The 56,869-nt window shown below is 35.6% G+C and carries 66 protein-coding genes, 1 pseudogene, 1 riboswitch and 1 other annotated feature (2 of these 69 only partly in view); of the genes and pseudogenes, 27 read left to right on the top strand and 40 right to left on the bottom strand.

Going from position 1 to position 56,869, the window contains the following annotated elements:
- The 11 genes from leuS to ACUN26_RS20335 form a co-directional block, all read right to left on the bottom strand.
- Positions 1-1,787, bottom strand: partial view of a leucine--tRNA ligase gene (gene leuS / locus ACUN26_RS20285; RefSeq protein WP_000009469.1) — the 5' portion only. The gene continues 622 nt to the left of window position 1, outside the view; only the first 1,787 of its 2,409 coding nucleotides appear in the window; the start codon lies at positions 1,785-1,787; its stop codon lies beyond the left edge, outside the window.
- A 65-nt stretch (positions 1,788-1,852) separates the two neighbouring features.
- Positions 1,853-2,071 (bottom strand) — a binding site (T-box leader).
- A 51-nt stretch (positions 2,072-2,122) separates the two neighbouring features.
- Positions 2,123-3,316, bottom strand: a complete 1,194-nt coding sequence (locus tag ACUN26_RS20290) for an MDR family MFS transporter (protein ID WP_001137542.1) — start codon at positions 3,314-3,316, stop codon at positions 2,123-2,125.
- Positions 3,317-3,574: 258 nt separating this feature from the next.
- Complete coding sequence (locus ACUN26_RS20295; protein ID WP_000380438.1) at positions 3,575-4,798, bottom strand: cation:proton antiporter; 1,224 nt, start codon at positions 4,796-4,798, stop codon at positions 3,575-3,577.
- A gap of 3 nt (positions 4,799-4,801) precedes the next feature.
- Positions 4,802-5,299 carry a cation:proton antiporter regulatory subunit gene (locus ACUN26_RS20300; RefSeq protein WP_001026058.1) on the bottom strand — a complete coding sequence of 166 codons (498 nt, stop codon included), beginning with the start codon at positions 5,297-5,299 and terminating at the stop codon, positions 4,802-4,804.
- Between the two features lie 34 nt (positions 5,300-5,333).
- Positions 5,334-5,900: a tyrosine-type recombinase/integrase gene (locus ACUN26_RS20305; RefSeq protein WP_000454203.1), complete on the bottom strand. Its 567-nt coding sequence runs from the start codon at positions 5,898-5,900 to the stop codon at positions 5,334-5,336.
- A gap of 112 nt (positions 5,901-6,012) precedes the next feature.
- The gene (locus ACUN26_RS20310) at positions 6,013-6,201 is read right to left on the bottom strand and encodes a hypothetical protein (protein WP_001168330.1); all 189 of its coding nucleotides are present in this window, start codon (positions 6,199-6,201) and stop codon (positions 6,013-6,015) included.
- 156 nt (positions 6,202-6,357) lie between these two features.
- Positions 6,358-8,217 carry an FtsX-like permease family protein gene (locus ACUN26_RS20315; RefSeq protein ID WP_000897747.1) on the bottom strand — a complete coding sequence of 620 codons (1,860 nt, stop codon included), beginning with the start codon at positions 8,215-8,217 and terminating at the stop codon, positions 6,358-6,360.
- A 16-nt stretch (positions 8,218-8,233) separates the two neighbouring features.
- Positions 8,234-8,995 (bottom strand): ABC transporter ATP-binding protein, encoded by a 762-nt coding sequence (locus tag ACUN26_RS20320; protein WP_000165849.1) that lies wholly within the window; start codon positions 8,993-8,995, stop codon positions 8,234-8,236.
- 257 nt (positions 8,996-9,252) lie between these two features.
- A complete protein-coding gene (locus ACUN26_RS20325; protein ID WP_000527728.1) occupies positions 9,253-10,275 on the bottom strand; it encodes a DUF418 domain-containing protein in 1,023 nt (340 codons plus the stop codon).
- 136 nt (positions 10,276-10,411) lie between these two features.
- Entirely contained in the window at positions 10,412-10,561 is a 150-nt protein-coding gene (locus ACUN26_RS20330) for a hypothetical protein (RefSeq protein WP_001129345.1), read from the bottom strand.
- A gap of 15 nt (positions 10,562-10,576) precedes the next feature.
- Positions 10,577-10,840: a YtzC family protein gene (locus ACUN26_RS20335; protein WP_000840865.1), complete on the bottom strand. Its 264-nt coding sequence runs from the start codon at positions 10,838-10,840 to the stop codon at positions 10,577-10,579.
- A gap of 115 nt (positions 10,841-10,955) precedes the next feature.
- On the opposite strand from ACUN26_RS20335, the gene ACUN26_RS20340 reads away from it, so the two are divergent.
- From ACUN26_RS20340 to ACUN26_RS20355, 4 genes are all read left to right on the top strand, one after another.
- Complete coding sequence (locus ACUN26_RS20340; protein WP_000868011.1) at positions 10,956-11,915, top strand: TIGR01212 family radical SAM protein; 960 nt, start codon at positions 10,956-10,958, stop codon at positions 11,913-11,915.
- The gene (locus ACUN26_RS20345) at positions 11,912-12,484 is read left to right on the top strand and encodes a class I SAM-dependent methyltransferase (protein WP_000764465.1); all 573 of its coding nucleotides are present in this window, start codon (positions 11,912-11,914) and stop codon (positions 12,482-12,484) included. The genes ACUN26_RS20340 and ACUN26_RS20345 overlap by 4 nt, the downstream gene beginning before the upstream one ends.
- Before the next feature lie 249 nt (positions 12,485-12,733).
- The gene (locus ACUN26_RS20350; RefSeq protein ID WP_000579297.1) at positions 12,734-13,408 is read left to right on the top strand and encodes an aspartate/glutamate racemase family protein; all 675 of its coding nucleotides are present in this window, start codon (positions 12,734-12,736) and stop codon (positions 13,406-13,408) included.
- 155 nt (positions 13,409-13,563) lie between these two features.
- Positions 13,564-14,865: a PepSY-associated TM helix domain-containing protein gene (locus ACUN26_RS20355; protein ID WP_000867837.1), complete on the top strand. Its 1,302-nt coding sequence runs from the start codon at positions 13,564-13,566 to the stop codon at positions 14,863-14,865.
- 37 nt (positions 14,866-14,902) lie between these two features.
- Here ACUN26_RS20355 and ACUN26_RS20360 read toward each other — a convergent pair whose 3' ends face one another.
- Both ACUN26_RS20360 and ACUN26_RS20365 read right to left on the bottom strand, forming a co-directional pair.
- Positions 14,903-15,967, bottom strand: a complete 1,065-nt coding sequence (locus ACUN26_RS20360) for a tetraprenyl-beta-curcumene synthase family protein (RefSeq protein ID WP_001102465.1) — start codon at positions 15,965-15,967, stop codon at positions 14,903-14,905.
- A 37-nt stretch (positions 15,968-16,004) separates the two neighbouring features.
- A complete protein-coding gene (locus ACUN26_RS20365) occupies positions 16,005-16,808 on the bottom strand; it encodes an alpha/beta hydrolase (protein WP_000267438.1) in 804 nt (267 codons plus the stop codon).
- Positions 16,809-16,882: 74 nt separating this feature from the next.
- On the opposite strand from ACUN26_RS20365, the gene ACUN26_RS20370 reads away from it, so the two are divergent.
- The 3 genes from ACUN26_RS20370 (at position 16,883) to ACUN26_RS20380 (ending at position 19,295) form a co-directional block, all read left to right on the top strand.
- Entirely contained in the window at positions 16,883-17,395 is a 513-nt protein-coding gene (locus ACUN26_RS20370) for a gamma carbonic anhydrase (RefSeq protein WP_000640217.1), read from the top strand.
- Positions 17,396-17,606: 211 nt separating this feature from the next.
- The gene (locus ACUN26_RS20375) at positions 17,607-18,140 is read left to right on the top strand and encodes a phosphatase PAP2 family protein (protein WP_000868586.1); all 534 of its coding nucleotides are present in this window, start codon (positions 17,607-17,609) and stop codon (positions 18,138-18,140) included.
- 12 nt (positions 18,141-18,152) lie between these two features.
- Complete coding sequence (locus tag ACUN26_RS20380) at positions 18,153-19,295, top strand: glycosyltransferase family 4 protein (protein ID WP_001261593.1); 1,143 nt, start codon at positions 18,153-18,155, stop codon at positions 19,293-19,295.
- A gap of 280 nt (positions 19,296-19,575) precedes the next feature.
- Here ACUN26_RS20380 and ACUN26_RS20385 read toward each other — a convergent pair whose 3' ends face one another.
- Entirely contained in the window at positions 19,576-20,178 is a 603-nt protein-coding gene (locus ACUN26_RS20385) for a molybdenum cofactor guanylyltransferase (protein ID WP_000049466.1), read from the bottom strand.
- Positions 20,175-20,684 (bottom strand): MogA/MoaB family molybdenum cofactor biosynthesis protein, encoded by a 510-nt coding sequence (locus ACUN26_RS20390; protein ID WP_000115581.1) that lies wholly within the window; start codon positions 20,682-20,684, stop codon positions 20,175-20,177. Before ACUN26_RS20390 ends, ACUN26_RS20385 begins: the two co-directional genes overlap by 4 nt.
- Before the next feature lie 252 nt (positions 20,685-20,936).
- Here ACUN26_RS20390 and ACUN26_RS20395 point away from each other — a divergent pair, with 252 nt between their 5' ends.
- Positions 20,937-21,116, top strand: coding sequence for a hypothetical protein (locus ACUN26_RS20395; protein WP_000424805.1), 180 nt, complete (start codon positions 20,937-20,939; stop codon positions 21,114-21,116).
- 6 nt (positions 21,117-21,122) lie between these two features.
- A complete protein-coding gene (locus ACUN26_RS20400; protein WP_000902511.1) occupies positions 21,123-21,302 on the top strand; it encodes a hypothetical protein in 180 nt (59 codons plus the stop codon).
- 41 nt (positions 21,303-21,343) lie between these two features.
- Here the strand turns inward: ACUN26_RS20400 and metK are convergent, their stop codons facing one another.
- Positions 21,344-22,543 carry a methionine adenosyltransferase gene (metK, locus tag ACUN26_RS20405; protein WP_000163114.1) on the bottom strand — a complete coding sequence of 400 codons (1,200 nt, stop codon included), beginning with the start codon at positions 22,541-22,543 and terminating at the stop codon, positions 21,344-21,346.
- Positions 22,544-22,712: 169 nt separating this feature from the next.
- A riboswitch (SAM riboswitch) is annotated at positions 22,713-22,834 on the bottom strand.
- A 228-nt stretch (positions 22,835-23,062) separates the two neighbouring features.
- Between metK and pckA the strand changes: the two genes are divergently transcribed.
- Positions 23,063-24,649, top strand: a complete 1,587-nt coding sequence (pckA, locus tag ACUN26_RS20410) for a phosphoenolpyruvate carboxykinase (ATP) (protein ID WP_000108810.1) — start codon at positions 23,063-23,065, stop codon at positions 24,647-24,649.
- Between the two features lie 427 nt (positions 24,650-25,076).
- Here pckA and ACUN26_RS20415 read toward each other — a convergent pair whose 3' ends face one another.
- Positions 25,077-25,460 (bottom strand): ATP synthase subunit I, encoded by a 384-nt coding sequence (locus ACUN26_RS20415; RefSeq protein ID WP_000624935.1) that lies wholly within the window; start codon positions 25,458-25,460, stop codon positions 25,077-25,079.
- Positions 25,461-25,751: 291 nt separating this feature from the next.
- On the opposite strand from ACUN26_RS20415, the gene ACUN26_RS20420 reads away from it, so the two are divergent.
- Positions 25,752-25,973, top strand: a complete 222-nt coding sequence (locus ACUN26_RS20420) for a hypothetical protein (protein ID WP_000639048.1) — start codon at positions 25,752-25,754, stop codon at positions 25,971-25,973.
- 28 nt (positions 25,974-26,001) lie between these two features.
- Here ACUN26_RS20420 and ACUN26_RS20425 read toward each other — a convergent pair whose 3' ends face one another.
- A complete protein-coding gene (locus ACUN26_RS20425; RefSeq protein ID WP_001255426.1) occupies positions 26,002-26,907 on the bottom strand; it encodes a DMT family transporter in 906 nt (301 codons plus the stop codon).
- A gap of 221 nt (positions 26,908-27,128) precedes the next feature.
- Positions 27,129-27,452, bottom strand: coding sequence for an iron-sulfur cluster biosynthesis family protein (locus tag ACUN26_RS20430; RefSeq protein WP_000289568.1), 324 nt, complete (start codon positions 27,450-27,452; stop codon positions 27,129-27,131).
- Between the two features lie 332 nt (positions 27,453-27,784).
- Between ACUN26_RS20430 and ACUN26_RS20435 the strand changes: the two genes are divergently transcribed.
- Positions 27,785-28,705 (top strand): Nif3-like dinuclear metal center hexameric protein, encoded by a 921-nt coding sequence (locus tag ACUN26_RS20435; RefSeq protein WP_001111099.1) that lies wholly within the window; start codon positions 27,785-27,787, stop codon positions 28,703-28,705.
- A 110-nt stretch (positions 28,706-28,815) separates the two neighbouring features.
- Here ACUN26_RS20435 and ACUN26_RS20440 read toward each other — a convergent pair whose 3' ends face one another.
- Together ACUN26_RS20440 and ACUN26_RS20445 are read right to left on the bottom strand one after the other, a co-directional pair.
- A complete protein-coding gene (locus ACUN26_RS20440) occupies positions 28,816-30,033 on the bottom strand; it encodes an ATP-binding protein (protein WP_001032640.1) in 1,218 nt (405 codons plus the stop codon).
- Positions 30,030-31,283, bottom strand: a complete 1,254-nt coding sequence (locus tag ACUN26_RS20445; RefSeq protein WP_000664869.1) for an ATP-binding protein — start codon at positions 31,281-31,283, stop codon at positions 30,030-30,032. Before ACUN26_RS20445 ends, ACUN26_RS20440 begins: the two co-directional genes overlap by 4 nt.
- 182 nt (positions 31,284-31,465) lie before the next feature.
- Here ACUN26_RS20445 and ACUN26_RS20450 point away from each other — a divergent pair.
- Both ACUN26_RS20450 and ACUN26_RS20455 read left to right on the top strand, forming a co-directional pair.
- A pseudogene (locus ACUN26_RS20450) lies at positions 31,466-32,218 on the top strand (catalase); the annotation flags it as partial.
- 27 nt (positions 32,219-32,245) lie between these two features.
- Positions 32,246-33,055, top strand: a complete 810-nt coding sequence (locus ACUN26_RS20455) for an alpha/beta fold hydrolase (RefSeq protein ID WP_000498284.1) — start codon at positions 32,246-32,248, stop codon at positions 33,053-33,055.
- Positions 33,056-33,461: 406 nt separating this feature from the next.
- On the opposite strand, the gene ACUN26_RS20460 is transcribed toward ACUN26_RS20455, so the two are convergent.
- The 3 genes from ACUN26_RS20460 to ACUN26_RS20470 all read right to left on the bottom strand — a co-directional run bounded on the left by ACUN26_RS20460 (position 33,462) and on the right by ACUN26_RS20470 (position 36,512).
- Positions 33,462-35,570 (bottom strand): LTA synthase family protein, encoded by a 2,109-nt coding sequence (locus ACUN26_RS20460; RefSeq protein WP_000006684.1) that lies wholly within the window; start codon positions 35,568-35,570, stop codon positions 33,462-33,464.
- 403 nt (positions 35,571-35,973) lie between these two features.
- Positions 35,974-36,204 carry a hypothetical protein gene (locus ACUN26_RS20465; protein WP_000227437.1) on the bottom strand — a complete coding sequence of 77 codons (231 nt, stop codon included), beginning with the start codon at positions 36,202-36,204 and terminating at the stop codon, positions 35,974-35,976.
- Positions 36,205-36,215: 11 nt separating this feature from the next.
- Positions 36,216-36,512 (bottom strand): DUF3986 family protein, encoded by a 297-nt coding sequence (locus ACUN26_RS20470; RefSeq protein WP_000873109.1) that lies wholly within the window; start codon positions 36,510-36,512, stop codon positions 36,216-36,218.
- 120 nt (positions 36,513-36,632) lie between these two features.
- Between ACUN26_RS20470 and ACUN26_RS20475 the strand changes: the two genes are divergently transcribed.
- From ACUN26_RS20475 to ACUN26_RS20485, 3 genes are read left to right on the top strand one after another with little or no spacing between them, the layout of a single operon-like run.
- On the top strand, positions 36,633-37,640 hold the full coding sequence (locus tag ACUN26_RS20475) for an ABC transporter substrate-binding protein (RefSeq protein ID WP_000733219.1): 1,008 nt from the start codon (positions 36,633-36,635) through the stop codon (positions 37,638-37,640).
- An 11-nt stretch (positions 37,641-37,651) separates the two neighbouring features.
- Positions 37,652-38,416 (top strand): ABC transporter ATP-binding protein, encoded by a 765-nt coding sequence (locus ACUN26_RS20480; protein WP_000009038.1) that lies wholly within the window; start codon positions 37,652-37,654, stop codon positions 38,414-38,416.
- Complete coding sequence (locus ACUN26_RS20485; protein WP_000368773.1) at positions 38,409-39,215, top strand: ABC transporter permease; 807 nt, start codon at positions 38,409-38,411, stop codon at positions 39,213-39,215. Before ACUN26_RS20480 ends, ACUN26_RS20485 begins: the two co-directional genes overlap by 8 nt.
- Positions 39,216-39,249: 34 nt before the next feature.
- Here the strand turns inward: ACUN26_RS20485 and ACUN26_RS20490 are convergent, their stop codons facing one another.
- Both ACUN26_RS20490 and ACUN26_RS20495 read right to left on the bottom strand, forming a co-directional pair.
- On the bottom strand, positions 39,250-39,477 hold the full coding sequence (locus ACUN26_RS20490) for a hypothetical protein (protein ID WP_000849116.1): 228 nt from the start codon (positions 39,475-39,477) through the stop codon (positions 39,250-39,252).
- 239 nt (positions 39,478-39,716) lie between these two features.
- Positions 39,717-40,820, bottom strand: coding sequence for a hypothetical protein (locus tag ACUN26_RS20495; RefSeq protein WP_000737838.1), 1,104 nt, complete (start codon positions 40,818-40,820; stop codon positions 39,717-39,719).
- 93 nt (positions 40,821-40,913) lie between these two features.
- Between ACUN26_RS20495 and ACUN26_RS20500 the strand changes: the two genes are divergently transcribed.
- Positions 40,914-41,585, top strand: coding sequence for an HAD family hydrolase (locus ACUN26_RS20500; protein WP_000617320.1), 672 nt, complete (start codon positions 40,914-40,916; stop codon positions 41,583-41,585).
- A 72-nt stretch (positions 41,586-41,657) separates the two neighbouring features.
- Here ACUN26_RS20500 and ACUN26_RS20505 read toward each other — a convergent pair whose 3' ends face one another.
- The 3 genes from ACUN26_RS20505 to ACUN26_RS20515 all read right to left on the bottom strand — a co-directional run bounded on the left by ACUN26_RS20505 (position 41,658) and on the right by ACUN26_RS20515 (position 43,183).
- Positions 41,658-42,197: a DUF3267 domain-containing protein gene (locus tag ACUN26_RS20505; RefSeq protein ID WP_000361300.1), complete on the bottom strand. Its 540-nt coding sequence runs from the start codon at positions 42,195-42,197 to the stop codon at positions 41,658-41,660.
- A 104-nt stretch (positions 42,198-42,301) separates the two neighbouring features.
- Positions 42,302-42,781 carry an antimutator 8-oxo-(dGTP/GTP)ase gene (gene mutTA, locus ACUN26_RS20510; protein WP_000276384.1) on the bottom strand — a complete coding sequence of 160 codons (480 nt, stop codon included), beginning with the start codon at positions 42,779-42,781 and terminating at the stop codon, positions 42,302-42,304.
- Positions 42,782-42,865: 84 nt separating this feature from the next.
- Positions 42,866-43,183 (bottom strand): hypothetical protein, encoded by a 318-nt coding sequence (locus ACUN26_RS20515; RefSeq protein WP_000412304.1) that lies wholly within the window; start codon positions 43,181-43,183, stop codon positions 42,866-42,868.
- Between the two features lie 83 nt (positions 43,184-43,266).
- On the opposite strand from ACUN26_RS20515, the gene ytzI reads away from it, so the two are divergent.
- The 4 genes from ytzI (at position 43,267) to ACUN26_RS20535 (ending at position 44,465) form a co-directional block, all read left to right on the top strand.
- Entirely contained in the window at positions 43,267-43,416 is a 150-nt protein-coding gene (ytzI, locus tag ACUN26_RS20520) for a YtzI protein (RefSeq protein ID WP_000472801.1), read from the top strand.
- A 1-nt stretch (position 43,417) separates the two neighbouring features.
- On the top strand, positions 43,418-43,648 hold the full coding sequence (locus tag ACUN26_RS20525; protein ID WP_000946673.1) for a DUF3953 domain-containing protein: 231 nt from the start codon (positions 43,418-43,420) through the stop codon (positions 43,646-43,648).
- Positions 43,649-43,661: 13 nt separating this feature from the next.
- Positions 43,662-43,892: a DUF3953 domain-containing protein gene (locus ACUN26_RS20530; protein ID WP_000911975.1), complete on the top strand. Its 231-nt coding sequence runs from the start codon at positions 43,662-43,664 to the stop codon at positions 43,890-43,892.
- A gap of 342 nt (positions 43,893-44,234) precedes the next feature.
- On the top strand, positions 44,235-44,465 hold the full coding sequence (locus tag ACUN26_RS20535; RefSeq protein ID WP_000957183.1) for a DUF3953 domain-containing protein: 231 nt from the start codon (positions 44,235-44,237) through the stop codon (positions 44,463-44,465).
- A gap of 25 nt (positions 44,466-44,490) precedes the next feature.
- Here the strand turns inward: ACUN26_RS20535 and ACUN26_RS20540 are convergent, their stop codons facing one another.
- The 4 genes from ACUN26_RS20540 to luxS all read right to left on the bottom strand — a co-directional run bounded on the left by ACUN26_RS20540 (position 44,491) and on the right by luxS (position 46,970).
- Positions 44,491-44,805 carry a DMT family transporter gene (locus ACUN26_RS20540; protein ID WP_000312334.1) on the bottom strand — a complete coding sequence of 105 codons (315 nt, stop codon included), beginning with the start codon at positions 44,803-44,805 and terminating at the stop codon, positions 44,491-44,493.
- 1 nt (position 44,806) lies between these two features.
- Positions 44,807-45,502, bottom strand: a complete 696-nt coding sequence (locus ACUN26_RS20545; protein ID WP_000148147.1) for a DMT family transporter — start codon at positions 45,500-45,502, stop codon at positions 44,807-44,809.
- Positions 45,499-46,260, bottom strand: a complete 762-nt coding sequence (locus ACUN26_RS20550) for a MerR family transcriptional regulator (RefSeq protein WP_000362244.1) — start codon at positions 46,258-46,260, stop codon at positions 45,499-45,501. The genes ACUN26_RS20545 and ACUN26_RS20550 overlap by 4 nt, the downstream gene beginning before the upstream one ends.
- A gap of 236 nt (positions 46,261-46,496) precedes the next feature.
- Entirely contained in the window at positions 46,497-46,970 is a 474-nt protein-coding gene (luxS, locus tag ACUN26_RS20555) for an S-ribosylhomocysteine lyase LuxS (protein WP_001141371.1), read from the bottom strand.
- A 128-nt stretch (positions 46,971-47,098) separates the two neighbouring features.
- Here luxS and yidD point away from each other — a divergent pair, with 128 nt between their 5' ends.
- Positions 47,099-47,335, top strand: coding sequence for a membrane protein insertion efficiency factor YidD (gene yidD, locus ACUN26_RS20560; RefSeq protein ID WP_000809334.1), 237 nt, complete (start codon positions 47,099-47,101; stop codon positions 47,333-47,335).
- On the opposite strand, the gene ACUN26_RS20565 is transcribed toward yidD, so the two are convergent.
- The gene (locus tag ACUN26_RS20565; RefSeq protein ID WP_000838170.1) at positions 47,332-47,895 is read right to left on the bottom strand and encodes a beta-class carbonic anhydrase; all 564 of its coding nucleotides are present in this window, start codon (positions 47,893-47,895) and stop codon (positions 47,332-47,334) included. The genes yidD and ACUN26_RS20565 overlap by 4 nt on opposite strands.
- 224 nt (positions 47,896-48,119) lie before the next feature.
- Here ACUN26_RS20565 and cydA point away from each other — a divergent pair, with 224 nt between their 5' ends.
- Together cydA and cydB are read left to right on the top strand one after the other, a co-directional pair.
- Positions 48,120-49,469, top strand: coding sequence for a cytochrome ubiquinol oxidase subunit I (cydA, locus tag ACUN26_RS20570; protein ID WP_001286179.1), 1,350 nt, complete (start codon positions 48,120-48,122; stop codon positions 49,467-49,469).
- Positions 49,459-50,487: a cytochrome d ubiquinol oxidase subunit II gene (cydB, locus tag ACUN26_RS20575; RefSeq protein WP_000017648.1), complete on the top strand. Its 1,029-nt coding sequence runs from the start codon at positions 49,459-49,461 to the stop codon at positions 50,485-50,487. The genes cydA and cydB overlap by 11 nt, the downstream gene beginning before the upstream one ends.
- Positions 50,488-50,802: 315 nt before the next feature.
- Here cydB and ACUN26_RS20580 read toward each other — a convergent pair whose 3' ends face one another.
- A complete protein-coding gene (locus tag ACUN26_RS20580) occupies positions 50,803-51,036 on the bottom strand; it encodes a spore germination protein (protein ID WP_002039815.1) in 234 nt (77 codons plus the stop codon).
- Between the two features lie 825 nt (positions 51,037-51,861).
- Here ACUN26_RS20580 and ACUN26_RS20585 point away from each other — a divergent pair.
- Complete coding sequence (locus ACUN26_RS20585; RefSeq protein ID WP_000965210.1) at positions 51,862-52,899, top strand: YdcF family protein; 1,038 nt, start codon at positions 51,862-51,864, stop codon at positions 52,897-52,899.
- A 187-nt stretch (positions 52,900-53,086) separates the two neighbouring features.
- Positions 53,087-53,959, top strand: a complete 873-nt coding sequence (locus ACUN26_RS20590) for a YitT family protein (RefSeq protein ID WP_000415908.1) — start codon at positions 53,087-53,089, stop codon at positions 53,957-53,959.
- Between the two features lie 160 nt (positions 53,960-54,119).
- Here ACUN26_RS20590 and ACUN26_RS20595 read toward each other — a convergent pair whose 3' ends face one another.
- From ACUN26_RS20595 to ACUN26_RS20615, 5 genes are all read right to left on the bottom strand, one after another.
- Positions 54,120-54,338, bottom strand: a complete 219-nt coding sequence (locus tag ACUN26_RS20595; RefSeq protein WP_000158335.1) for a hypothetical protein — start codon at positions 54,336-54,338, stop codon at positions 54,120-54,122.
- Between the two features lie 98 nt (positions 54,339-54,436).
- Positions 54,437-55,255: a DUF4247 domain-containing protein gene (locus tag ACUN26_RS20600; protein ID WP_000071184.1), complete on the bottom strand. Its 819-nt coding sequence runs from the start codon at positions 55,253-55,255 to the stop codon at positions 54,437-54,439.
- A 12-nt stretch (positions 55,256-55,267) separates the two neighbouring features.
- Positions 55,268-55,774 carry a DUF4178 domain-containing protein gene (locus tag ACUN26_RS20605; protein WP_000051753.1) on the bottom strand — a complete coding sequence of 169 codons (507 nt, stop codon included), beginning with the start codon at positions 55,772-55,774 and terminating at the stop codon, positions 55,268-55,270.
- A 21-nt stretch (positions 55,775-55,795) separates the two neighbouring features.
- The gene (locus ACUN26_RS20610; RefSeq protein ID WP_000220091.1) at positions 55,796-56,200 is read right to left on the bottom strand and encodes a DUF350 domain-containing protein; all 405 of its coding nucleotides are present in this window, start codon (positions 56,198-56,200) and stop codon (positions 55,796-55,798) included.
- 198 nt (positions 56,201-56,398) lie between these two features.
- Positions 56,399-56,869, bottom strand: the 3' portion of a protein-coding gene (locus tag ACUN26_RS20615; RefSeq protein ID WP_000110292.1) for a PspA/IM30 family protein. The gene runs 195 nt beyond the window's last position; 471 of the gene's 666 nt are visible here — the last part of the coding sequence; the start codon falls outside the window, past its right edge — the gene reads right to left on this strand; it ends in the stop codon at positions 56,399-56,401.

Below are 56,869 nucleotides of genomic sequence, written 5' to 3' on the forward strand. Positions count from 1 at the left end.
GCACCATGGCTCGCTACGATATCATCAGGGTTTACAACGTTACCTTTTGATTTACTCATTTTCTCGTTGTTTTCACCTAGAATCATACCTTGGTTGAATAATTGTTGGAACGGCTCTTTCGTTGGAACTACACCGATATCATATAATACTTTATGCCAGAAACGAGCATATAGTAAGTGAAGTACAGCGTGCTCTGCACCGCCGATATAAATATCAACTGGAAGCCATTGTTTTACTTTTTCAGGATCTACAAGTGCTTCGTTATTATTTGGATCCATGTAGCGTAAGTAGTACCAACAGCTACCAGCCCATTGTGGCATTGTGTTCGTTTCACGACGACCTTTTTTACCAGTTTCAGGATCAACAACATTTACCCACTCGTCAATGTTAGCAAGTGGTGATTCACCTGTACCTGAAGGACGGATGTTTTCTGTTTTCGGAAGAACTAATGGTAATTCTTCTTCTTTCACAGCTGTCATTGTGCCATCTTCCCAGTGGATTACTGGAATTGGCTCACCCCAGTAACGTTGACGGCTAAATAACCAGTCACGTAGACGGTACGTTACTTTTTGATTTCCTGCGCTCGTCACTTCAAGCCATTCAATCATTTTTGCGATTGCTTCTTCTTTATTTAAACCATCAAGGAATGCTGAGTTTACGTGTGCACCATCACCTGTGTATGCTTCTTTCGTAATGTCTCCGCCTTTTACAACTTCCTTCATTGGAAGATTGAACGTTGATGCGAATTCATAGTCACGCTCATCGTGAGCTGGAACCGCCATTACAGCACCTGTTCCGTAAGTTGCAAGAACGTAATCAGCAATCCAGATTGGTAATTTCTCACCGTTTACTGGGTTAACTGCGTAAGCACCAGTGAATACACCAGTTTTCTCTTTCGCAAGTTCTGTACGCTCTAAATCACTCTTCATTTTTACAGAATTAATGTAAGCTTCTACAGCTTCTTTTTGCTCAGCAGTTGTAATGTCAGCAACAAGTGCATGCTCTGGAGCAAGTACACAGTAGCTTGCACCGAATAGTGTATCAGGACGCGTTGTGAAAACTGTGAATTTTTCATCTGTACCGTCGATGTTAAAGTGTACTTCTGCACCTTCAGAACGACCAATCCAGTTACGTTGCATATCTTTTAAGCTTTCTGGCCAATCAAGCTCATCTAGATCTTCTAATAGACGATCTCCGTAAGCTGTAATTTTTAACATCCACTGTCTCATCGGACGACGCTCAACCGGATGCCCACCGCGCTCACTCTTACCATCAATGATTTCTTCGTTTGCAAGTACTGTACCAAGCGCTGGACACCAGTTTACAGGTACTTCATCAACGTAAGCTAAGCCTTTTTCAAATAGTTTTAAGAAGATCCATTGTGTCCACTTGTAGTAGTTTGGATCCGTTGTATTTACTTCACGATCCCAATCATAAGAGAAGCCTAATGCTTTAATTTGATTACGGAACGTATTAATATTAAGCTCTGTAAATTCTGCCGGGCTATTTCCAGTATCAAGTGCATATTGCTCTGCTGGAAGACCGAATGCATCCCATCCCATTGGATGAAGAACGTTATATCCTTGCATACGCTTCATACGAGATAAAATATCTGTCGCTGTATAACCTTCTGGATGTCCTACGTGTAAGCCTGCACCTGATGGATATGGAAACATATCTAGTGCATAAAATTTTGGTTTTTCTGTCTCATCTGGCGTACGGAATGTTTTATTCTCTTCCCAATATCCTTGCCACTTCTTCTCAATTTCTTGATGATTAAAGCTCATGAGATACCCTCCTTGAAATTCTATTTATTTTCACCGCCCAAAATACAAAAAACCTCTCATCCCTAGAAAGGGACGAGAGGTTATAGATTCCCGCGGTACCACCCTAAATTAATGTAAAATATACATTCGCTTAGATCCGTAACGTGGATTAACGGCAATTGCTACTATTAGTTTCACAACTGCAACTCAAAGGCGAGTTCATAACGAAACGTGGATTGACTTGCACCGACCGTCAACTCTCTAAACCCGCTTCTATTACTACTACTCCTTTTCACTGTTATTACAAATATGAGTTAATTAAATATATTCTAAAACATGTTACATGTTCCGTCAAACTAAACTGCAATTTTTTCTTCAACTGTTTCTTCTACTTTTACTCGTTTGTCATAAATGCTCGTTGCTATAAGCGCTACTACCAGCATTACCATGATCGCGATAAACAATACTTCCATATTGTATAAATCAACAATTGCTCCGCCGACGACTGGTCCGAACATTTTCCCTACAGTCGCCGCACTATTTACGACCCCTTGATAAAATCCTAATTTATCTTTCGGTGCAAGTATATTTGCAATGGTCGGAACCGCTGGCCATACGAATAACTCACCAATCGTTAATGTTACCATCGCAACGAGGAACATCGTAAATTGCTGCGCTTGACTTAACACAATGAATGAAGCCGCAAAAATGAAAATCCCAATCATAATTTGTTGTTTTAAAGAACGCTTCATCCAGCGAATTAGCATACTAACGAGCGGCTGCGCACAAACGATCATCGCTCCGTTTATCGTCCATAATAAACTATAGTGACGAAGGCTAATATTTAATTCTTGCATATGTGTTGCAATCGCCCCTTGCCACTGTACGTATGTAACCCAGCATAAAGCATATGCTACACACACAATAAGAAGTGCTTTGAATCCCGGTGTAAGTGACCACCCTTTTTTCGTTTCGACTTCTTTTTGTACCTCTGACCCTTTTTTGTCTTCCATACCACGGAATCCAATAAAAGCAATTAAGAAGAAAACAAAGTATAAAATAAAGTTCGCTAAGAAAATATAATCAAAACGATACGACGCAACTAAGCCACCGCACGCTGTTCCAATCGCAATACCAACGTTTTGTCCAACATACATCGCATTAAATGCTCGTCTTCCGCCCTCTGGCCAAACTGTACCAACCATCGCATACATCGATGGAAAGACCATTCCAGAACCAAAGCCAATTAATGCTAGCCATACAACATATAACGGCCAACCATGGAAGAACACAAGACCTAAAATCGATACGAGTGTAATGACAATTCCTACTAAAATTGATTTATAACCGCCCCATTTATCAAATAAAACACCGCCGAGCAAGTTTCCGATTACACCAGTAAGCGAGTTGATCATTAATACCATTCCAGCCACTGATAAAGATTTCCCTAGATGATCATGCAAATAAATTGTATTAAAAGGCCATAAAAAAGAAGCACCCGTGACATTAATAATCATCCCAGCTACTAATAGCCATACTTTCCTTGGCATATTCTCCCCTCCTATTCTATTTTTTTCGTTCATATATAACAGTAAAATTGTAGTCGTTTTTAAATAGGAAGGCAATTGATTAATAGTTGATGAAATTCAGATAATGGTTTATCGGTAAATGAAATTATATTGATTGTCGCTTGAAAATATATCAGAGATTTTCTAATTATATCGACTTACCGAAAAAAAACGACAGCAGCAACAATCTATAAAAAAGAGGAGACTGCATTCACTTCATGCAGTCTCCTCTTTTTTATATTACCCAACTTCTTTTTCTCGCTTCGCACGTTCTTTAGCGCTCCATTTAAATATTTTATCCAACAGAGAGTATATCCTCCCAGACTCTTTCGTTAACAAAGGACCTAACGATGCCAATATTAACACGTATAAAGCTGAGAATGGTTTAATCGTCGCCATTAAGCCGCCCGCAATTCCAATATTCGCGACAATAATGGAGAACTCTCCGCGTGATACAAGCGTTAATCCGATATTCGTAGATGCCTTATGTGATAACCCTGCTTTACGTCCCGCAGCCATTCCAGCGATAAAATTACCGATGAGAGTAATGAAAACTGCTCCTAAGGCCAACCACACGGCTCCTCCAAGAGAAAATGGATCTATACTTAAACCGAAACTGAAAAAGAATATAGCTCCAAAGAAATCACGAAACGGAACGACAAGATGCTCGATTCGATCACTATGCTCTGTTTCAGAAAAGACAAGCCCTAATAATAACGCTCCAATCGCCTCAGCAACATGAATCGTTTCTGAAAAACCAGCCACAAAGAATAAAATAGCGAATATTACGATAATAAAAATTTCGTTAGACGAAATATCTAATACTTTATTTAGGAACGGCGTAGCTTTTCGAGCGATTATAAAGAATAATAACATATAGCCTACTGCGATTAAAACAGATGTAAGAGCACCTATAAATGACGTTGCACCTCCGAGTACTAACCCTGAAACAACTGACAAATATACAGCTAAAAAGATATCATCAAACATAATGATTCCTAAAATTAGCTCCGTCTCTTTATTACCAGATCGCCTTAAATCAACAATTACTTTTGCGACAATTGCACTCGAGGAAATTGTTATGATTCCGGCAATAATTAATGTTTCTAATAAGGGGAAACCCATTATATATCCGTAAAGCAAACCTAATATAAAATTAAGCGATATATGAACAGTTCCCCCAAAAGCAATCGACTTTCCTGATTTAATTAATTTTTTTATTGAGAATTCTAAGCCTAAATAGAATAGGAGGAATATGACGCCAACACGGCCGAGGAAGGAAATTACTTCTCCGCTTTCAATAAACCTTAAATCGATAAGCCCTAAATCTGGGGCATGAGGCCCCACTAGCATACCAAGTATAATGAGAAACGGAATAATCGAAAACTTTAACTTTGCAGCGAGAATTGTTGCAAAAGCTACTAATACTAACGCAGTTCCAACTTCAAAGACTAAAGTATCCATCGATTATGAGTCACCTCCCGCTGAAAGCAACTCATTAATAATTCTCTTCACTTCATGTCTTTCACCCGATAATACGAGCATATCACCAGCCTCAATGATAGAATCTGGACCTGGATTGAAAAATTTCTTCATATTCTTTTTCAAAATAGCAATGATTGTTACGTTATATGTTTTTCGAACATGTAAACTACCAATTGTCTTTTGTACGACTGGTGCGTTATTTTCTATTTTAAACCACTCAATTGATAATCCTTCAAAAGCCATCTCAATCGTGTCTAACGCTTGTGGCCTATAGACCATTCCACCTAATATAGCTGCAATTTGTCTCGCTTCAGAATCGCGAAGAGAAATGCTTGAAATACTCTCATCATGATCCACATCAAAATGATACATTTCTCTTCTTCCATCATCATGAATAACGATAACCATTTTTTCATTACCTTTCGTAATTACTTCAAACTTACAACCAATACCCGGAAGTTCACTTTCTCTAATATTCATATTTTCCGCCTCCTAAAATTTTTAGTTACGGCTTTTACAAATCTACATCGATCTCCGTTTTAAACTTTTCATCTTTTGAAATACCTAAATATTTGAGCGTTTCTGATGGCGTTGCGTGATGGAAATGTTTTTGCAGTAGCGCAATCGCTATTCCTCTTTTGTACGCGTGAAACCCAAATGTTTTTCTCATTGAATTCGTTCCAATCTTCCCAACAATTCCAACTGCTTCCGCAGCATTATGAATCACCCGATAAGCTTGTTGACGCGTAATTGAATTTGTCGTTTTATTAGATTGAAATACGTAGTTTTCTCTTTGAGCATCAAAAGATTGTACGTACGCTAAAAGCGCTTCCTTTACTTTTGTATTTAAATAAATATCTTGTTTAAATTTTTCATCTTTCACAGGAAGAGAATAAAACTCTTTAGCAGTTCCATCTTCATTTAATACATCTTCAAACTTCATACTAAGGAGCTCAGTAATTTTTAAACCCGTGTTAATTCCAATAACGAATAAAAGATAATCTCGCTGGGAATGCTCTTTCAAATATTTTTTCATAGCCTCAATTTGGCTTATATCTTTTAATGCCTCTACAACTTCCATACATGTATTCTCCTCATCTTATGAACGGTAATTTTCTCATCATGTTGTCCATTTTACCTTATCATGCTATGGGAATTCCATGTATTATCCATTTCCTTTTAAATTTTTTACGCTATACAATTGAAGCGATATACTTTAATGCACCTAAAAATTCTGGATATTTATGATTTGGAAACTTACTATTGTAAAAATACGTTGCGGTTAGAAAAATAACGAGGAATAAAGATGAAAATAGTAAAACTTCTTTGGACCTTAGCGCTATACTTATAACTTCAAATAAAGATCCATCTTCTTTCTGCAAGTTGGATTCCTCCTTTCATTTCCTGCTACTTTATATGTTTAGTTTATGTTACTTAATTATATTTTATAACATAATTAAGTAACGTATCAATGTTTTTCGTTATTTTTTCTGAAAATAACAAAAATACCGAGCACCCTACGCTCGGTATTTTTGTTATTAGTCCTCTTTCGGAAGAACAATTCCTTTATACAATTGAACTGTAATGAAGTAATAAATCGCATAAATAACTACGAAAATTACAATTGGTACCCAAATACGGAAGTACGGATCAAGTAAAATAAATCCGAAAATATTCATACCAACTAATACGTGAGCAATACCGACAATTGCCGGGAATAAGAATACTAAGAATAACTCTTTATAAATAGATTTTGTTAATAATTCACGGCGCACCCCGATTTTACGAAGCATTTGATAACGCGTAATATCTTTTGATGCACCAGACAGAATTTTAAACATTAAGCAACTTGCCATCATCGCTAAGAAAGCAATGCCAAGGAAGAAGCCCATAAACACTGTTCCACTCGCAAAACCGTAGAACATGTCGTAAGCTTGATATTTACTGTTCATTCTTTCAGCCGTTACATTTTTATATTTATCTAGCTGCAACTCGTCAAGTTTTTTCCATTCTTTTGTATATGTTAAGAAATCATCTACTTTTCCGATAAATGCTATACCTTCTTTACCATTTATCCCATCGTACATTTTTTGGTCTACAATTTTAATCGCATGATCTTCGTATATATAATATGGATGGATTGTACTAAAAGCATCAACCCATTCTTTTGGAAGTTCTTTAGCGTTCGCATCTGTTTCATTCATGTCTCTAGAAACTGCACCTACTGGTAGTTCCTCTGAAGCTTTCTTCGTATTCACTAAATCTTTCATCGATTTCATGTTTGCCATATCTTTTACTAAAGGACGATTTTTCTCTAAATCCTCTTTTATATAGTAAACGTATTTATCATCTACTTTGTAACGATATTCGTTTTTCTCTTTAAATGTAATACCGTCTAAAATTTTCTTTTCTTCAGCTGTTGGGTTATGAACTACTGAATCATATATTACTAAACCATCTACCATTTTTATAACATTATTTTTAAACGCCATACCACCTGAAATTGCACCCGCTCCAAGAGCAACTAACATTGCTACTGTCGCAAGCACTTTCGTTAAACTATTAATACGGAAGTTTAATTGTGCAAAAGTAAAAGCGTTAAGCCCTTTTTCGCTTCGTTTTTTATTACTTTTTAACTTTTTAATAATAACAGGAAGAAGCGATCCAAATAGCATATAAGTACCAGCTGTTGTTGTAATTAATGCAATAATGATTCCCATTTCTCTTAGTTTTTCCATATAAATCATTGATGCATAGCCAATACCTAATAAAATAACCGCAAGGAATGCAACTAAACCTGTCATTTTCCCTTTTACCGCAACACGTTCTGTTTGTGCATCTGCATGTACAAGTTGTAATACAGAAATACGAGATAATTTAATACTATTCATAATTGCTGATAATACAAATAGTGCAAAGAAGAAGATGCAAGTAACAGTCATAGATGGTAAATAAAATGCTTTATAGCCTTCACCAGCAAATTCTAATTGTTTCATTAATAACTGTCCGATACCTTCTGCAAGTCCTACACCAACTATAATACCAATCGCAAGAGACGCAGCACCTAATACGATTGTTTCAATAAACATAAGTAATGTAACTTTATGTTTTTTTGCTCCTAACATCATATACATACCAAACTCTTTTTGACGAAGAGATAGTAAGAAAGAGTTCGCATACAAAATATAGAAGAACGTTATAATAGCTAGTAAAAATGAACCTGCTTGGAATACAAATCCAATTTGACCAATAGTAGAATTTTCCTTAAGGAAGGCCTCGTTTAACGCTAACGTTTGGAACATATAAAAAATTGAAATCGACATGACAAGACCAACCAGTAAGACGATATAATCTTTCAGCTTACTTTTTAGTCCTGACATGGAAAGTTTGAATAACATGCCAAAGTCTCCTTTCCTACGCTTTTTGTGTGCCTAAGTCTGCAAGCACATCTAAAATTTCTTTATAAAACTCTTCACGTGTACCACCACGGTGAATTTCTTTATATAGCTCACCATCTTGAATGAATAAAATACGCTGACAGTAACTTGCACTATACGGATCATGTGTAACCATCATAATAGATACACCTTGATCTTCATTTAAGTTTGTCATCGCATCAAGTAAACTCGCTGCATTTTTAGAATCAAGCGCTCCTGTTGGCTCGTCCCCTAAAATAATTGCTGGCTCATGTACTAAAGCGCGCGCTGCTGCCGAACGTTGCTTTTGTCCACCAGATACTTCAGATGGATACTTTTGAAGTATTTCTGTGATTCCTAACATATCTGCTACTTTTTCTACTTTCGGTCCAATGTTACGTGATGAAACACCTTGAAGTGAAAGTGGAAGTGCAATGTTTTCGTAAATAGATAAGTTCTCTAATAAGTTAAAGTCTTGGAAGATGAATCCTAACTTTTGTGAACGGAAATCTGAAAGCTCACCTTGCTTCATTTTTGTAATATCCGTACCCGCAATTTCAACAACGCCGCCTGTTGCTTTATCTAACGTTGAAATTACATTTAATAATGTCGTTTTACCAGAACCAGATGGTCCCATAATTCCTACAAACTCACCCTCTTGAATTGAGAATGATACACCTTTTAACGCGTGTGATTGGTTCTCACCTTTTTTACCGTACACTTTTTGAACGTTTTTCACGTCTACAACTGGTTTCGTCATATATATCCTCCTATGCTTGTTTTTCCATTACCTATTTTGCGCTTTTTGGAGGGGAACTGCTATTTGTTAACATTACATTTACCTTACACTTTTGTAATATAAAAAGGCTGAGCATGTAAGGTTGACTTTTTTCCTTTAAATACAAATTCGTTCACTTTTTGAAATGGTACATCCGTAAATGAAATTATATTGACTTACCGACAAAAGCTGAAAATAAAAGTAGGCTGTTCCACAAAAGGAACAGCCTACTTCTCTCTTTATTTCTTTAAAGGTGTTACCGTCCAGTACGTAATAACACGCCAAATCCATTCTAGTGGACCCATCTTAAAGATTTTCATCCAAATCACACTAAACACAATTTGAATTGCGTAAATTGCAATACATACATATAACGTCTGCATGTACGTTAAGTTTCCCGCAAAGTTAAATGCACTTCCTGCAATTAAAATCATTGCAGTTTGTCCGATATAATTTGTTAACGCCATACGACCATAGTATTTGAGTGGTGCTAACAATGTTTGAACTGTTTTTAATTGAAGTAATAAAATTAATGCTCCCACATAGAAAGCTGAAATGACTGGTCCAACTGTAACACCAATTTTTAAAAATCGGCCTGCAGCATCCATTGTTCCGTCCTCATTCATAAGTATCATATTTACAAATGGCTCAGCAGGTACGTGCCCGTATTGATACCATACAGCTACGACACTTAAAACAAACATAATACCTGTAAAAATAGCGACTTTCTTTATGTTTTGCGTGAGATTTTCAAATACACGATATTGGCCTGCAGCAAGACCTAATAAAATTAAGCCGAGTGGTAATAGTTCTTTAATCCCCATTACACTAAAAGCAATTGTTAAAATAAGGCCAATAACTAAGTTCACTTGTTTTTTCGCTTTATAAAATGGTAAAACGATTAACCCGCAAATTGCATATAACGTTAATGCCTCTCCTGGCTGAAACATGTAATGAATCAAACCGAAAATAAATAGTGCAACTACTCGGCGTAGAAATAGAACATATCCATTCTTCCCTTTCGCAATTGCTCTCGTTATAAAGATATAGAATCCTACTCCAAATAAGAATGAGAAGATTGAGAAGAAACGACTTTCTACAAATAAGTATAGAAACCTTTGATAACTTGCATCCACTGTATTAGGGTCTGGAATTTTAATATTAAGTAGTGCAAGAATATTTACTAAAATAATCCCCAGTAGTGCGAAACCACGAATGTAATCTAACTCATCAATTCGTTTGTTTGTAATATTGTTCCCCATAAAGCAACTCCTTGTATAAAATTTAATCCTTCCTTACTCTACTGGAAAAGGACAATCGTAACTATCGGTTAACCTTACAGGAATCTTACATTATTGTAATATAATAAAATAAAACCAGGTCATATTGCGACCTGGTCTACTCTGATTGCTTCGATCTTTGAGGTTGTCCTTTTTTACTGTTGCGCTGTTTCACTTGCACAACTGGATCAAGCTCATTCGAAAACTCAGCGTTATGTCCATTTTGTGTTTTTTGCTCTGGGTTATTTTGATCTGAACGTTTCGCCATTACATTCACTCCTTATTAGTGCGGTGTAATAATCATTTGATGTTGCAATTGGCGAATTGCCATACGTGCTCTATTTAACTGCTCACGTTGCTCATCATTCGCATGTTGTTGCATCGTTTGTAAATCGTTATATGCTTGTTCTAATTGTAACTGTGCATCTGAATACTCCATCGTATTGTAATGCTCTTGTCTCATACCAAGATCTAATTGCTCTTTCGCATATTCCACCGCTTGTTCCGCCTGTGTAATATACGATTCAAGTGATTGACGCTCTGCCATAATTGTCCCTCCTTGCTTCAATTCCCCTTTAGTGTGTCCCTTCCATCTGAACCTTATGAGTATGTTATAATGGATTTTATTTGTTTCATTTTGACTCGTCTTAGGAGGGAAAGTAATGAAGGTTCAAAACCCTTTTCCATATACAAACGACAATAAACGTTATCATACATGGAATTACCATTTACGAAATGAATTTGGTGAAAAAATCTTTAAAGTTTCATTAGATGCTGGCTTCGATTGCCCGAACCGTGACGGTACAGTTGCTTATGGTGGCTGTACATTTTGCAGTGCCGCTGGATCTGGTGACTTCGCTGGCGATCGCCGCGATGATGTTATAACGCAATATCATGAAATGAAAGAAAAAATGCACGCAAAGTGGAAAGACGGAAAATGTATCGCTTATTTCCAGGCGTACACAAATACACATGCTCCACTTGAAGTGTTAAAAGAAAAATTTGAACCGCTTCTAACAGAAAAAGACGTTGTCGGTCTTTCTATCGCAACTCGTCCAGATTGTTTACCGGACGATGTCGTTGCATATTTAGCGGACTTAAATAAACGCACTTATCTTTGGGTTGAGCTTGGACTACAAACTGTCCATGAACGTACTGCCAATCTTATTAACCGCGCCCACGATTATCCGTCTTACGTTGCAGGTGTAAATAAATTACGTAAGCACGGCATTAGAGTTTGCTCTCATATTATTAACGGTCTTCCACTTGAAGATTACGACATGATGATGGAAACAGCTCGTGAAGTAGCGAAGCTTGACGTACAAGGAATTAAAATTCATTTGCTTCATTTATTAAAAGGAACGCCAATGGTGAAGCAATATGAAAAAGGACAATTGGAGTTTCTTTCTCTTGAAGATTACGTAAGTCTCGTTGTTGACCAACTTGAAATGATTCCAGAAGACGTAATTGTGCACCGTATCACAGGTGACGGTCCACCTGATTTAATGATTGGCCCAATGTGGAGCTTAAATAAATGGGAAGTATTAAATTCCATCGATGCAGAATTTGTACGCCGCGGAAGCTGGCAAGGAAAATATGTAAATGAGGAGAAACAAAAATGAAATTAGAACGTGTATTACCGTTTGCTCGCTCGCTGCTGCAAACGGCTGTTAAAGAAGGCGATTACGCTGTAGATGCAACACTTGGAAATGGTCATGATGCTTGCTTCCTAGCTGAAATTGTTGGAGATAACGGAAAAGTATTTGGATTTGATATTCAAAAAGAAGCAATTGAAAGTTCTACTATCCGTCTAAAAGAAAAAAAACTTTTCGAACGTACTGTTTTAGTTCACGATAGTCACGATACACTTGTATCCGTATTACCAGAAGATGCAAAAGGAAAAGTAACAGGCGCAATCTTCAACTTAGGTTACCTTCCAGGCGGAGACAAACATATCGTTACAAAGCCGAACTCAACAATCTCGGCGATCGAACAATTATTAGAAATAATGGCACCTGAAGGTATCATCGTCCTTGTCATTTACCACGGACATCCAGAAGGACAAGTAGAACGCGACGCTGTACTTAAATTTGCAGAAGAACTCGACCAAAAACAAGCTCACGTTTTGCGATACGGCTTCATTAACCAGCAAAATAACCCGCCATTTATTGTGGCGATTGAGAAGCGATAAAGTGAAACTTTAATCAGTGGGGGCATTAACGGGGTAATTATATCAACGATTTTTCAATTATATCTATCATAACTCAGGATATATCAACGATTTTTTCGATATATCTATCATAACTTACAATATATCAACGATTTCTTGGATATATCGATTATTCGACAAAACATAACAAAAAAAGACGTGCACTCACTGCACGTCTTTTTGTTATCCTCCTATATAATGGATATATACAATGTTAAAGGAGACGAAAAAATGATTGGAATACTAGCAGGAATGGGGCCAAAATCAACTGGGCCATTCGTCGATACAGTTGTAGCAGAGTGCCAAACAATATACGGAGCAAAACATGATATAGACTTTCCTCATATGATGATTTATTCTTGCCCAACACCGTTTTACATGGATCGTCCTATCGATCACGAAGCGATGAAAAAAGCGATTATTGAAGGAGCACAAAAACTCGAAAGTGCTGGTGTAGACTTTATTGCTATGCCTTGCAATACAGCGCATCTTTATTTTGAAGAATTACAGCATTCTCTTTCTATTCCAATTTTGAATATAGTCGATGAGACGTTACGAGCAATTCCTGAAACTGTAAAAAGAGTCGCTCTTCTCGCAACAGAAGCGACTGTTCAAGCTGGAATTTACCAAGACGGGATTGCAAAACGTAATATAGAATACCTCCATAATGAAAAATGGCAGGAGATGATTAATCAAATTATTACTTGTATTAAAAGCGGAGAAGTTGAAGAAGCCCGCAAATTATGGAGCGCGCTCGTTTTACAATTAAAAGATGAAATAGATACTGCTATTATCGCATGTACTGATTTGAATGTTGTGGCGAGTGAGGATTTTGTGGATTCTGCTCAATGTCTTGCTGAGGCGGTTGTTTGGATGTATCTATCAAATACTAAAAGATCTTCATAAACATAGAAAACAGCCCTTTTAAAATGTGTTTTTTGTTTGCTAAAAACCCCCAAAACTTTTAACTTTCTTCACAATTCTTTCAAAGTATCCACACTTAATCTCGCTATATTAAATAAGTAGTTATTCATATAGGGAAGGTTAGGGGAACTGAAAGTATGAAAGTAAATCGTTCGCTTCATTACATTTTTTGGCGTTGGCATTTTTATGCTGGTCTTTTTATTACGCCACTTCTTATTACTTTGTCACTGAGCGGAATTGGGTATTTATTTCGGGAAGAGGTTGAGGATTTCATCTATAAAGATTTGTATTTTGGGAAGAGCGCCCAAACAGAGTCTATTTCGATGTCTGATTCTATTTCCTTAACAGAGAAAAAATATCCACATTATAGCGTGGCGAAAATTAGTGAGTTTAATGGGGATTATAATACGAGGCTTACTATTGCGAATGAATATACTGGGCAACAAAAATATGTGTATTTAGACAGCAATAATCAAATTGTTGGGGATCAAAATGCAAGTGAAACGTTTGCCAATATCATGAGGGAATTACATAGTTCTCTTTTAGTTGGTGGCACTGTCGTCAACTATACTGTAGAACTTGCGGCATGCTGGACAATCTTTTTAATCGTAACCGGATTGTACATGAGTATACGCCAATTCAAAAACACACCATCATCCAATAAGCGAGAAAAAGCAAAAAGACGTCATTCTATTATCGGTATTATATTTACAATTCCTCTCTTTCTGCTAGTCGCATCTGGATTGCCGTGGTCAGGATTTATGGGCAACCAAATTTATACAATCGCAGCGTCGAATGAATCGATCGGATATCCCAAATTGTATATGGCACCACCTGAATCGAAGGTAAAAGAATTGCCGTGGGCAACAAGAAAAGAAGCTCCGCCTGAATCGAATTCAAATGAACCGAAAGCAATTTCTGTCGATGAATTACAAAAAGAAATTGAAATAAAAAAGCCATATGTTATCTCACTACCAGCTGATCCGAAAGGTGTATTCACTGTTTCGAAATCGAGCGGTTCTGGTATTACAGGTATGCATGTTGCACCAAATGAAGAGATAACAGCTTACTTTGATCAATATAGCGGGGAACTCATTTCAAAAACGGACTATCGTGATTATGGATTACTTGCACAATGGTTCACTTACGGCATCCCGCTTCACGAAGGACATTTATTCGGATGGCCAAATAAAATATTATGCTTACTAACGACATTTTCTTTATTACTTCTCATTTATTACGGAATAAAAATGTGGTTAGCAAGAAAGCCGAAAGGAAAATTAGCAGCACCGCCAAAGCAAAGAGATAAGAAAAGCGTACTCGTTTTCTTTATCATGATGGTTATACTAGGCGCTGTCATGCCTTTATTCGGACTGTCTGTTTTAGTTATTTTTGCGATTGAACTTCTTATATATGTATTTTCAAAAATACGATTATAATGAAAAGAAAACCACTCATATAGAGTGGTTTTCTTCATCACTGCGCCATTTTCTTTCGGTACAACTTCCCGTTCCAATAGAAGAATCGTGAAGTAAGCCCTCCGTATTTTACAATGCGCCGTGCCATTTTGTGCATATTCTTTTGTGCTGATACTTTTTGATCTGATAAATAAATACCAAGTAACCCTCGGCTAATAAGACGATGAAACTTCGCATGAGGCAAATCACCAATGCTGTTCTCTGCTTCTTCTACAAAATGTTTCATGCGATCTAATATAGCTTGCTCGTTTTCGTAATAACTACAGAAATTCAAATCTCCGCCTATACGGTCTTCTTCTTGATCGATAAAATAATCAAGTAAAATATGGAGTCCTTGTACGTAAGGGAAGTACCCTTGTCTAATTTTCGCAATATCTTCATCATGTAATTCATCATGAAATGCATATGCTACAAGACAGAAGATTCCAAGCGTAGAACCGGCACATGCTGAAAATTCAAACCAGCTCATCTCGGGTAAGTTTTCTTTATGTGCTTCAAACCATGTCTTTAAACGTGGCTCTCTTTCTTCTAACTTCACGTGTTTATGAATTTGTAAATCACAATAATAACAAGCTAGTTCATGAAGAACAGGAGCAATTTTGTCATAGTGCTTCGTTTTCTTTAAAACATCTTGGCACGTTTCAACAAGTTCATCTAAATAACCACCATCATCTTGATCATCACGATAACGATAATAATTACCGCCACCTTCTACTTCAGGTGATAATGCCATTAACATGGATTCATGCAGCGCGGCAAAATCGTTCGGATCAAGTGATGTACTGCGATCACATAAATTATCTAAATAGTCGCTAATCGTTTGATACGCTACGATAAAACGAATACATTCCTCTCGGTGTTCATTTGCTAATAGCGCTAAAATGCCACCGCCCTCGCAATGAAACGTTTTATGCTCAATACTTGCGATTGCCTGACTATGAAGCTCATCATTCGGAATATGGTAGGCACGCTCTTTCCACATCGCTAGCTCATGGTGTACAACCGGAAACACATCACGGTATACTTTCGCCATGAGCGTTATGGGATTACTCGGTACGTTCACTTCTTCCTTCATCTCCTCTATTCATTGTACAAATAATTTACTTATTTGTTTCTATTATGTTATTGATACGTATTTCAGTAAATGACTGAATATAATTCAAAATTTCATCACGCTCATACTCATTTAATAATTCATGATAACAATTAGGCCATTCTTTATATGCCTTATCACTTATTTTAACATTATCAAACCATATGCGGACACGTGTTTTATCTACAAGTTTATCCTCACATGCTTGCATTAGCAAGAGCGGAACATCTGGAAAATCGTTTATTTTCTTATGGGCCATTTCAATAGACTTAATTAATTCACTATACCAACGTACTGATACTTTGCGCAAGAACAACGAATCATTCTCCATCGCATCTCTCACTTCATGATTACGTGTCGACATTTCCACTGTAAGATTCGTTGCAAATTGCAATTTTGGTGCAACAACATTTAATATTTTTGAAGCCGCTCGAAGCGGAGCAGCAGGTGCAGCTAATACGCCTAAACATGGCGAACTTAAAATGATACCATCTATATCTTCTCTCTTCGTTTCTTGCATCATACGAATCACGATAAGACCGCCCATACTATGACCGAATAGAAAAATAGGTACCCGGTATTTTCTAGCTTCTTTCACCCATAATTTAACTTCTTCTATGTATTCATCAAATGAATCAATATGTCCTCTATTTCTCGAAGTCGTTCCATGTGACGGAAGGTCTCCCATCACGACGTGGTAGCCGATATGATTCCACATTTCCGCGACCGCTTCGTAGCGTCCGTGATATTCCATTGCGCCGTGTACAATAACGACTACAGCTTTCGCTTCCTCCGCTTCATAATTCCACATACAGACCTCCTCCATTTCACTCTTTTTCATAATTTGATACACTAAAACTAGTCTCTAGGAAAGGAAGGCTTTACATGATATATCCTTATAAAGAAAAAAACCCAAAAATTTCGAGTAGTGCTTTTATCGCTGACTATGTTACGATTACAGGCGATGTTTCCATTGGTGAAGAAGCAAGTATTTGGTTTAATACAGTCATCCGAGGTGACGTATCACCGACTATAATTGGAGACCGGGTAAATGTACAAGATCAATGTACACTCCACCAAAGCCCTCAGTATCCTCTTATTTTAGAAGATGACGTTACAGTTGGACATCAAGTCATTTTACATAGCTGTCACATTAAAAAAGATGCTTTAATTGGAATGGGATCTATTATATTAGATGGTGCTGAAATTGGTGAAGGAGCCTTTATCGGTGCCGGGAGTCTCGTTTCACAAGGGAAGAAAATTCCACCAAATACGTTAGCGTTCGGTCGCCCAGCGAAAGTCATTCGTGAATTAACAGAAGAAGACCGTAAAGACATGGAACGAATTCGCACACAATACGTTGAAAAAGGTCAATACTATAAATCATTACAAAAATAATTTTCCTGCTGCCATAAGATTGGCAGCTTTTTTCATCCCGATTGGTGAAGGCTAATAATCAGTGGTGGATGAACAGAATCCCCACTGATTAAAGTTTCACTTTATAAAAACTAACTTTTTCTTTACAAAACATTATTATTCCCTCAACAAAATCTTATTAAAATAGAAGCAAATATCTCCATATATATGTAGATGAGGGAGGAGAATCTTCATGAAGGTCAGTGGATTATATAAAATAGAATGTTACATTTTCAAAGGAATTAATCGCTACTTTGATCAAAAAACATTAAATATCTTTTTCAGCAATATTACTCATATTGGTGGTGCCACTTTCTCCATTGCACTCACACTTTTCTTTTTAATTTTCGCAAAAGGGACTTTGCATCAAGCTGCAATTGCAACTGCTATTTCTTTAGCAATTAGCCATATTCCTGTGCAAATATTAAAAAGATATTATCCACGAAAACGTCCTTATTTAACAATTCAGGATGCAAAATATCCAGTCCATCCATTAAAAGACCACTCTTTCCCGTCTGGTCATACAACGGCTGTTTTCTCTGTGTTCATTCCATTTATTTGCTATAATCCAAGCTTACTTGTTTTTCTATTACCGTTAGCATTATGCGTCGGGATTTCTCGCATTTATTTAGGGCTTCACTATCCGTCAGACGTATTCGTCGGTATGTGCCTCGGCACTTGCTCTGGCATCATCTCTTTTTATCAATGCATCCCACTCTTCACGTAAAGGAGCGATATGATGAGAGTCGCCATATTTACCGATACTTTTACACCACAAATCAATGGGGTTGCGAAAACATTAGAGCGATTAACACGTTACTTTCAAAAAGAAAATATCGCCTATTCTGTTTTCGCCCCTCAGCATACCGCTGAAGATAATTTCGTAGCAAATGTGAACAAAATGAGAAGTATCCCGTTAACAATATTATATCCAGAATGCCGCTTTTCTTTTCCTACTCCGCGCATTAAACGGGAACTTCTTACCTTTAAACCTGATATGATTCACATTGCTACACCTTTCAACATGGGACTTTGTGGATTGTATTATGCAAAAAAGTTAAACATTCCAGTTGTCGGTTCTTATCATACTGATTTCGATGCCTATTTACGCTATTACAAAATCGAATTCCTCTCTAATATGCTTTGGAACTATTTAAAATGGTTTCATAGTCATATGCAAAAGAATTTTGTTCCTTCCTCTGAAACATTACATCAACTAAAAAATAAAGGGTTTCAGTCCCTCTCTATTTGGGGACGTGGTGTAGATTGCACACTCTTTCATCCAGCTTATAATACAGACCTATTCCGAAAAAAATATAATATTACAGCGAAGTATGTCCTTTCCTATGTTGGACGGATTGCTCCTGAAAAAGATATTGATACGTTGCAAGACCTTATCGTTAAATCCGCGCATACTCGAAACGACATTCATTGGCTCATCGCCGGAGATGGTCCTCTAGCAGCAAACTTATGTGAAGCTGTCTCGAAAACAAATGTCACTTTTACTGGCTATTTACAAGGTGAAGATTTAGCTGAAGCATATGCTTGTTCTAACATAATGGTATTTCCATCAGCTACTGAAACGTTTGGAAATGTCGTACTCGAATCACTTGCATGTGGTACCCCTGTCATTGGTGCAAATAGTGGCGGAGTTAAAAATATTATTACAGATGGAAAAACGGGAGTTCTTTGTCCACCAAAAGATGCGGATGCATTTCTATCATCCATTTATTCTTTATTACAAAATAAAGAAAAACTTATACAGATGGGAATAGCAGCTTCGTCTTATGCGAAATCCAAAAGCTGGGATGAGATTTTTCGTGGCTTACTTAATCAATATGCAGAAGTCCTTCAGCACGCCACATCAGAATTACTCGCTTAAACACAAAAACTCCCTTCAAAAAAATGAAGGGAGTTTATTACACGAACACAAATTTTAGTTTAATAAATGATACATAAGGTTAAATATCACTTTATTTCTATATACATTATAACAAAAATAAACATAACTAAACAGACTTGTAATAAAAACCCATAAAAATTAATATATGGTTATACAGTATTTTTACTGTATAGTGATTTTAAGAATTCCCCTTAAAATCAGCTTACTCACATACCTTTATACAGCAATTGTTCCCCAATTCTGTATATCAAAAAACCTTTCATTCATTTGAAAGGTTTTTTTGAGCTTGCGCATATTCTTCTTTCGTATTTACATTTATAAACCATTCTGCATTTGCTTGTATATCTTCTCCGGCAACATATTTCACATTACATTGTAATAAAAGCTGCCCCATACTTCTTTTTTCTTCTTGAAGTAAAGTATAAATCTTTTCTTTCACACGGTTATGATACGCTGCAAGTAACGGTTGTTTTCTTCCATTAATAATAGGTACAACCGCATCATATTCATTGTTCGTTTGCTCTAATAAAATAGTAAACCACTCATGCGAAACATTTGGCGCATCGCAAGGCATAATAGCGTACCAATCTGCTTCTATATATTCCATTCCTGATACAATTCCAGCAAGTGGACCGTTTCCTTTATAGTGCGGAATATCTTCTATAACAGGAACTTGTACGAATTGCTCTACTCGCTCTTTTATATCAGAATGACTAATGACTACAACCTCTTGGAGCGTCCTTGTCATCACTTTCAAAATATGCTCAATAAACGTACTCCCTTGCCAGCTCGCTAACGCTTTCGGCTCACCAAACCTACTCGACATACCACCTGCTAATACAATTCCAGCCCACTTACTCATTGGCGATGCAGTTCGAATGTAATATGACCTAACTCCGGTAAAATCAACTTATTCATCGCAAGGCGAACTGCTCCGCTAGATCCTGGCATTGAAAAGACAACTTTTCGCCCAATTGTGCCACCAATCGCTCTACTTAACATTGCACTACTTCCGATATCTTCTAAATAACTAATCATGCGGAACAACTCACCAAATCCGACAATTTCTTTATCTAATAGCGCTGATACGGCTTCAATTGTGACATCACGTTTCGTAATACCTGTACCACCATTTGTTAATACAACATCAACATCTTCCTTATGATAACCAGCTAACACTGCTTGCTGAATACTTTCTTTATCATCTTTTACAATTGCATAAGAAGTCACTGTATGGCCTGCTTCTTTTAACAATTCATGTAATAGTTGTCCGCTCTTATCTGTCTCTTCCGTACGTGTATCGGAAATTGTTACAATCTTGCAACGCACTTCTTTTGGCGCTTGTTTTTTATGTTCATTGACACTCATTTTTCTTCTTCCTTTCTTAAAGACTTTTCTTCATTTTATCATACATACCTTTACACAATTATGTATGAAGACGATGATGCATCATGATACAATATAAGTATAGTAATCCACAAAAAGGAAAATGAAAAACATTCTTTCTTATCCCCCTAGACTTCACATCATTAGCTAACCTTTAACTTTTCTTATATTTTCTACATAGTAGAATTCAGTTTTTAAAATTGCACTACCAAATAAATCGGAGGTCTACCTATTATGGAACTATACAAAAAATTAACAACAACATTCATCCTCTTATTCGTTGCTTCCATCACTGTCGGTTTTTCTCTAAAAGGAGCAATTCCATACGCCACATTAGTAAGTATTATATTCGCAACGCTATTTTTACTAAGCAGTGCCTTTTGCGCGGGTAAAGCACGTCAAATGAAAGGTTGATTGCATATGTTACATAAGAAACGGACCATTTGTAAATCATGTGAAAAAGAAATACAAACATATGAAAAATCACGGATTCATATGCCATTTCCAGCAAGTGGTATGACTAATATGAAAAAATATATTGAGCTAGACGGAGAAGTGTATTGTAAATCATGCATTCAAATTGTAAGTAAAACGAAATAAAAAAAGCTTTGCGCTCACTGCGCAAAGCTTTTTTTCATATATTATAGACCAGCTTGCTCTTTTAAAGTAGCTGCTTTGTCTGTACGTTCCCATGAAAGATCTACATCAGTACGTCCAAAGTGACCGTAAGCTGCTGTTTGTTTGTAAATTGGGCGACGTAAGTCTAGCATTTTAATAATACCAGCTGGGCGAAGATCGAAGTTGTTACGAACTAGTTCTACTAGTACGTCTTCAGATACTTTACCAGTGCCAAATGTATCAACTGAAATTGATACTGGTTGTGCTACGCCAATTGCGTATGCAAGTTGTACTTCTGCTTTGTCAGCAAGACCAGCTGCTACGATATTTTTCGCAACATAACGAGCTGCATATGCTGCAGAACGGTCAACTTTCGTTGCATCTTTACCAGAGAATGCACCGCCACCGTGGCGAGCGTATCCACCGTAAGTATCAACGATGATTTTACGTCCTGTTAAACCAGCATCACCTTGTGGTCCACCAATTACGAAGCGGCCAGTTGGGTTAATGAAGAATTTCGTTTCTCCATCCATTAATTCTGCTGGAACTACAGCTTTAATTACATGCTCTTTTAAATCGCGATCGATTTCTTCCCATGTAACATCTGGATGATGCTGTGTAGAAATTACAATTGTATCTACACGTACAGGTTTACCATTTTCATCATACTCAATTGTAACTTGCGTTTTTCCATCCGGACGTAAGTATGATAATGTGTCATCTTTACGTACTTCAGTTAAACGGCGAGCTAATTTGTGAGCAAGCGAGATTGGAAGTGGCATTAATTCTTGTGTTTCATTACATGCAAAACCAAACATTAAACCTTGGTCTCCTGCACCAATTGCCTCAATCTCAGCGTCAGTCATTTGACCTTCGCGTGCTTCTAGCGCTTGGTCAACACCCATAGCGATGTCAGCAGATTGCTCATCGATAGATGTTAAAACTGCACAAGTTTCTGCATCGAATCCGTATTTTGCGCGTGTGTAACCAATGCCTTGAATTGTTTCACGAACGATTTTTGGAATGTCTACGTAAGTAGAAGTCGTAATTTCCCCCGCTACCAATACTAAACCAGTTGTTACAGTTGTTTCACAAGCTACACGTGCATTTGCGTCTTTTGATAAGATCGCATCTAAAATTGAATCAGAAATTTGGTCACAAATTTTATCTGGATGTCCTTCAGTTACAGACTCAGATGTGAACAGATGACGTTTTTTTGTCATGTGGTAAACCTCCCTACAGTAATTGTATATATTGTACGGAACTCATCCTTAATTTGCCACAAACTGCGACATACATTTATTCTCCCACACAAGCATACAGAAAAACCTTTCCTACTTAACATAGAGGAAAGGTTTAATTTGCTACTTGCATACTGCTTTTTGCCCTTTGCTCTTATCGTTCGAGACCATTAGCCTCGCACAGGTTTTAGCACCTATTCACATGTATTTACCACTACAAGTGAGGTTGCTGGGCTTCATCGGGCCTGTCCCTCCGCCAGCTCGGGATAAGAGAGTATCCGTCCCAACCTATACTAAAGAAATGATATTCATTTGTCAATTAATATTCACATTTTCCTGAAAGTTTTTCTCAATACGCCTGGAATGAAATATTAATAAGGAAATAATACATTCACACAAACAAAAATAAATAAATAGTATACATTATTTATATAATTGTGTTATACTCTTGATGGGGATTACGAGAAATATTTCATTAAATGAAAAGGATGGTATATAAATATGAGTACTGTGAATGTCCAAATCGGTTTACATGAATTATTGAACGGAAGCAATGCACAGATTCAACTAAGTGTTCCGCAATTAGTGGAAAAAGTATTAATGCGAAATGAAGGGAAATTAACTTCTACTGGTGCAGTTTCTGCTTCAACAGGAAAATACACAGGACGTTCTCCTAAAGATAAATTTATTGTGAAAGAAGCATCGGTTGCTGACAAAATTGCTTGGGGAGCTGTGAACCAACCGATTTCTGAAGAACATTTTAATAAATTATATACTAAAGTTTTAGAATACTTAAAAGAAAAAGAAGAGTTATTCGTCTTCAAAGGATTTGCAGGCGCCGATCGCAACTATCGCCTACCAATTCAAGTTATTAACGAATATGCATGGCACAATCTATTTGTACATCAATTATTTATTCGTCCAACTGAAGAAGAATTAACAACTCATGAATCAGAGTTTACAATTGTTTCTGCACCGAACTTTAAAGCAGATCCAGTAATTGACGGTACAAACTCTGAAGCATTCATCATGGTTTCATTCGAAAAACGTATCGTACTAATTGGTGGTACAGAATACGCTGGAGAAATGAAAAAATCAATCTTCTCTATTATGAACTTCTTACTACCTGAACAAGATATTCTTTCTATGCATTGCTCTGCAAACGTAGGTGAAGAAGGTGACGTAGCACTATTCTTCGGTTTATCTGGAACAGGTAAAACAACTTTATCTGCTGATCCAAACCGTAAATTAATCGGTGATGATGAGCATGGTTGGTCTGATAACGGTGTATTCAATATTGAAGGCGGTTGCTATGCGAAATGTGTAAACCTTTCTCATGAGAAAGAACCACAAATCTTTGATGCAATCAAATTTGGATCTGTTTTAGAAAACGTTGTCATTAATGATCAAACACGCATCGCTGACTATAACGATACTACTTTAACAGAAAATACACGTGCTGCCTACCCTATGCATGCGATTGACAATATCGTGCTGCCAAGTGTTGCAGGACATCCAAATACAATCATTTTCTTAACTGCTGATGCATCTGGCGTATTGCCTCCAATCAGTAAGTTATCAAAAGAACAAGCTATGTATCATTTCTTAAGTGGTTACACTAGTAAACTAGCAGGAACAGAGCGCGGCGTTACATCTCCGCAAGCTACATTCTCAACTTGCTTCGGTTCACCATTCTTACCACTTGATGCATCTCGCTATGCTGAAATGCTTGGTGAAAAAATTGAGAAACACGATGCGAAAGTATTCTTAGTAAACACTGGCTGGACTGGTGGCGAATACGGTGTTGGTAAGCGTATGAACTTAGGTTACACTCGCGCAATGATTCAAGCGGCACTAAGCGGTGAACTTGCAAAAGCTGAAACTGCTAAACATGACATCTTCGGTCTTGAAGTACCTCTTCACGTACCAGGTGTACCTGACGAAGTATTAATGCCTGAACAAACTTGGGCTGATAAAGCTGCTTACAAAACAAAAGCAATTGAACTTGCAAACGAATTCAAAGAGAACTTCAAAAAGTTCGACAGCGTTTCTGAAGCTATTATTAACTTAGGCGGTCCAATCGCTTAAGTTAAAACTTTCTGTTGGAATAACCCTTTACTCATATGAATAAGTGTCGTGTAACCGAAAAGTTTCGCGTACTCACCGACAAAACCCAATGCGGCTTAACGGTTACACACACTTACATAAAAAAGAAGCTTACGTTTTTACGTAAGCTTCTTTCTATCTATTTTTTATACAAGTACGGAGCTAAAAAAGGCTCTAACCGCTTCTAACCATCGCCGGATTCTCTATTCCATCTAAAAAATTCCCAACCACAATCTACAATTCATATACTTAAATTTTCACACATATAAATCACAGATTCAAACACACAAACTTTTTTCCTACTTACTACATCCTTCTGGTCTCACACTGCCTGGAACTAAAAAAGGCTCTAACCGCTTCTAGCCACCGCTGGATCCTCTATCCCATCTAAAGAGCAGCTTTTATCTTTTTATCTCTTCGTTAATTCTTTCTCATCTTTCATGCTATAGTAGCCTAAATTAACAACAATTAAGAAATAACCGCCCATAATCCCTACTGCAAAAGCCCACATCACCATATGGTGCTCAATTTCGTACATAATAATAGCACCCAAAATAGCAGCGGCAAAACGGTTAAACATACCGAGCGTCGGTGCTTTCGTTTTCTTTACAATGCTATCTCCAAGCTTCTCAATTCGTCTCCCTAAAAGCCAAACACAATACATACTTACGATAAGTCCAATTCCTGCACCTAGAAAATGCGCTGAAAACGGCGTTAACATCCAGCCTAATAGCAGAATACCTAGTAAATAATACGATTGAATTTTAAACGATCTTAATGACATACTAATCATGCTGTACCCCTCTTCAGTAGTTTTAATCTATCCAACAAAAGCTGTATAACTCATTTCTTTCGAGTTCATACTACTTAAAATTCTCTTCACTCAAATTAAAAACAACATAAACCCAATGTTTATGTTGTTTAAATGTTTTCAGAAAATAATATTATACAAGATTTCGAACATCATATTCTTATAATTTGTGACGTTTTTCCAAACATTTTTCGTCCATTTATGAAAAAATTGATATCAATCTATGAACATACGGATATGATGTAATAAATACACAAATAAAGGGGGCGTCTAATGATTTATTTTTTAATGGCTCTCATTCATCTCATTGTCCCTGCACTTATTGGACTTTCGCTATATTGGTACACGAAAAATCATAGTATTTTCTACGCTGTCCTCGGTGTTCTCCTTCCAGGTATTATTCTTATCACACTCTTCCGTATTCCATTTTTAAACTTAATTCCACTTATTACTGCTATCTTATTTCTCGTCTTCTTACCAAAAATAAAAAAATAGGAAAGCAGATCATAAGTGATCTGTTTTCCTATTTTGATATAGGTTCCTGTACGGTAGTATGAACTTTTACTTTCTCCAATTTTACAAACCATAGACCAAAGAAAATGATTATCCCACCGATCATTTGTTGTAATGAAATAGATTCATTTGCCCATATAGCTGCAAATAAAACCGCTACAATCGGTGTAATATACATATATACCATCGTATGGGATGCCCCAATTTTTTGAACACCGATATACCACATTACTAAACCAAATACTGTTACAAAGAAAATAGAATATAGTAAAGCAAATAGTGTCATCCCTTTTGTAATGTGAAACGGCATGACAAATACATGTGGACCACTTAATAATAAAAGCGGAATTGCTCCAACTAATGCCGACCATGCAGTAACACGTAGTGCTGAATATTTTTTAATTAATGGCCCTGCTAAAACAGGATAAAGCCCCCAGCATATTGATGTAATCATTCCAATTCCATTCCCGTAAAAAGAACTAGCGAGTGAATGCCCCGCTACTAAAACTAATGCTGCACCCACAAAGGCAATCATAGAACCAATTAACTTCCGAGAAGAAAACTTTTCTTGTTTCAAAAAAACCGCAAATAAAGTTGTAAAAATAGGTGAAATAGAAATGAGTAAAGAGGCATTTGTAGCGGATGTATATTTAACAGTTTCCATAAATAACGTTTGATATAGTACAATACCTACAAAACTAACAACGATTAATCTTGGTATATCTTTTCGCTCCACATAAAGCGACTTTTCAATAAAGAATGTAAGCAATAACAGTAACGGTGCCGCTGCCATCATCCGAATAGCAGTAAACTCAATTGCTGTAAATTCTACAAGCCCATATTTTGCAATGGTATAGTTAATACCCCAAATCATAACGACACTTAAAATTAATAACTCAATTCCCCATCTTCTCATGCGTATCCCCTCCGCAAAGAAAATTATACAGAAAATTCAATCATGTGTACATTTCATTATGTGAAAAAATCTTTTTATTGTATCAAGAGCTTTACTTTGACACATGAAATTATATCGGCGATTTTTAAGTATATCGACTTATCAACAAAAAACGGCAATAATAACACCTTATGCAATGAAAAAGACGATTCCAAAAACATATTGGAACCGTCTTTTCTTTATTATACTCGAACATGTAACTTCATATTTGGATTATAAAACTGGCTCGGGCTTTTCAACTGAAAAGTTCCTCCACCTTCATGCCAATCAACCGTTAACTTATCATCCATAAATACAAGCTTTGTGCGATCGGCGATAAAGCTAAGTGTACTTGATTCAATATCTACATCACGCTCATCTTTTTCGACTACAGCTACTAAATCAATGATTCCGCTCATAACACAACCGCAACCTTCATTATCGTAAAATAACTTTATATATTTCGCTTCATTTGGAATCGTATCCATGATTTTTTTATATGCTGCTTCTGTTACAGTAACGTACATCTGTTAATGTTCATCCTCTCTTCTCGTATCATTCATATATTGTACCACTATTTTTCTAAAACTTTGTATACAGAAAATTAAGACTAATATACAATGTATGTGATAAAGGAGGTTCTATCACTGATGTCTCAACTAAAGCGATATCCTATTTTATTAGGCCTATTAGGTAGCTTTTTTATTTCTAGCGGAATGATATTACAACATATACTTCCCTATTCTCCTTCTATTGGTTGGATTCTAGGTTTTATTTGTTTCCTATCCGCTTCTTATTTTGCCATGAAAAACAAAAATAACTAATAGAGTAAGAATTAGTTTAAGGAGGATAACACAACATGCCAGCTTTAAAAGAAATAGAACAATCACTCAATCATATATTCCAAATCGAAAAATACGGAAAAGACATTGCCTTTAGTCGCTTTATCCCTGCTGTATATGATTCTATCCAATTTCCATGGCAACAATTTTTTGAAGCAACTTTTGTAGAGCTATTTAACGGTCTTATGATACGAGGGGCTGAAAATGTAAACAAAGTATTTTTATCTGTATTCCCTACAGATGACGTTCTTGAAGCTTTCATTTCACAATCGACACCCGGTGATTTACTCTTTATGCATCATCCACTTGTTATGGAGTGCGGTGATCCGCTTGGAAAATCAGGCCGTGGTTTTATTCCCATTCCAGAAAAATATTTGCAGGCGATAAAAGAAAAACAACTTTCTATATATACATGTCACGGACCAATGGATTTTCATCAAACGTATGGAACAAGCATTTCAATCGCAAAAGCACTCCAAGCCAGTGTAATTGATGGATTTGCTTACGGTGGTCCAGAAAGCGAGCCAGTCGGTCTCATTTGTGAAATAGATGAAACATCAACAGAAGCACTCCAAAAACGTCTAAAAAAACTCTTCCACATTCCTTACACAGACTTCGAAGGTAAACAACACGATTCCATTAAAAAAATTGCAATTATCGCTGGATGTGGCGATGTCGTATCTTTAATGAACGAAGCAGAAGAAAAAGGTGCTGAAGCATATATTGCAGGAGAAATCCATTGCCATATCGACAATGATTACGGTAGACATAAATACTCGCTCATTATGGATTATGTAAAAACAACGAATATGTCACTCATCGGTGTGTCGCACTCTGCCTCTGAATACTTAGTGAAAGAGACATTGATATATGATTGGTTTAAAGAGAACTTTCGTTTGGATATTACTTTAATTCCGCAGGAGAAATGGTGGTTATAAAAGGACACTTTAATTAGTGAAGATGGGTACACACATCAATTTATTTTTTACAGAATAAAAAAGGAGATCGCTCTCAAGTAAGTAATCTCCCTTTTTCGAATATTTTATCATTACATCGGCAACATTACCTTTACCGTCGTTCCAACTCCAACTTCACTTTCAAAGCTCATTTTACCGTTGTGGTCTTTAATAATTTTTTCTGTAACTACTAACCCTAAACCTGTGCCCGTTTCTTTCGTTGTGTAAAAAGCTTCATTTAACTTTGGAATTTTATCTTTTGGAATGCCGCACCCCTCATCTTTCACCTGAACGACGATTCCATCTTCTACGGTAACTTTAATCGTAATCGTCCCACCAACTGACATTGCTTCAATCCCATTTTTGATTAAATTAAAAAATACTTGTTTTAATCGTTTTTCGTCGCATGTAATTGACGGTATGTCTTTACTGTAAATACCTTGTATGTGCACCCCTTGTTCTAAAGCAGGCTTACCCATAACCCGAATAACATAAGCGATAATTTCTTGTATGTTATGAGTTTCTGATTCTAGCGATTTAGATTTCTCAAACCCACTAAGTTCTGTAGTAATTGTATGAATTCGTTCTACCTCTTGCTTCATAATATCGCTATAAATCTTATCCTCGGGATGCTTGTTCGCTTGTTTATTCACAAGTTTTTTTAAAGTTGCTAAAGGTCTTCTAATCTTATAGCCAATAACTGTTGCCATTTTTCCAACAGTTGCTAGCTTTTCTGTTTGTTTTATTTCTTTATCCATCATCTCAATCGTACGAATGTAAGACTGGAATCTCAAAAATATAATCCAACATATAATGGAGAATACGCTACATAATGCCATTGGGATTAAAACGAGAGAAGATTGAATAATGATTCCAATAAGAGCGTACCTTCCAACAATTATCCCTATAACTAACCAAAAATATTTTTTACTCACGAAGATTGGTGCAAATAAAATGAAAAATCCTTCTACTATATTTCCACCATCAAACTCAGCATCACTACCAGAATAAATCATAATATTATGGATAAAATCTAATATATTATAGCCAATTAAAATGATATACTTTACCGCAAATGGATTCTTCCATTTCATAAAATATATGCCGATGCAAAACAATATCACCATCCAAAAATAGAGCCATAAGCCTAAACCATCTTCGAATTTTCCTACTCCTTCTTGTTCTCCCCCTATTAAAGGTACGATAAATTCATAGGCAAGATCATATACAAAAAATATAATAAAAAATAAGCTTAAAAATACTTTGAGTGCCTTTATTTCTTCATTTTTAAATATATAGCCTTTATTCATATGGTAACTCCTAGCTTTTCTTCCACTTGGATTTCATAATTTCCAAACTTCATTGGAAGAATGATGTCTATTCTTGTTCCAATATCTCTTTCACTTACAATGCATAATTCACCAAGATGCTCGGCAACAATTCGATCCGCTACCGTAAGTCCTAGACCAATTTTATCTTGTTTCGTTGTATAAAAAGCCTCTGTCACACGGGCTAAATTTTCCTTCTTAATACCGTAACCACTATCGATTATACTTATCATCACATAATCTTTCCCTTTATTTTCTAATCGCAAATCTAAAATGCCACCTTGCTCCATTGCCTCCAGAGCATTATTTATGACATATAAAAAAACTCCTCTTATTTTTCGTTCATCACATTCAACTTCCACTGTTTTTTCTTCCACATTAGAAATAAGTTGAACATTTGATTCATTCATTTTTTCGCGAAGAGTTTTTACTGCTTGTAATACAATTTTTCCTACATCATGTTTCTCATAAATAGAAGGTTTACATGTAGCAACTTCCATTAACTCACTTATCATATTATTCATATTTTCTATTTCAAAGATCATTCGTTTATAAATAGGATCATCTTCATGCTTCTCTCGCTGTAATTGTGTAAATCCTTTTAACGAAGCAAGTGGATTTTTAATTTCATGCCCGACTGTCGCTGCCATTTTTCCGATCACTGCTAATTTTTGTGATTCACTAGCAATCTTAATACTTTCCTTTACAGCTGAAAGATATTGTAAAAATCGATTTAAAATGATGTATGCAGCTATTAATAAAAGTGTGTACATAATAAGAAACATAAACGCTTTTACTTCCTCTAATACAAATAAATAAATCACATATTTCCCTATAATCGTAGCAAGTAAAAACACAAAATACTTTTTATTTAAAAATATAGGTACAAAGAAAATGAGAATAATTTCTATTATATTTACCCCATCAAATGCCGCCTTATTATAAAGAATATACGAAAGTATATTAGCCATTTCTATCCCTATGTATGCAAATAAACATGTATATTTAACAAGGTTTGCTTTCTCTTTTTTTATTAAATATATATTCACGCCGAGTATTGCTGTTCCACAAATAACTTGCCATAGTATGTTATGTCCCTTATCCGTTAGTGATTTATTTTCTAATACGATTGCATAGAAAATTTGATATGCAGTAACAGTAACAAATAGCACCCATAAGAAAATTTTTGCATTCCTTTCTTCTTCTTTATATGATAGAAAACTTTCTTTCACTTTAACACCCCTTCAAAATAATATCTCGAAGAATACCATTTATTATAATAAATGATTTTCATAGACAAACAAAGATAAATCGAACATTTGAGGAAAATCATACCAACAGTATAATATCTTCAGACTATATGCAAGCATAAAAACTACAATCAATAATACGTATATTATGGGAGGTGTTTTATATGGACGGCAAAAAAAATAAAAAGACAGAACAGCTCCAATCCTTTACACCCGAAAATGAAGGAAAGGAGATGACAACAAATACAGGTGTTAAAATTTCAAATGATGAAAACTCTTTAACTGCCAGTGATCGTGGCCCTACCCTTCTGGAAGATTTTCTTATGCGAGAAAAACTTTCTCATTTTGATCGTGAACGAATTCCTGAAAGAGTCGTTCATGCACGAGGATTCGGAGCACATGGCATTTTTGAGTTATATGAATCTTTAGAAGAGCTAACAATGGCACACTTTCTACAAAACCCTTCAAAAACAACACCACTTTTCGTTCGTTTTTCTGAAGTAGCGGGATCAAAAGGAGCCAATGAAACGAATCGAGATGTTAGAGGATTCGCTGTTAAATTTTATACAGAAGAAGGGAATTTCGACTTAGTAGGAAATAACATACCAATTTTCTTCATTCAAGATGGTATTAAATTTCCTGATCTTATTCACGCCCTTAAACCAGAGCCACATAATGAAATTCCACAGGGCCAAACAGCACATGATACTTTTTGGGACTTCATCGCCAATAATCAAGAATCAGCTGCAATGATGATGTGGATTATGTCCGACCGTACAATTCCAAGAAGTTTTCGAATGATGCAAGGATTTGACGTTCATACATTTCGTTTCGTTAATAAAAATGGAAAGTCGCGATTCGTAAAATTCCACTGGAAGCCAAAGCACGGCGTTCATTCGTTAATTTGGGATAGAGCATACTAACACACATAAGGGGGATACTTCATGTTTGTTACGGTCGAGAAAGATGTTCATATTTTTGTGCAAGACGTTAATCCCGGTCCCGGTAGTAAAACTGTTTTTTTCGTCCATGGCTGGCCTTTAAATCATCAAATGTATCAATATCAACTCAATGTTTTACCGGAGCACGGCTTTCGCTGCATCGCCATGGATATACGCGGAAATGGGCAATCTGATAAGCCATGGACTGGTTACACGTATGACCGATTAGCTGATGATATTGCAATTGTTCTGGAAGCACTCCAAGTAGAAAATGCTACGTTAGTCGGTTTTTCAGTCGGCGGTGCTCTTTCTATTCGCTATATGTCTCGCTACAATGGGAGTCGTATTTCTAAGCTCGCATTAATTGATGCCGTCTCTCCTTCTTTCGTGAAAAATCAAGAGTCCCCTTACGGTGTACCAAAAAAACAAGCAGATACCCTCATTCATCAAATGTATGTAAATTTACCAAAATTTTTAAGTGATGTATCTTTATCATTTTTCAATAGAAACTTAGGAGCTGCAACCCTTGAATGGTTTTCTTATCTCGGTATGCAGTCCGCTTCCTATGCTCTCATCAAAATTTTGCAAGCAGCTGCAAACGAAGACGTAACGAAAGACTTAAGTAAAATTAACGTTCCAACAAAAATATTCCACGGCGTTCACGACCAACTGATCCCATACAAAAGCGCTGAACTCACGCAAAAACGGATTAAAAACGCTCAACTACATGCTCTTACAAATAGTGGTCACGGCTCTCCAATCGACCAAGCAGATGAATTAAATGCAGAACTTATAAAATTTTTAAATTCATAGTTTCCTTACAGCAAATTCTTTTTTATTAACTATCTTTTTTGTTTCCCCAATTAAACCGGCCCATTCGTAAGTAAGAATAACTACGATACGAATGATACATTCTGTTATCTTCCCATCTCTTTTTTTAATTTATCCCATCGAATATCATTACAACTTATTTTTCCGTTAATATAATTTATTTTTCAAAGAAAGTGAAAGTATATGCCCTATAGGTTATTTATTGAAGTGAATGAAGTTTTCACAAAATAAAATTCACACATTTCTCACAAATCAATCAATAAAACGATTACATTTTTGTTTATACTAAATGTACAAGTAATACTCCCTAAACCCAGCTTGTCTGGTTATCCCGTTAAATACTATGAAAAAAGGACTTGTATCCTATACAAGTCCTTTTTTGTTTCCCCTATTTAAAAAGTATATCTTTACTATACTGCTTTCCAGCGAGTAAATCATATTGAATCATTTTATATTGCTCTAACATTTCTTTTTGTTTCTTTGTTAAGTCTTTAATCTCTTCGCCATTTTTATCAACTTTTAATTCATCTCTAAGCACTGGGATTTCTTTATATAATCCCGATAAAAATTGATAAAATGGTGATTTATTTAATCCTGCGTAATCAAAAACAAGATTTGAGAAATACATTGGACTTACTAAACCTAAGTTGTCATTTGGTATATCAAAATTTGCATACATTAACAATGGTGTTTCTGCCATTGTTAATCTTTCACTTACAGTTTCTTCATTCTCTATATATCCAGCCTCTTTATAAATAGCCTTATTTGTCCCTAGTACTGGTAAATGATCTCCAAAAAAGACTAATAAAGTAGGTCTTTCTAATTCATTAAGCTGGTCTATTAAATATTTTAAAGCTTCATCGGAGCGCCTTACACCTTCCGTATATATTTCTAATTCTGCCTTCGATGCATCTTCTGTTAATCCATTAACTTCTATTTGATTTTCTTCAAATCGTCCCGGATTATACGGAAAATGATTTTGCATCGTTACCGCATGAATAAATGTAGGCTGTTTTCTCTTATTCAATTCATCTATTATTTCTTTACTCATAGACAAATCACTAACATTGTCCCCAGCTAATTCTTTATGCTTCATCGTATCTTCTGCATTAAAGTTATCAAATCCAAATACATTATATACAGTATCTCGTTTGTAAAATGAGCGATCAAAAGCATGAATTGCACTTGCATAGTATCCTTGTTTTTTCAATTCACTTGCAATAGATGGGATTTCTTTCTGACCTGTAACAGCTTGTTGATACGGTATAGAACCGGGCATTAACAAACTCATTGAATAACTCGTTAGCGCTTCAAATTCGGTATTCGCTGTATTCCCCCCAAATGTAGGAGCTATTGTTTGTCCACCTGGAAAATTCTCAATATAATGATGTAGATTCGGGACTGGATCTTCGCTAAATGAAAGATTCGTTAGTTTTGTAGGGTCCCAAAAAGCCTCGCTCATCAGAAATATAATATTCGGTTTCTCGGCTTTTTTTTGTTCACTCACATTAACACCATATTGTTTCTTTATGTCATTCGCAATTTGAAGCATATTTTCCTTTGAATATTTTTCTGGTTCCTGAATAACTGTCGTATCTAAGTTACTTAAAAATCCTAAAACCAAGCCATTTTGACCATAGTTCATATTTTGATTCCATAAAGGGAAGTATACCCCACCCTTTACAAATAACTTATTCACAAATGTATTAGGGTAATTACTAAACGCATACACCATAAACAGAGATGTACATATTAAAACAATTCGCATACCGATATGGATTTTTATAGATTTAATATGCTTTCGAATAGTAAAAACAACAAATGCAAATACAACTATACTAATGATTCCTATTAATATATTTTTCAAACTAAAATAATCCATAACCATTGGTATAACTGACTGCATATGCCCTATTTGTGTAAAGTCAGATGGATATAGCGGCTCTCCTCTGAACATACTCTTGAAGTAATTAACAATCCCTAAAATAATAAAAGAACAACTAGTTAACATTACACTTAGTAAAATTTTTCCAATTGAATTGTAAACTAAAATATACACCATATAAATGAGTAAAACGCTGAATAGGTACTGTGTATACTGCAAATAAATCCAGTTATTCACAAGCAAAAAATTCATATATTCTTGTATGAATATATAAATAAAAACTATTAAATGAGCTATTGGCAGCAATAAAATATGAACTCTTATAGCTGGTCTAAGTTTATTGATTATCCCTTTATTCAAATAATCAATAAAAAATAGTATGCTCCATAAAATTATAGTAATTATACTTAACGTGATTCCTTCATTAAAAAATAACTTCGTCTTCTCTAATTCGAAATAGCCTAATGTAATAACAAACAACGTTTCTAAAAAAACAGTCCATATTCCGCTAATAATGAAAGAAAGTAATGGGCTCTTTCTTTCTTGCTGAACAGAAAAATTATAACGAAATTCATTTCTTCTTTGTTGCTGAACTACAAAATCAAAACTCAACTTATTTCCCTCTTTTCTCTTCTTGTTTTCTTCTCTCTATTTCACCCCGCATCAGTAAAAAACATTATACTTATGATCTTTATATCTATTTTTATTATATATATATAACCTTAAATACCCCTTAAAAAATAACATTTTTTCGTACTTTTTACAACAAAACAGATTCTAAAAAGTACAAAAATACTGCATATACAAACTATATTACAAAAGGATTCTACCTTCAAAAAAAGTTAAAATTCACCGTTATTTTAGGAGATATAATCTATTTATTATGCAAATTAAAATACGAAGCAAAACCTGATCAAACTTGCAGGTTTTGCTTCGTATTTTGATTTCTATTTTTTATTCCTTACAAACTAAGAGGACAAATCATGATGCCTTTAAGAACGTGTTGAAACATCTACTATAAAAGAGAAACTATCCACATTCTCCATATAATACATACGATTACTATAAATACAAAATCAAAAAAATCTAATCTCGGACCTTTTTCCATATGCATATGTAGCCACATATGCATCCATTTCATTTTTGTATATTTTTGAATGTTTTTCTTTGCAAATCGGTAAATGAGCAATTGTATAATAAAAAATCCAACTACGAAAATGAACAATAAAATGAGAAAATCAACCACAAAATCCCTACCTATTTTTGCAGTGATTTTTCTACTATCTGATTTCTCAAAACCCACTCCTCAAACTGAGCACTTCCAAATTCCCAGCTTAAATCACGAGCATGTACAGAAAAAACGTAATGACCAGCATATTCGTCCATAAACCTTCCTAACTCTACATCCTCTTTCTGAATACCGTATACTCCAAAATTAAAATACACATCCCATACGTCTTCATTCTTCCTCTTATAAGCAATCGATTCCATATCACATTCTGTTCCGAAATAATCAAGATGTAAATGTACGCTATCATCATATTCGTACTTCATTTTATCACCCCTTATATTTGTACTTCTTTATCACTCAAAAAATTCCTGCTATCTATACTCACATATGGGCACTTACCTACATATCATGCTTGTAGAGTGACTTCTAGGAGGTGTTATATAGTGAAAAAATTAATAGCTGTTTTTTGCATCATGTTACTAACAGTTTTCACTTTTGCTGCTTGTAGTAGTAAAAAAGAAGGGCCAAAAGATCAAACTCAAAACATTCGCGTCGGCGAAGTTACCCATTCTCTTTTCTATGCACCGTTATATGTTGGGATTGAAAAAGGTTTTTTTAAAGATGAAGGACTAAATATTGACCTACAAACAACAGCTGGCGGAGATAAGACGATGACCGCCCTATTATCTGGTGGAATTGATATTGCTCTTGTCGGTTCTGAAACGTCTATTTACGTTCATCAACAAGGAGCAAAAGACCCTGTTATTAACTTCGCACAGCTTACACAAACAGATGGGACATTTTTAGTTTCACGTAAAAAGCTAGATTCTTTTAATTGGAATGACGTAAAAGGTGTTACGTTTTTAGGTCAGCGCAAAGGCGGCATGCCGCAAATGGTTGGAGAATACGTTTTAAAGAAAAATGGCATTGATCCTCACAAAGATACGAACTTAATTCAAAACATCGAGTTTGCTAATATTGCAAATGCCTACGCATCTGGTACTGGAGAATTTGTACAGCTCTTTGAACCGACTGCAAGTATATTCGAAAAAGAAGGTAAAGGTTATATCGTCGCTTCGTTCGGAAATGAATCTGGTACTGTTCCTTATACATCGTTCATGGCAAGAGAAAGTTTCTTAAAGAAAGATAAAACTGCTGCTGAAAAGTTCACACGTGCGCTCTATAAAGCGCAGCAATGGGTTGATACACATAGTCCCGAAGAGATCGCTAATGCCGTTTCTCCGTTATTTAAAGACACTTCAAAAGACATTACAGTAAAAGTAATTGAACGGTATAAAAAGCAACATTCTTATGCGACAAATCCGCTATTAGATGCGGAAGAATGGAAACAGCTCCAAACTATTATGAAAGACGCTGGTGAATTACAAAAAGAAGTCCCACATGAAGCGCTCGTCAATACGAAAATTGCCGAAAGCGTTATTAAGAAATAGAGGCGAAGTGTATGAGTTTTTTACAAATACGTAACGTTTCTCACTGCTTTTTCGCAAAAGAGAACGCCAAACTAATTCTCGAAGATATGAGTTTACAAGTGGAAGAAGGAGAATTTATTTCTATACTCGGTCCAAGTGGTTGCGGCAAAACGACGCTTCTCTCGATTATCGCTGGGCTACTTGATCCAATTGAAGGTATCGTATTTTTAGATGGTGAACCAATTACAACAAAAAGTCCATCTATGGGTTATATGCTCCAGCAAGATTACTTGTTTCCGTGGAAAACAATTGAAGAAAATATTATGCTTGGACTTCATATTCGAAAGATTTATGATGAACGAACGAAAGAACATACTTTAAAGCTTTTAAAACAAGTCGGTTTGCATGATGTAGAACAGCAATATCCTCGTGAATTGTCCGGTGGTATGCGTCAACGCGCTGCACTCGTTCGAACATTAGCGACTGATCCAAAAATTTTATTGTTAGATGAACCATTTTCCGCTCTCGATTATCAAACAAAGTTAAAACTAGAGGATCTCGTCTTCACATTATTACGTAACTTTAAAAAAACATCTTTACTCGTGACACATGATATTGAAGAAGCAATTGCGATGAGTGATCGTATTTATTTACTACAAGCGAATCCTGGGAAAATTGCAAAAACGTTCGTCGTCCCAGAAAGTATTCGCTCCTTATCACCGTTAGAATCGCGCCATCACTACGACTTTCCAGCCCTTTTCCAAGACATATGGAAGGAGCTGGAGCGCCTTGGATAATATAAAACAGCTACATGAACAATTTCGAAAGAAAGAACGCAGGCGTGCATGGATTGCTCGCTCGCTACAACTTTTACTGCTCATTCTTTTCTTTGCATTATGGGAAATAGCTAGCAAAAACGAATGGATTGATCCTTTACTCTTTAGCTCTCCGTCGAGTATTTGGGATCTCTTTCTTAGCAAGTGGATTGACGGTTCGCTTTGGATTCATATATGGACGACGCTACTTGAAACAGGAGTAGGCTTCATTCTTGGAACAGTACTCGGGGCTATTATTGCCACGTTCCTTTGGTGGATACCACTTTTAGCTCGCGTTCTTGATCCATATCTCGTCGTCCTAAATGCAATGCCCAAAGTCGCACTCGGCCCTATTATCATTGTAATCTTCGGTCCTAATATTTCATCGTCTATTGCAATGGGCGTAATCATTTCCATCATCATTACCATTCTCGTTATTTACAGCGCATTTCAAGAAGTCGATTCTAACTATATAAAAGTAATGGACACATTTGGCGCAAATAAATGGCAATGCTATAAGCAAGTTATACTCCCCTCATCGTTCCCTGCAATTATTTCAACGCTAAAAGTGAACGTTGGATTATCATGGGTCGGTGTTATTTTCGGTGAGCTTCTCGTTTCTAAACAAGGGCTTGGCTACTTAATTAGCTATGGATTCCAAGTCTTTAACTTCACACTCGTCTTACTGAGTGTGCTACTCACATGTGTTCTCGCAACACTGATGTATGTGTTTGTAGAAGCATTTGAAAAACTTCTAATCGGAAAACGAAAAAGAAGCTGACTCAAAACGATATGCTAGAGTCAGCTTCTTTCTTTTACCTTTTATCACACATTTTTGTTTCATTTGTAACATTTCCATCGGCAACCGTAACTGTATGGAAACAGTCTTTCACACGTACTGTAACGACATTATCTTTTCGATCTATTACATGATAATCGTTGAACTTTTTATTTAGTGCACTACGAATTTGCTCCCCTTCAAAAATCGGAAAACCGTGAGACATTACCCAGATGAGACCAGCAACAGCAAGAATCGTTTTCATACGTTTCATTACCTCCTCGAGAGTAAACTTATAGTCCCTACAACACGCGCATTATAATTGTGTCTAAATTGTGACATTTTTATACTAATTCTCTTTTATAGCACTAGTTCCTTCTTCTTTTTTAAAAAAGACAGAATTTTCAACTTTCTCAACATAAAAAACGTAAAGAACTAAAATTCTTCACGCTTTCTCTTGGCTAAAATATATCGGATACATAGCTCACATTCTTGTCCAATTGGTTACTCTATCGTTTTCGAAACATCATATAATCCAGCTAACACTTCCGCTCTCATTTTTACAAGCTCAGGGAACTGATAGAAAAACGCAATTTTTTTATATTTTAACTCCGTTCCTTCTTTCACCTTTTTTGAATCTTGTAAAATAAACGCTGTAAATGTATCTGCAATGTCTTCTGCTACATTTGTCGTCCCGTAAAGAGAAACAAACTCATTTTGTTTCTCTTTAAAAAATTCAATTTGAACTTCTTCGCTTTCTTCCACTTTCTTTTCTGTCCACTCCTGCTCAATTGGTTTCCAGAACAAATTGTGGAATTGATTTATATAAGAGCTCTCCTTCGCACATCCTTCTTGCAAGAAAAGAGATTTACATTTATTTTGGTATGATGAAATATCTTTTTCTTCTTCAAAAGCCTTTAAGTATTTTTCATTTACTGATATTTGTTTATGCCCGAGTGTTAATACGTGTGCTGTCTCATGTATTAATGTTTTCATCACTTGATCAATATTTACTGCAGAATCAAGCGTATCTAAACTAAGGGTCCAATCTTTCGGATACTCTACACTCGGCATAACGTGGGCGACAATTCCATCGTAACCATCTGTTACCATGTCAAACTCTTTTATGTCAGTGCGATACTTAGCTGGAATAAGAGTGCTATACATCTCCCATAATGATTGATGATACGCTTTATCTTGACGTTGTTTTAGTATCTCTTCTTTCGCTTCTTTATCTTCTGCGAACGCCTTATTCAATCGTTTCCGATCTAGTTTATCGAAATACGGATCTACAATTTCATCACCATCAATATAATAAGAAGCTAAAAAGAAATAATTTTCATCATCCTCTTTTTTCATTTCCGCTTCTTTCATATCATTACTTGAATTTCCTTCTAAAACATAATCCTCTAGTACTTCAAGTTCTGAAAGTCCATCTATTTTTTTATATACTTTTTGAAGCGTCTTATCACCTATTTGTGCACATTCTTCTGTCGTTTCGCACACATCTTTTTTCTCTCTTTTTGAAGTTTGCTCCGACATATCACATCCAGCTACTAAGCCCGTTGAAATCATAAAACACACTAACTTGCCATACAGTTTTTTCATACGCCCCTCCATTATTCCATTCTACAAAAATATCATAATCATTTTTTAACGAATATGCGATAATTAATTATAAAAACTGTATGGAGGTTTCCCATGATTCGAGCAGTCTTATTTGACTTAGATGGAACACTATTAGATCGTCGCCAATCTCTAGAGCAATTTATTCGTGATCAATATAATCGTTTCGCCTTTCATTTGATAAACATAGAAAAATTCGAGTATTGCTCTCGTTTTCTCGAGCTCGATAATAATGGTTACACGCGGAAAGATAAGGTATATTCCACTCTCCTTTGCGAATACAACATTACCACTTTAACGCCAGAGCAACTGTTGCACGACTACATTACAAACTTCCGACATCATTGTATTCCTTTCCCAGACATGCATGAACTACTTCAACAATTAAAACAGCGAAACATTAAAATTGGTATAATTACAAACGGCTTTACTGAATTTCAAATGAGCAACCTTCGAGCATTAAACATACATACGTATACAAATACAATTCTCGTTTCAGAAGCGGAAGGAATCAAAAAACCTCATCCTGAAATTTTCGAACGTGCTTTACAAAAGCTGAATGTAAAAGCCGAAGAATGTCTTTACGTTGGAGATCATCCAGAAAACGACGCGCTCGGTTCTGAACAAGTAGGAATTCTTGGCGTTTGGAAGAGAGATTTATTTTGGGGTGACTTCGAGCATTCACGTGTGATAGATGATTTATTAGATGTTCTTTCATTTTTAGAGGTAGAGATAAAAACAAGGTAATAGTAAATAAATTATATAAGCGATTTACCGCCAAAAAGAGGAGGCCGTTATTTAAAAACGCCTCCTCTTCCTTTATTGTTCATAAACTGTAAACTGCGGTTTACTCGGATGATCTTTTACTAGTGCATCATCTGGAAACTTTGAAACTTTTTGATACAGAGAAATGTCGCCAATACAACCTGCTGTTAGTAGAACCCCTAAAAATGAGATCGCTTGAACATTCATCGCTAATCCAATTGCAATTGGTAAAATTCCAGTAGGCAAAAATGGCAACATTAAAACTTTCTTCATTTGCTTTACTGTAATTTCTTTTTTAGAATGAGCGTATGCTACACCTAATTTCCAATTGACACCCCATGTTAGTTCACTCCACGGAACACCTCCGATATAGCGAAATCCTATTAAATGTATCGCTTCATGTATACAAACGAGAACAATCATTCCAATAATTAAAAGAAACATAACGGGCAATGTAATTTCAACTTGAAACCCGCCTGAAAAAAGCGCATGTAAAAAACTAATTCCAATCGCTAGAGCTAATATTATAAAAAATGAATAGATATTTAATTTAACCATCGAAACAGTAACAGTCGTTTCTTTTCTTTTATCCATCTTCTCCTCCTAAAATGTAAATACATCTTTACAAAATTGTATAATATACCCAAATTATGTAAAGATATATTTACATTCTCGAACAAAAAAAGAAACCGGCCATTTTACTTCGTAAAACAGCCGATTTCTTCTATATGTTTCATCGTACGCGCTAATACATCGTCGCGCATAATAAAGCTAAATTTTCTATCAGTTTTAATGTTATCAGGAATGTCTTTTAATAAAACAGACCCTTTCGTTTCTTCGTAATGCGTATGTTCTTCTACCGCACTAATTGTTGCAAAATAAATGTTTTTAATGATTATTTTGTCTTTTCCAGATACTTTATATTGTCCTAAGTAAGTTAAATCCGAAACTATGCCGCCGGTTTCTTCATGAACTTCTCGAACCGCCGCTTCTTCCGGTGTTTCCCCTAGTTCTACTTTACCACCTGGAAATTCAAGACCGCGACGTAAATGATGCGTTAATAACCATTGATCCCCGTACCGGCATACAACCCAAACATGCTTTGGCTCAGGAGAAAATGGATAACGTTCAAACGATAATTGTACAGTGTTGTGGTAATAATCTTTAAATTTGTACATGCCATTACTCCCCTATTGATGGTTACAAGTTTTTCCTACCACAAATTGTAGCATATTCTCGCTTTTCTGCATAATATTATCCAATTACAATCCATTGATTATTCCCATTTGTGCGACTAATTCTTTCGTCTCATGATTTCCTAATTCGTAAATCATTTTATATGCTTTTTGTAGTTGTTCATCATATCGATCATTATTTGAATCGTGATGATATTCAACAAATGGAACGTGAGACCGTACAAATGAACCTAAATCCTCTACATATGCTTGATCAAAGTACGCTCTTAACTCCGTAATTTCCTCATCATTTGCGTAAACTTCAAAATTGTACGTATCTGCCGTCTTCACTTGTGAAATTTGACCATTACCTATTGATATATAATATGTTTTTTTCTTCTCCATGTAACACCCTTCTTTCATCCTTTTAGTTTCTATTGTTTTCATCAATTACAAAATTATGTAAAATAAAGAAAAGGAGGGATTTCATGTTCAAAATATTAATTATCGGTATTATAATCGTCCTAGTCATACTAGTACTCTCCGTCATGACGATTAATAAAGGCTATGCATACAAACATTCCGTTGATAAACCAGAAGATAATCCTTATACAAAAAATAATAAGGAGGATTCATAATATGCTTCGTGTACTTCGCATTGCAATCGCACTCACTGTGATCATAATGTCGATAATCGGGCTCTATACAGGTCAAAATAACTTTCTACCACTTTCACAATTTTTATTAGGAGCTCTCATGTTCCTCATTGCAATGGAACAAATAAAAAAGAAGGATTCAGGAACAGGATTCATTTGTATTGTTGCCGGTGCTTTCATTTGGATTGTTCTTATCATTAGCTATATAAAATAAAGGGGATACATGTATGCTAAAAGGATTGCGAATTACTTTTTCACTTATTGCTTTATGTATAGCAATCTATAGTTTCTTTACTAGTAATAGAGAAATTATGCCTTATATGTTCATCTTTTTAGGGATGATGGCTTTCGTTATTAGTATAGAGGAAATCTTAAAACAGCAAAAAGGTGGTAGTATACTTGCTCTGTTAGCAGGAGCTGGTGCTTTATTTCTTGGCTTCTCAGAAATATTTCGATAAATAGTCTCTTTAAAGGAGGTATACAATGCTAACTGGATTACGCTATTTTTTCATGCTTCTCACATTCTCTCTTTGCACTTATTCTCTTGCTACCGACAACTTCACACTTCTCCCATACATGCAATTTGCTCTCAGTTGTTTCTTTATTCTTCTAGGAATTAATGAACTGAAATCCGGAAGAAAATCAATGGGCATCTCGCATTTTTTCGTTTCTAGTCTTATGCTCTTCATTGTAATATCGAATTACTTTCACTAAAGATAACATGTAATTTCCAATCACCTACTGACCATTACCTCTCACTAATTTGGATTTTTTAAACAGTTAATAAATTGGAGGATACTATGCTAACAAACCTTCGAATCTTACTATCTGCTATTGCTTTTATTCTTGCTTTTTTTAGTCTTTTTACACGAATTTCTATTCTTTTCTCTTATGTATTTATCCTTTTAAGCATCACATTTATTCTTTCGGGAGTTGCTGAAATACAACAAAAGCAAAAACCGAAAGCTATCTTTTGTTTTATAGTTGGGATAATCACTTTCTTCGTTGGGATTTCTGACATACTTCCATAAAAAAGAAGAGCTTGTGTGCTCTTCTTTAACTCACTACTTTCAATCCAATAATCGTCCCCATAATCCCAACGATACAAATAATCCGAAAAGCGTTTTTAGGTTCTTGAAAAAATAAAATACCGACAACTGCTGCCCCGAGCGTTCCGATTCCAGTCCAAACTGCATATGCGATCGATAACTGAATTTCTTGAAGCGCCATCGTTAAAAATTGAAAACTAATAATAAAACCACCTATTAAAATAATATTATTCGTCCAACTATTATTTTTTGCTACTTTCTTTATCCCAATTACACCGACAATTTCAAAGAGCCCAGCTATAATTAAATAGATCCATGCCACTTTATTTCACCTCTTCCTTATTCCCACTAAATTTCAATCCGATAATAAATAGTGCCAATAAGCAAACGAGGAAAATTTTGATGAGCGAAAATGGTTCTTTGAAATATAAAATATCTACCAATATCGTTCCAACTGTACCAATTCCAGTAAATACTGAATATGCCGTACCAATTGGAATTTTTTTAGTTGCTTCAATTAGTAGTTGAAAGCTCACTAAAATTGCAATGAGTGTCAAAATACTCATTGAATTTGTTTTTAATCCTGTCGCCCAATATATTTCAATTAAGCCCCCAAATACTAAATACATCCACGCCCTATTTATGCTAATCTCCTTTTTCTTTTTCACTTCTTCTTTTATCTCTTCTCTTGTTTCTTGTTTCGAAGAATTACGCTTCTTTTTCGGAAAAAGAATGTAAGACATCGCCCATATAAAATGAATAATAAGCACTGATGTCCAGACACTTGTAATCGTATTAATCGTTTCATTTTTATAAAATCCAATTTGTTTATTTAAAATCCACTCTTTCATATGAAGGAAATAGGAACCGCTTGGCAACTCTTGAGCTGGTACAAGCCCTACTATAAAAATAAATAGAAGCTGTGCAAAAATGAAAATCCCCAGATGCTTATAAAAATATTGCCTCTCCATCCGCGCATGCTTAATTCCATATAGCTTCTCTTTTCCCGTGCCCGTCATTTACCCTCCTCCTTTTTTAAATAACAATCCATCATCTTTTCTAAATAATTCATCGTTTCTAAATCAAGTCCGTATACTCTTGCAATCTCTCCCTCTTCAGGTTTAATTAAATCCCAATACTTATTTATTAATTGTTCATCTTCATGAAATACGTGCATTGAAAAGGCCACTACCCTTTCCGCTAATTTTTGAATTTCCGGTGAATCTACTGGTTCATTTATACGCTGACGAATTTCTCTTAATACTTGTAACCATTCTTTTGTTCTTTCATCGTTTTCTTCAAGTGTTGGTAAATCCTCTATAACCTTCTGTTCTTCCTCCGTAAAATATTTTTGTCGGAAATTTTCTCTCTGCTCAATTCCCTGTACTGATTTTATGAATAACATTAAATCTTCTGTTTTAAGCTCTCCAGTTAATTCAATGGAATGAAATGCTGTATATAATAGTTTTTCTAAGTCCTGTAATCTTTTTACTTCCGCTTGTATTGTTTGAATTTCATTTTGAATTGCACTTTTCCATCTTTCTTCTGAATTCCCCTTTTCCTCTTTTAACACTTTTTTTATTTCCGAAAGCTTAAAACCAAGCTTTTTAAACGTTGTTATTTGTTGCAATGTAATTACATCATCTTTTGAATAGTAACGATATCCTGACTCAGCAACGTACGACGGTTTTAATAATCCAATTTCCTCATAATATCTAAGTGTTCTCGTCGTTACATTTGTTTCTTTTGAAATTTCACCAATGCTATACTTATCCATCGTTTCCTCCTCACGCCTTATTTATCTTCACTATAAACTTTGACGTATACGTTAAAGTCAATACTCCATTCACACAAAAAACTCCTGTTTTTCAAACAGGAGCTCTCATTAATATATTCACCTACTGCCTTTCATTTCTTAAAAATGCTCATAAGTGAAACTCATTGTTTTTCTATAAAACCTGTACTTTTCTCTTTTACAAATAAAAAAACTGCCTTTTCACAGGCAGTTTTTCTTTATCCAAATACTTTTTCAAGTTCGTCTTTATCTTGGCTTAACCAGAAGTTCATTAAGCGTTGTGCTCCTTCTAAATCGTGAAGCTTCGCTTGGCCACATTGTGTTTCGTTTGCAGCTGGAATTTCTGTAATTTGAACCGCATCTTTTAATGTTAGTTCTAATAAATCAATGATTTCACGAACTGTTGGTGTTCCGCTTACAACAAGATAATATCCTGTTTGGCAGCCCATTGGTGAAATATCGATAATATCAAAATGCGGATAACGATCAATATATTTACGTAAATTAAATGCCAATAAATGCTCTAACGTATGAATAACATCTGGTTTCATTGCTTGTTTATTCGGTTGGCAAAAACGAATATCGAATTTATTTACAATACCGTCACTACCTACGTTATGAACTCCGCAATGTCTTACATAAGGTGCCTTTACAATCGTATGATCTAATTCAAAGCTTTCTACTGATGGCATACAACATCTCTCCCGCTTTTAATTTAATTCCGTTATATCCAATATGATATAACGGAAATGCACATTAGTAAAGTATTATGTACAGTCGTGCTATAATACTTTAAGAATATGCTGAAAAGGAGACCATTATGAAACAGATTTTCATTGGAATTATACGCTTTTATCAAAAATTTATTTCGCCGATGACACCGCCAACGTGCCGCTTTTATCCGACTTGTTCTCATTACGGATTAGAGGCGTTTCAAAAGCATGGTGCATTGAAAGGTTTTTGGCTTACTTGTAAGCGTATATTAAAATGTCACCCTTTCCACCCGGGAGGATTTGATCCTGTCCCAGATAAAAAGGATGACAAAGTAAATTCTTAATTGTCGTAACCATTCACAACTAAATCTAATTTTCCTGTATCAGGATCTATAACAAGACCGTGAACAGGTACTTCTTCTGGAAGTAATGGATGATTGCGAAGTATTGATACACTATGTTCTACACTTTCTTCAACACTAGAGAACCCTTGTAGGAATCTTTCTAAATCGATTCCAGAATAACGAAGTGTATCTAATTTCTCATCTGTTACACCGCGCTCTTTCATCTTCTCAATTGTACTGCTTGCTTGAATTTTTGCCATACCACAATCATGATGACCAACTACACAAACTTCATCGGCACCAAGTTCGTATACAGCAACTAAAATACTACGCATAATACTTCCGAATGGATGGGAAATAACAGCGCCTGCTACTTTAATAATTTTCACATCACCGTTACGCATATTCATCGCTTTCGGTAATAATTCAACAAGACGAGTATCCATACAAGAGATAATTACCATTTTTTTATTTGGAAATTTTCCTGTTTCATACTCTTCGTATTTTTTCTCTTCAACGAATTTTTCATTGTATTGTAAAATCTCTTCTAATGACTTCATAGTACAGAACCCTCTTTTCTCTCATTTACATTACATATGTAGTGTACCAAAATTTGAAAAACTCAAAAAGGATATTGCTTTATAGTAAAAATGAGATATTTTCAGATAACCGACATAATTCTTTCAAAATATACACACACCTTTGTAACAAGTCTCACATACTTTAAACGTATTTTCACTATAAACTGATTGTAGATAATGTAAAAAAGGAGTGAATATTTATTATGTCCGACGTTCTGTTACTAAGTCGTTTTCAATTTGCAATTACTATTTTTTATCACTTTTTATTTGTACCTTTAACAATCGGACTTGTTATTTTAGTAGCATGTATGGAAACTCAATACGCCCGCACATTGAATCCAACATACCGCAAAATGGCAAATTTCTGGGGTAAATTATTTACAATTAACTTCGTAATGGGGATTATAACCGGGATTACGATGGAATTCCAATTTGGAACAAACTGGTCTGAGTACTCCAAATATATGGGAGATATTTTCGGATCCCCTCTCGCAATCGAAGCACTCGTTGCCTTCTTCTTAGAATCTACGTTCATGGGAATATGGTTATTCGGTAAAGACAAAATTTCACCAAAGTTCCGTGCCTTCTGTATGTGGATGGTTGCACTTGGAACAAATATTTCCGCACTTTGGATTATTACAGCAAACGGCTTTATGCAAAATCCTGTTGGCTATGTAGTACGTAACGGCCGCGCTGAATTAAATGATTTCTGGGCACTTGTTACAAATCCATATGCTTGGAACATGTTCTTCCATACTGTAATTAGTTGTTATATCGTTGGTGCTTTCTTCGTTATGGCCATTAGTGCCTATCACTTGCTACGTAAAAATGAAGTGGAATTCTTCAAAAAATCATTTAAGTTTGGTTTAATGTTAGGCTTATTCGCCGCAACTATTACACCGTTTATGGGACATCAATCTGGTGTATCGGCAGCTAAATATCAACCTGCTAAAGGAGCTGCGATGGAAGCAGTTTGGGAAACTGGAAAAGGACAAGGTTTCTCAATCATTCAAATTCCTGATGTGAAAAATGAAAAGAACTTTGAACTACTTACAATTCCAAAACTCGGAAGTTTCTTCTATACAAACTCATTTGATGGAGAAATTGTTGGTTTAAAAGATATTCCGAAAGAAGATCGTCCAAACGTTAACCTCGTGTACTATAGCTTCCGCTTAATGGTCGCACTTGGCATGTTCTTTATGGCATTAACTTGGTTCGGTTTCTATTTAAACCGAAAAGGAAAACTAGAAAACTCAAAACGTTATTTAAAAATTACAATGTGGTCTGTCTTACTTCCGTACATTGCGATTAACGCTGGCTGGATTGTCGCTGAAGTAGGTCGTCAACCATGGACAGTTTATAAACTAATGCGTACAGCAGAATCTGTATCACCTATATCAGTTCCACAAATTTGGTTCTCATTAATTAGTTTAATATTGTTCTATACTTTACTTTTAATTGCAGACGTATACTTAATGCTAAAGTTCGCAAAAAAAGGACCTGCTGCATTAGAAGAGCCTGCTACTGAAGGAGGTACAGCTCATGTCTCATGATATGCTTGCAATCATCTGGTTCGGTTTATGGGGCGTAATTTGGACAGTTTACTTCATTCTTGATGGCTACGCACTCGGTAACGGAATGATTTTCCCATTCGTTGCGAAAGACCGACAAGAACGAAATCAATTACAAGAAGCAATTGGTCCATTTTGGGGTGGTAATGAAGTATGGTTAATTACAGCTGGTGGCGCAACATTTGCTGCCTTTCCAATCACATATGCAAATATGTTTAGTTACCTATACACACCACTATTTTTAGTATTACTTGCACTATTTGCTCGTGCTGCTGGACTTGAATTTATGCATAAAGATGATTCACCAATTTGGCAAAAAACTTGTAAATGGGCATTTACAAGTGGTAGTTTCCTAATCGCTTTTTTATTCGGTGTTACATTCGCTAACCTATATTACGGACTACAAATCGGAAAAAATGGCTATGAAGGAAATTTACTTAGCTTACTAAACCATTACGGTATTTTAGGTGGTCTGTTCTTCACTGCTATATTCGTCGTATCTGGTGCTCTTTGGGTTATGATTAAAACGACTGGTGAAGTATCCGATCGTGCTTATAAAATCGCAAGACCATTTTCAATGGCAGCTGCTATCATTTTAGCTATCTTCTATGTAGCAACTGCAAATCGCACAAACTTATTCCAAAACTTTACGGAATATCCGGTACTATTTATTCTTCCAGTACTTGCAATGTTAATGAGTGTACTCGCACTTATTATGGTGTACAAACATAAAATCGGCCTCGCCTTTACATTTGTTTGCTTAACAATCGCAATGTTTATGACAACTGGCTTTGCAGGTATGTTCCCAAGAATGTTACCTTCTCGCATTAACGACGCCTATAGTACAACGTTATACAACGCAGCTGGTAGCCAATTAAACTTAAAAATTATGTTCTTCGTTGCAATAGTTATGGTACCAATTGTTATTGGCTATCAACTTTGGAGCTACAGTATTTTTAAAAATAAAATCCATAAAGACTCTGCTAAAGGATATCACTAAGATAAAAAGACACTTCGTTTGAAGTGTCTTTTTTACGTATGATTTTCGATAAAGTGAAACTATAATCAGTGGGGATTTTGTTCATCCCCACTGATTATTAGCCCACACCAATCGGACATTTCCGGGCAGTTGATTCCCTACCTAAATACTCAGCACAAGCCGATCTGTGAGGTGGGAGTCTTACTGCCCGTAAATAGCAGGATAAGATGTTATACTTTCAATCTAACAACTATGATACAGAAGAATCACAAACAGCTCACAACTAAATTGTATCATAGGGCAAATTCATCATTTTATGCAATTTTACATATTGCACTATAAGGTAAATTGTATCTCTTGGTCATTTACATCATTATCCCTTACATCTGCTGTACTAATCCCGCTAAATGTTCTCACATTTAATCCAGTGTTCGATGATCCCGATCCATTATAAGCTTTCGTCTTTTCAATCGGTTGCACGTTATATTTATCCCCTAAATTAATCGTCCCATTGCAGTTTTCAATAATAACACCTTCAACAACTGCCGGCATATTGTCACCTACTTTCATTTCCTTACTTTCATTTTATGAAAATCGCCTATAAAAATAGCATGTTTCAATAAGAAAAAGCACTCAAAATGAGTGCTTTTTCTCTAAGCATGAATGGCAAGTTTGGAGACAGTTGACTTCTTCAAAATTTTATTAGGGGTAATATTTTGAAAAAGAAAGCCTTTCATATTTAACTTAACACCACTGGAATATATAGTAAATTGATAATGTTTATACGGAAGATTGCTAATGTTTAGTATAGATAGTTTCCACTATGTTAACAGTAAAAACTCATCTCCACTAAACAATAAAAAGTGCCCTCAAAGAAGACACTTTTCATAAACAGACACTATAAAACAGAATTATTTATCCCGCATTAACGGGCAGTAAGACCCCCACCTCAAAATTCAGCGAAAGAAAAAAAGTTAGGTGGGGGATCAACTGCCTGTAAATGCCCGATTGGTTCAACTAATAATCAGCTGGGGATGAATCCCCCACTGATTAAAGTTTCACTTTATTGTTATACGATTGTTAGATACAAAAAATTGAGGGAAATGCTTGTACAAAATTCTGCTTTATAAAGTCTGTCTACAACTTATATTTTAATCCTCTTCATTTGAAAATAAATATAATATGCACAATTACATACAAAAAAGAAAAGACACTCTACCGAGTGCCTTTTCAACCATTTTACTTTTAATATATCGCTTTACATACATTTTAACATATGTATCTATATAATTTATTGAGAAAATTCAAAATCCTTTTTCTTTCATTTTCACTTATGAAATCATGTAATATAAAAGATATGTCAAATTCTTATACAAGTTGAGGTGTACTATATTTATGCTGTATTTTGGAATTATTCCTCTTATTTTGTTTATTATTTTTCTTATCTCTTATTTAAAAGATCCGCGAAAAATCATAAACGGCTTTTTATTTAATGCCTTTATCTGTTTTTTCCTTCTTTTTTGCGTAATCGTATCTTTGAACTCAGATAGTGCTGTCTTGCGTTACATTATATTTTTACCTTTTTTAGCACTCCTCATTATGCTTCCTTTCGGTATTATCGCTTTAATGTTTGGATTATTTCTTAATGCAAGAATTTTAATGAAGCGAGAAGGACGACGGTTCACTAACTGTTTAACGCTCCTTGCTGCTTTAGGGATGTTATTCTTTATGTTACTCCCTATTATAAATCCAGCAAGTTTGGTCTCATCACATTTAGAGCCTATTTTTGCAGGTATTTCTCTTATAAGCGTATATTTCTTTATACACTTATCTAACTTTTTAAGTGCTTATTTTCTATACCAATTCAACAGACCAAGACGTAATCAAGATTTCATCATCGTTCTCGGTAGTGGCTTAATTAATGATAAAGTACCACCTTTACTTGCAAGCCGCATTAATAAAGCTATCGACTTTTATTGGAAACAAGCAGCTGTGAATACACCACCAACAATTATTTTCTCTGGTGGACAAGGTCCAGATGAAGGGCTTCCTGAAGCAGAAGCGATGCAAAATTATGCGGTCGAAAAAGGAATTCCTCTTGAACATACAGTGCAAGAAAATCGCTCTGTAAACACATATCAAAATATGTCGTTCTCTAAAGAAATTATGGACTCTTTAAAACCTGAAGGTAAGTATAGAAGTATTTTTACAACGAATAATTTCCACCTTTTCCGCGCTGGTATATATGCAAGACAAGCTGGCCTAAATAGCCAAGGAATTGGATCAAAAACCGCATTTTATTACTGGCCTAATGCAATGATTCGTGAATACGTTGCGATTGTCGTAATGGGACGTAAACGTCATATGAAGTTTTGCGGAGCTATTTTAGGATTCGCTTTATTCGTGTCAGTACTTAGCTTTATATTTTCTTAATAGCATCCCATCCTTTGAAAGGATGGGATTTCTTATACTCATTTCAAAAATATTTTAAAGATAATATGGCGATAATATTCCCTCCATACATCCATTAAAGGAGAATTTTTTCAAATTAAATGTTAAAATGAAATTTAGGTGTGAATGATGTAACAAACAAGAAACTAGTTTGAAACGAGGAAATTATATGGAGAAAACTATCAAAAACAAGCCCAATAAGCTAAAAATCGCTTCAAAAGCTTTGATGATTATTATTGGGGCATTTATTACAGCGTACGGATTAGAGGCTGTCTTAATTCCAAATAACGTATCCGACGGTGGTGTAACTGGTTTAAGTATCGTTAGTTCAAGATTATTTGGATTGCCATTAGGGGCTCTAATCGCAGTTATTAACATTCCTTTCGTTTGGTTAGGATATAAGCAAATCGGTAAAAGCTTTGCAATTTATTCCATTATCGGGATTGCCTCATTAGCAATAGGTACCGTTGTCATGCACGGAATACCAACTATTATTGAAGGCGATACATTATTAGTTACAGTTGTTGGTGGTATTATTATCGGTTTTGGTATGGGACTAGCATTACGTAACGGCGGAGCATTAGATGGAATCGATATGCTAGCTGTATTACTTTCTCGCAAGTTACCTTTTGGAACGAGTGACCTTATTTTATTCTTAAACATGTTCGTGTTTATTTTCGTATCAACAGTATTCGGTCTTCAAGGAGCTATTCTTTCGGCAATTGCTTACTTTATTGCTTCGAAAGTGATTCATATCGTTGAAGTTGGTTTAAGTGGTTCGAAAACATTTAAAATTATCACAAAAGAGCCTGAATTAATGGTAGAAACAATTCGCGATCGTTTAGGCCGAAGCGCAACGTATAACGAAGTATACGGTGGTTATTCAAGAGAGAAATTCAAAGAAATTTCTTGTGTAATTAACCGTTTAGAAGAAAGTAAAATGAAAGATCTTATTAATGAAATCGATCCAAATGCCTTTATTACAGTTTATGACGTAGCAGAAGTAAAAGGCGGTAATTTCAAGAAACGTGATATTCATTAATCGTTATGAAAAACGAGGCTGTGCCAACATTTTGGCACAGCCTCGTTTTATTATTAAGTTGCTATCGTTGTCAGTTTTTGTCGGTAAGTCGATATATTTCAATAATCGCTGATATATTTTGAGTTGCGGTCGATATATTCCAATAAGCGCTGATATATTTTTACTCGCCCCACCGGCTCCCTCGTTTAATCCACTCTACATACTTTTGAAAAACCGGCACTTCTTGTTGAAAACGAAGCGGAACATATAGAAAAAGAGTACATGTACATAGTATCCATAGAATACCTACTACAAAGTGAAATTTCATTGTTGTGCTAATAAACAAACTGAGGAATAAGACGAGGAACATAATCAAACTAAACCTTTTATATATAGTCATAATAATCTCCTCCTTATAACTTAATTGTACCAGCTACAAGGAATTAATTTCCATAATAAAAAGACCGAAAAGCAAATTCTACTTTTCGATCTTTTTAACTATCTTCGCTTCGTAATTTTTCCTGAACCACCGACCCTCGTTTTCGGAGGAGATGTATTCCTTGGCGGGGTTTTAATAGATGATTTCGGCTTCACATCTGATCCGCTTGAACCACCTGGTGTTTTTGTAATTTTCCCTTTGCTTCCGGTAGAAGGTGGAGGCGTCGTATTATTTCCTTTTTCAGTAATACTTCCCTTATCACCTACTGATGACTTCGAATCTACATTATCGCCTCGCTTAATGATAGATCCTTTCCCTTCCTTCGTAATTGGAGGCGGGGTTTTCTTTTCTTCTTTCGTAGGTGGCCTTTCCGGAATAACTGGTTTATGATTTTGTCTGTCATTATATCCTCGATAATCACCAGATGATGATTTTTTTGAACCGAATATATCGTTTAATATACTCCCCATAATATACCCTTGCAAGAAGGATGGTTGGTAATTTTGACGGACAAACTCTTTATTACTTATTTCAATTAACGTATCAGACGGTTTCTCTTTATCCTTTTGCAGATTATAAATCTTATCAGAATAAACGAGGAACATTTGATTTTCGTCTTCTTTAGATGCTTGCTTCGGTTCTCTTTCATTAATGAGTTCCTTTGCTACTTCAGGAACAGACCGATTGGCGGCCCTATACACGTAAGATTCTTGTTTACCTTCCTTTGCAACAGACTCGAGTGGATAACGGTCTTGAATCGACTTCGTCTGCCCGCCTTGACAGCCTGATAAAGCATAACCGGCAACAACAAGTAAAATAACGATAGCAAGTATAGGGATCACGAACGATTTAATCATGGTAAACAATCGGTTTGACATGATTACGCCCCCTTACGTTGCTCTTATAATTTGTACATCTGCAGGAATGATTGCTTCTCCCTCATACATCATTGTGCGACCATTTTGCCATTCAATACGTAATAATTTTCGGTTATCAGATTGAAATTCCCATACGTACTGTTCTTCTGAAGCAGAGAATGGTGTTTTTCCCATTACAACAACACGTCCGTTATATTGCTCTTCCATATGGTACTCGGTATCATCCATTTCAATTGTCGTCGGAACTTCATCAATTGAATCTAAACGACCATCAATTGGTGTATATAATTTGTAATACGTATTTTCACGATCTTCAATTTTCAAATAACGAATATCTTTCCCATCTTGCAGTGTTAAAACAATCTCCTTACGAGAATGCATGCTCGTTTTTCCAGTTAATTCGTACATAACTAATGAAACTTCAATCATATCGCCAGGAGCTAATGTCAAAAGACTCTTTTCCGGCTTCGGCGGCTCTGGACTTTTCATTATATTTTTAATTCGTTTAAATAAGCTCACAATCTACCCCTCCTTTTCTCTTTATAAACAAGCACCTAAAATAAGTGCACCAACAATATGTAATGATCCAGCTAACATCGCATGCGCAACACTGCCTTCTTTCGTACCTTCTTCTAAATCCAAACCAGACATTTTCTTTAACACAAACTCAATAAACATTTCTACCACTAGTAAAATAACGAAAGAAACTGCTGAAGCAAGTAGTGCTTGCCATAAGTCATTCGCTTTCGTTATTGATTGAGATAAAATGTACCCTTGTGCGAATAATTTCATGACGAAACGAGTTGTTACAGCTGTATTCCCATTTTTTATTTCTTTTAAATCATTGTATTTTGTAAAAATTGAATCAACCCACATAATTGCAAATAAAAGTACTGCACTCGCTCCAGTCCATACGAGCATGGCTACTACATTCATCCATGTCATTGCAAAACCTCCTCTAAATATAAAGTGAAACTTTAATCGGTGGGGCGTTTTCCATCCCCTACTGATTATTAGCTCCCACCAGCCTCTCTGCTTTCACGAAATGTTGGGGCGGGAGTCTTACTACCGGCAAATAGCGGGGTAATAGAAAACCGACATGAATTTGTTTAGACATGTCGGTTCATTTGTCTCTATTCTATATTATTTCTCATACTGCTTCATAATACGAGCTAATTCATCGTCAACAGCAGAATTTTTGTTTAAGCTTGCGAATTCATCATCTAATGACTTTTCTTTTTTGTAAACTTCACCGCTTGCTTCTGCTTCAGCTTCTAATTGAAGAGCTTTCTCTTCCATACGGCTTAAACCAGCTTTTGCTGAATTTGAATCAAACCCAGACATCGCCTGATTAATATTCTTTTGTGCTTTCGCTGCATTTACACGTGCTACAAGTGTTTCACGTTTATTTTTCAGCTCTGTTAATTGCTTACGCATTTCTTCTAACTTCGCACGAAGATTATCAGCAGCTGCTTTATTTTGCTCATAGCTTGCTTTATACTCATTCATTTTTTGCTCTGCATTTTGTTTTTCTTCTAGTGCACGGCGCGCAAGATCTAAGTTACTAGCTTGAACAGCCATATGAGCTTGATCTTCACGCTTTTTCACAAGTGC

It is taken from the genome of Bacillus sp. WC2503 (assembly GCF_052682895.1).

Excerpts from the sequence above, each read along its gene's own strand:
- ACUN26_RS20290 (WP_001137542.1), bottom strand. The coding sequence starts at position 3,316 with ATGCCAAGGAAAGTATGGCTATTAGTAGCTGGGATGATTATTAATGTC.
- ACUN26_RS20295 (WP_000380438.1), bottom strand. The coding sequence starts at position 4,798 with ATGGATACTTTAGTCTTTGAAGTTGGAACTGCGTTAGTATTAGTAGCT.
- ACUN26_RS20300 (WP_001026058.1), bottom strand. The coding sequence starts at position 5,299 with ATGAATATTAGAGAAAGTGAACTTCCGGGTATTGGTTGTAAGTTTGAA.
- ACUN26_RS20305 (WP_000454203.1), bottom strand. The coding sequence starts at position 5,900 with ATGGAAGTTGTAGAGGCATTAAAAGATATAAGCCAAATTGAGGCTATG.
- ACUN26_RS20315 (WP_000897747.1), bottom strand. The coding sequence starts at position 8,217 with ATGTTATTCAAACTTTCCATGTCAGGACTAAAAAGTAAGCTGAAAGAT.
- ACUN26_RS20320 (WP_000165849.1), bottom strand. The coding sequence starts at position 8,995 with ATGACGAAACCAGTTGTAGACGTGAAAAACGTTCAAAAAGTGTACGGT.
- ACUN26_RS20325 (WP_000527728.1), bottom strand. The coding sequence starts at position 10,275 with ATGGGGAACAATATTACAAACAAACGAATTGATGAGTTAGATTACATT.
- ACUN26_RS20330 (WP_001129345.1), bottom strand. The coding sequence starts at position 10,561 with ATGGCGAAACGTTCAGATCAAAATAACCCAGAGCAAAAAACACAAAAT.
- ACUN26_RS20335 (WP_000840865.1), bottom strand. The coding sequence starts at position 10,840 with ATGGCAGAGCGTCAATCACTTGAATCGTATATTACACAGGCGGAACAA.
- ACUN26_RS20340 (WP_000868011.1), top strand. The coding sequence starts at position 10,956 with ATGAAGGTTCAAAACCCTTTTCCATATACAAACGACAATAAACGTTAT.
- ACUN26_RS20345 (WP_000764465.1), top strand. The coding sequence starts at position 11,912 with ATGAAATTAGAACGTGTATTACCGTTTGCTCGCTCGCTGCTGCAAACG.
- ACUN26_RS20350 (WP_000579297.1), top strand. The coding sequence starts at position 12,734 with ATGATTGGAATACTAGCAGGAATGGGGCCAAAATCAACTGGGCCATTC.
- ACUN26_RS20355 (WP_000867837.1), top strand. The coding sequence starts at position 13,564 with ATGAAAGTAAATCGTTCGCTTCATTACATTTTTTGGCGTTGGCATTTT.
- ACUN26_RS20365 (WP_000267438.1), bottom strand. The coding sequence starts at position 16,808 with ATGTGGAATTATGAAGCGGAGGAAGCGAAAGCTGTAGTCGTTATTGTA.
- ACUN26_RS20370 (WP_000640217.1), top strand. The coding sequence starts at position 16,883 with ATGATATATCCTTATAAAGAAAAAAACCCAAAAATTTCGAGTAGTGCT.
- ACUN26_RS20375 (WP_000868586.1), top strand. The coding sequence starts at position 17,607 with ATGAAGGTCAGTGGATTATATAAAATAGAATGTTACATTTTCAAAGGA.
- ACUN26_RS20380 (WP_001261593.1), top strand. The coding sequence starts at position 18,153 with ATGAGAGTCGCCATATTTACCGATACTTTTACACCACAAATCAATGGG.
- ACUN26_RS20385 (WP_000049466.1), bottom strand. The coding sequence starts at position 20,178 with ATGAGTAAGTGGGCTGGAATTGTATTAGCAGGTGGTATGTCGAGTAGG.
- ACUN26_RS20390 (WP_000115581.1), bottom strand. The coding sequence starts at position 20,684 with ATGAGTGTCAATGAACATAAAAAACAAGCGCCAAAAGAAGTGCGTTGC.
- ACUN26_RS20395 (WP_000424805.1), top strand. The coding sequence starts at position 20,937 with ATGGAACTATACAAAAAATTAACAACAACATTCATCCTCTTATTCGTT.
- ACUN26_RS20400 (WP_000902511.1), top strand. The coding sequence starts at position 21,123 with ATGTTACATAAGAAACGGACCATTTGTAAATCATGTGAAAAAGAAATA.
- metK (WP_000163114.1), bottom strand. The coding sequence starts at position 22,543 with ATGACAAAAAAACGTCATCTGTTCACATCTGAGTCTGTAACTGAAGGA.
- pckA (WP_000108810.1), top strand. The coding sequence starts at position 23,063 with ATGAGTACTGTGAATGTCCAAATCGGTTTACATGAATTATTGAACGGA.
- ACUN26_RS20415 (WP_000624935.1), bottom strand. The coding sequence starts at position 25,460 with ATGATTAGTATGTCATTAAGATCGTTTAAAATTCAATCGTATTATTTA.
- ACUN26_RS20420 (WP_000639048.1), top strand. The coding sequence starts at position 25,752 with ATGATTTATTTTTTAATGGCTCTCATTCATCTCATTGTCCCTGCACTT.
- ACUN26_RS20425 (WP_001255426.1), bottom strand. The coding sequence starts at position 26,907 with ATGAGAAGATGGGGAATTGAGTTATTAATTTTAAGTGTCGTTATGATT.
- ACUN26_RS20430 (WP_000289568.1), bottom strand. The coding sequence starts at position 27,452 with ATGTACGTTACTGTAACAGAAGCAGCATATAAAAAAATCATGGATACG.
- ACUN26_RS20435 (WP_001111099.1), top strand. The coding sequence starts at position 27,785 with ATGCCAGCTTTAAAAGAAATAGAACAATCACTCAATCATATATTCCAA.
- ACUN26_RS20440 (WP_001032640.1), bottom strand. The coding sequence starts at position 30,033 with ATGAATAAAGGCTATATATTTAAAAATGAAGAAATAAAGGCACTCAAA.
- ACUN26_RS20455 (WP_000498284.1), top strand. The coding sequence starts at position 32,246 with ATGTTTGTTACGGTCGAGAAAGATGTTCATATTTTTGTGCAAGACGTT.
- ACUN26_RS20470 (WP_000873109.1), bottom strand. The coding sequence starts at position 36,512 with ATGAAGTACGAATATGATGATAGCGTACATTTACATCTTGATTATTTC.
- ACUN26_RS20480 (WP_000009038.1), top strand. The coding sequence starts at position 37,652 with ATGAGTTTTTTACAAATACGTAACGTTTCTCACTGCTTTTTCGCAAAA.
- ACUN26_RS20490 (WP_000849116.1), bottom strand. The coding sequence starts at position 39,477 with ATGAAAACGATTCTTGCTGTTGCTGGTCTCATCTGGGTAATGTCTCAC.
- ACUN26_RS20495 (WP_000737838.1), bottom strand. The coding sequence starts at position 40,820 with ATGAAAAAACTGTATGGCAAGTTAGTGTGTTTTATGATTTCAACGGGC.
- ACUN26_RS20500 (WP_000617320.1), top strand. The coding sequence starts at position 40,914 with ATGATTCGAGCAGTCTTATTTGACTTAGATGGAACACTATTAGATCGT.
- ACUN26_RS20505 (WP_000361300.1), bottom strand. The coding sequence starts at position 42,197 with ATGGATAAAAGAAAAGAAACGACTGTTACTGTTTCGATGGTTAAATTA.
- mutTA (WP_000276384.1), bottom strand. The coding sequence starts at position 42,781 with ATGTACAAATTTAAAGATTATTACCACAACACTGTACAATTATCGTTT.
- ACUN26_RS20515 (WP_000412304.1), bottom strand. The coding sequence starts at position 43,183 with ATGGAGAAGAAAAAAACATATTATATATCAATAGGTAATGGTCAAATT.
- ytzI (WP_000472801.1), top strand. The coding sequence starts at position 43,267 with ATGTTCAAAATATTAATTATCGGTATTATAATCGTCCTAGTCATACTA.
- ACUN26_RS20525 (WP_000946673.1), top strand. The coding sequence starts at position 43,418 with ATGCTTCGTGTACTTCGCATTGCAATCGCACTCACTGTGATCATAATG.
- ACUN26_RS20530 (WP_000911975.1), top strand. The coding sequence starts at position 43,662 with ATGCTAAAAGGATTGCGAATTACTTTTTCACTTATTGCTTTATGTATA.
- ACUN26_RS20535 (WP_000957183.1), top strand. The coding sequence starts at position 44,235 with ATGCTAACAAACCTTCGAATCTTACTATCTGCTATTGCTTTTATTCTT.
- ACUN26_RS20545 (WP_000148147.1), bottom strand. The coding sequence starts at position 45,502 with ATGACGGGCACGGGAAAAGAGAAGCTATATGGAATTAAGCATGCGCGG.
- ACUN26_RS20550 (WP_000362244.1), bottom strand. The coding sequence starts at position 46,260 with ATGGATAAGTATAGCATTGGTGAAATTTCAAAAGAAACAAATGTAACG.
- luxS (WP_001141371.1), bottom strand. The coding sequence starts at position 46,970 with ATGCCATCAGTAGAAAGCTTTGAATTAGATCATACGATTGTAAAGGCA.
- yidD (WP_000809334.1), top strand. The coding sequence starts at position 47,099 with ATGAAACAGATTTTCATTGGAATTATACGCTTTTATCAAAAATTTATT.
- ACUN26_RS20565 (WP_000838170.1), bottom strand. The coding sequence starts at position 47,895 with ATGAAGTCATTAGAAGAGATTTTACAATACAATGAAAAATTCGTTGAA.
- cydA (WP_001286179.1), top strand. The coding sequence starts at position 48,120 with ATGTCCGACGTTCTGTTACTAAGTCGTTTTCAATTTGCAATTACTATT.
- cydB (WP_000017648.1), top strand. The coding sequence starts at position 49,459 with ATGTCTCATGATATGCTTGCAATCATCTGGTTCGGTTTATGGGGCGTA.
- ACUN26_RS20580 (WP_002039815.1), bottom strand. The coding sequence starts at position 51,036 with ATGAAAGTAGGTGACAATATGCCGGCAGTTGTTGAAGGTGTTATTATT.
- ACUN26_RS20585 (WP_000965210.1), top strand. The coding sequence starts at position 51,862 with ATGCTGTATTTTGGAATTATTCCTCTTATTTTGTTTATTATTTTTCTT.
- ACUN26_RS20590 (WP_000415908.1), top strand. The coding sequence starts at position 53,087 with ATGGAGAAAACTATCAAAAACAAGCCCAATAAGCTAAAAATCGCTTCA.
- ACUN26_RS20595 (WP_000158335.1), bottom strand. The coding sequence starts at position 54,338 with ATGACTATATATAAAAGGTTTAGTTTGATTATGTTCCTCGTCTTATTC.
- ACUN26_RS20600 (WP_000071184.1), bottom strand. The coding sequence starts at position 55,255 with ATGTCAAACCGATTGTTTACCATGATTAAATCGTTCGTGATCCCTATA.
- ACUN26_RS20610 (WP_000220091.1), bottom strand. The coding sequence starts at position 56,200 with ATGACATGGATGAATGTAGTAGCCATGCTCGTATGGACTGGAGCGAGT.